The sequence below is a fragment of the Streptomyces sp. NPDC058464 genome, assembly GCF_042721035.1.
Classification (GTDB): domain Bacteria; phylum Actinomycetota; class Actinomycetes; order Streptomycetales; family Streptomycetaceae; genus Streptomyces.
Genome location: NZ_JBHXMA010000012.1, coordinates 12108 through 69778 on the forward strand (window position 1 = coordinate 12108; position 57671 = coordinate 69778).

46 protein-coding genes and 1 riboswitch (1 of these 47 only partly in view) are annotated in these 57671 nt (G+C 70.7%); of the genes, 15 read left to right on the forward strand and 31 right to left on the reverse strand.

Annotated features, from left to right (window positions below):
* From ACFWPQ_RS17815 to ACFWPQ_RS17830, 4 genes are all read right to left on the reverse strand, one after another.
* Window positions 1-1539: hypothetical protein (locus ACFWPQ_RS17815; RefSeq protein WP_384034979.1), on the reverse strand; the 1539-nt coding region annotated here is incomplete at its 3' end.
* A gap of 105 nt (window positions 1540-1644) precedes the next feature.
* Window positions 1645-2061 carry a hypothetical protein gene (locus ACFWPQ_RS17820; RefSeq protein ID WP_384034982.1) on the reverse strand — a complete coding sequence of 139 codons (417 nt, stop codon included), beginning with the start codon at window positions 2059-2061 and terminating at the stop codon, window positions 1645-1647.
* Entirely contained in the window at window positions 2061-4523 is a 2463-nt protein-coding gene (locus ACFWPQ_RS17825) for an AAA family ATPase (protein ID WP_384034985.1), read from the reverse strand. Before ACFWPQ_RS17825 ends, ACFWPQ_RS17820 begins: the two co-directional genes overlap by 1 nt.
* 91 nt (window positions 4524-4614) lie before the next feature.
* Window positions 4615-5130 carry an ATP-binding protein gene (locus ACFWPQ_RS17830; protein WP_384034989.1) on the reverse strand — a complete coding sequence of 172 codons (516 nt, stop codon included), beginning with the start codon at window positions 5128-5130 and terminating at the stop codon, window positions 4615-4617.
* A 218-nt stretch (window positions 5131-5348) separates the two neighbouring features.
* Here ACFWPQ_RS17830 and ACFWPQ_RS17835 point away from each other — a divergent pair, with 218 nt between their 5' ends.
* Together ACFWPQ_RS17835 and ACFWPQ_RS17840 are read left to right on the forward strand one after the other, a co-directional pair.
* Window positions 5349-6281, forward strand: coding sequence for a helix-turn-helix domain-containing protein (locus tag ACFWPQ_RS17835; RefSeq protein ID WP_384034991.1), 933 nt, complete (start codon window positions 5349-5351; stop codon window positions 6279-6281).
* Window positions 6278-6493: a DUF397 domain-containing protein gene (locus tag ACFWPQ_RS17840; protein WP_384034994.1), complete on the forward strand. Its 216-nt coding sequence runs from the start codon at window positions 6278-6280 to the stop codon at window positions 6491-6493. The genes ACFWPQ_RS17835 and ACFWPQ_RS17840 overlap by 4 nt, the downstream gene beginning before the upstream one ends.
* 87 nt (window positions 6494-6580) lie before the next feature.
* On the opposite strand, the gene ACFWPQ_RS17845 is transcribed toward ACFWPQ_RS17840, so the two are convergent.
* The 5 genes from ACFWPQ_RS17845 to ACFWPQ_RS17865 all read right to left on the reverse strand — a co-directional run bounded on the left by ACFWPQ_RS17845 (window position 6581) and on the right by ACFWPQ_RS17865 (window position 15652).
* Window positions 6581-7357, reverse strand: a complete 777-nt coding sequence (locus ACFWPQ_RS17845) for a hypothetical protein (RefSeq protein ID WP_384034996.1) — start codon at window positions 7355-7357, stop codon at window positions 6581-6583.
* 64 nt (window positions 7358-7421) lie between these two features.
* Entirely contained in the window at window positions 7422-10697 is a 3276-nt protein-coding gene (locus ACFWPQ_RS17850; RefSeq protein WP_384034999.1) for a type I restriction endonuclease subunit R, read from the reverse strand.
* Window positions 10694-11869, reverse strand: a complete 1176-nt coding sequence (locus ACFWPQ_RS17855) for a restriction endonuclease subunit S (RefSeq protein WP_384035002.1) — start codon at window positions 11867-11869, stop codon at window positions 10694-10696. The genes ACFWPQ_RS17850 and ACFWPQ_RS17855 overlap by 4 nt, the downstream gene beginning before the upstream one ends.
* Window positions 11862-13484, reverse strand: coding sequence for a type I restriction-modification system subunit M (locus ACFWPQ_RS17860; protein ID WP_384035005.1), 1623 nt, complete (start codon window positions 13482-13484; stop codon window positions 11862-11864). Before ACFWPQ_RS17860 ends, ACFWPQ_RS17855 begins: the two co-directional genes overlap by 8 nt.
* A gap of 17 nt (window positions 13485-13501) precedes the next feature.
* On the reverse strand, window positions 13502-15652 hold the full coding sequence (locus tag ACFWPQ_RS17865) for a hypothetical protein (RefSeq protein WP_384035007.1): 2151 nt from the start codon (window positions 15650-15652) through the stop codon (window positions 13502-13504).
* A gap of 231 nt (window positions 15653-15883) precedes the next feature.
* Between ACFWPQ_RS17865 and ACFWPQ_RS17870 the strand changes: the two genes are divergently transcribed.
* Entirely contained in the window at window positions 15884-16522 is a 639-nt protein-coding gene (locus ACFWPQ_RS17870; RefSeq protein ID WP_384035009.1) for a hypothetical protein, read from the forward strand.
* A gap of 336 nt (window positions 16523-16858) precedes the next feature.
* Entirely contained in the window at window positions 16859-17872 is a 1014-nt protein-coding gene (locus ACFWPQ_RS17875) for an EcsC family protein (protein WP_384035012.1), read from the forward strand.
* Window positions 17873-18022: 150 nt separating this feature from the next.
* On the opposite strand, the gene ACFWPQ_RS17880 is transcribed toward ACFWPQ_RS17875, so the two are convergent.
* The 4 genes from ACFWPQ_RS17880 to ACFWPQ_RS17895 form a co-directional block, all read right to left on the reverse strand.
* Window positions 18023-18670 carry a thymidine kinase gene (locus ACFWPQ_RS17880; protein ID WP_384035014.1) on the reverse strand — a complete coding sequence of 216 codons (648 nt, stop codon included), beginning with the start codon at window positions 18668-18670 and terminating at the stop codon, window positions 18023-18025.
* Between the two features lie 41 nt (window positions 18671-18711).
* Entirely contained in the window at window positions 18712-19905 is a 1194-nt protein-coding gene (locus ACFWPQ_RS17885) for an alkaline phosphatase family protein (protein ID WP_384035017.1), read from the reverse strand.
* Complete coding sequence (locus tag ACFWPQ_RS17890) at window positions 19905-20492, reverse strand: DUF5998 family protein (protein WP_361303777.1); 588 nt, start codon at window positions 20490-20492, stop codon at window positions 19905-19907. Before ACFWPQ_RS17890 ends, ACFWPQ_RS17885 begins: the two co-directional genes overlap by 1 nt.
* 133 nt (window positions 20493-20625) lie before the next feature.
* Entirely contained in the window at window positions 20626-23505 is a 2880-nt protein-coding gene (locus ACFWPQ_RS17895; protein WP_384035020.1) for a GNAT family N-acetyltransferase, read from the reverse strand.
* Between the two features lie 176 nt (window positions 23506-23681).
* On the opposite strand from ACFWPQ_RS17895, the gene ACFWPQ_RS17900 reads away from it, so the two are divergent.
* On the forward strand, window positions 23682-23963 hold the full coding sequence (locus tag ACFWPQ_RS17900) for an HPr family phosphocarrier protein (protein ID WP_073492738.1): 282 nt from the start codon (window positions 23682-23684) through the stop codon (window positions 23961-23963).
* Between the two features lie 315 nt (window positions 23964-24278).
* On the opposite strand, the gene ACFWPQ_RS17905 is transcribed toward ACFWPQ_RS17900, so the two are convergent.
* The 4 genes from ACFWPQ_RS17905 to ACFWPQ_RS17920 all read right to left on the reverse strand — a co-directional run bounded on the left by ACFWPQ_RS17905 (window position 24279) and on the right by ACFWPQ_RS17920 (window position 29285).
* Window positions 24279-24974, reverse strand: coding sequence for a GntR family transcriptional regulator (locus tag ACFWPQ_RS17905; protein ID WP_361303768.1), 696 nt, complete (start codon window positions 24972-24974; stop codon window positions 24279-24281).
* A gap of 399 nt (window positions 24975-25373) precedes the next feature.
* The gene (locus ACFWPQ_RS17910; protein ID WP_384035025.1) at window positions 25374-26129 is read right to left on the reverse strand and encodes a M23 family metallopeptidase; all 756 of its coding nucleotides are present in this window, start codon (window positions 26127-26129) and stop codon (window positions 25374-25376) included.
* A 12-nt stretch (window positions 26130-26141) separates the two neighbouring features.
* Window positions 26142-26305, reverse strand: a riboswitch (cyclic di-AMP (ydaO/yuaA leader).
* A 191-nt stretch (window positions 26306-26496) separates the two neighbouring features.
* Complete coding sequence (locus ACFWPQ_RS17915) at window positions 26497-27885, reverse strand: M16 family metallopeptidase (protein WP_384035027.1); 1389 nt, start codon at window positions 27883-27885, stop codon at window positions 26497-26499.
* Window positions 27882-29285, reverse strand: a complete 1404-nt coding sequence (locus ACFWPQ_RS17920) for a M16 family metallopeptidase (protein WP_384035030.1) — start codon at window positions 29283-29285, stop codon at window positions 27882-27884. Before ACFWPQ_RS17920 ends, ACFWPQ_RS17915 begins: the two co-directional genes overlap by 4 nt.
* A 278-nt stretch (window positions 29286-29563) precedes the next feature.
* On the opposite strand from ACFWPQ_RS17920, the gene ACFWPQ_RS17925 reads away from it, so the two are divergent.
* Window positions 29564-32020, forward strand: coding sequence for a DNA topoisomerase (ATP-hydrolyzing) subunit A (locus ACFWPQ_RS17925; RefSeq protein WP_384035395.1), 2457 nt, complete (start codon window positions 29564-29566; stop codon window positions 32018-32020).
* Here the strand turns inward: ACFWPQ_RS17925 and ACFWPQ_RS17930 are convergent.
* From ACFWPQ_RS17930 to ACFWPQ_RS17975, 10 genes are all read right to left on the reverse strand, one after another.
* Window positions 32017-33141, reverse strand: coding sequence for a CobW family GTP-binding protein (locus tag ACFWPQ_RS17930; protein ID WP_384035032.1), 1125 nt, complete (start codon window positions 33139-33141; stop codon window positions 32017-32019). The two genes, ACFWPQ_RS17925 and ACFWPQ_RS17930, sit on opposite strands and share 4 nt — an antisense overlap.
* A gap of 83 nt (window positions 33142-33224) precedes the next feature.
* The gene (locus ACFWPQ_RS17935; protein WP_384035035.1) at window positions 33225-34394 is read right to left on the reverse strand and encodes a citrate synthase; all 1170 of its coding nucleotides are present in this window, start codon (window positions 34392-34394) and stop codon (window positions 33225-33227) included.
* Window positions 34395-34478: 84 nt separating this feature from the next.
* Window positions 34479-35684, reverse strand: coding sequence for a lactonase family protein (locus ACFWPQ_RS17940; RefSeq protein ID WP_384035037.1), 1206 nt, complete (start codon window positions 35682-35684; stop codon window positions 34479-34481).
* Entirely contained in the window at window positions 35681-36805 is a 1125-nt protein-coding gene (locus tag ACFWPQ_RS17945; protein ID WP_384035040.1) for a sugar phosphate isomerase/epimerase family protein, read from the reverse strand. Before ACFWPQ_RS17945 ends, ACFWPQ_RS17940 begins: the two co-directional genes overlap by 4 nt.
* A complete protein-coding gene (locus tag ACFWPQ_RS17950) occupies window positions 36802-37290 on the reverse strand; it encodes a DUF6379 domain-containing protein (RefSeq protein WP_384035043.1) in 489 nt (162 codons plus the stop codon). The genes ACFWPQ_RS17945 and ACFWPQ_RS17950 overlap by 4 nt, the downstream gene beginning before the upstream one ends.
* A 58-nt stretch (window positions 37291-37348) precedes the next feature.
* Complete coding sequence (locus ACFWPQ_RS17955) at window positions 37349-39043, reverse strand: GMC oxidoreductase (RefSeq protein ID WP_384035046.1); 1695 nt, start codon at window positions 39041-39043, stop codon at window positions 37349-37351.
* 36 nt (window positions 39044-39079) lie between these two features.
* Entirely contained in the window at window positions 39080-39304 is a 225-nt protein-coding gene (locus ACFWPQ_RS17960; protein WP_384035049.1) for a hypothetical protein, read from the reverse strand.
* A 62-nt stretch (window positions 39305-39366) separates the two neighbouring features.
* Window positions 39367-40659: an MFS transporter gene (locus tag ACFWPQ_RS17965; RefSeq protein ID WP_384035052.1), complete on the reverse strand. Its 1293-nt coding sequence runs from the start codon at window positions 40657-40659 to the stop codon at window positions 39367-39369.
* A 266-nt stretch (window positions 40660-40925) separates the two neighbouring features.
* On the reverse strand, window positions 40926-42239 hold the full coding sequence (locus ACFWPQ_RS17970) for an ROK family transcriptional regulator (RefSeq protein ID WP_384035054.1): 1314 nt from the start codon (window positions 42237-42239) through the stop codon (window positions 40926-40928).
* 80 nt (window positions 42240-42319) lie between these two features.
* The gene (locus ACFWPQ_RS17975) at window positions 42320-43357 is read right to left on the reverse strand and encodes a sugar phosphate isomerase/epimerase family protein (protein WP_361303729.1); all 1038 of its coding nucleotides are present in this window, start codon (window positions 43355-43357) and stop codon (window positions 42320-42322) included.
* Window positions 43358-43491: 134 nt separating this feature from the next.
* Here ACFWPQ_RS17975 and ACFWPQ_RS17980 point away from each other — a divergent pair, with 134 nt between their 5' ends.
* Complete coding sequence (locus tag ACFWPQ_RS17980; RefSeq protein ID WP_384035058.1) at window positions 43492-44664, forward strand: Gfo/Idh/MocA family protein; 1173 nt, start codon at window positions 43492-43494, stop codon at window positions 44662-44664.
* 4 nt (window positions 44665-44668) lie between these two features.
* Here the strand turns inward: ACFWPQ_RS17980 and ACFWPQ_RS17985 are convergent, their stop codons facing one another.
* The gene (locus tag ACFWPQ_RS17985; protein ID WP_384035061.1) at window positions 44669-45958 is read right to left on the reverse strand and encodes an ROK family protein; all 1290 of its coding nucleotides are present in this window, start codon (window positions 45956-45958) and stop codon (window positions 44669-44671) included.
* Between the two features lie 91 nt (window positions 45959-46049).
* Between ACFWPQ_RS17985 and ACFWPQ_RS17990 the strand changes: the two genes are divergently transcribed.
* From ACFWPQ_RS17990 to ACFWPQ_RS18025, 8 genes are all read left to right on the forward strand, one after another.
* A complete protein-coding gene (locus ACFWPQ_RS17990; protein ID WP_384035064.1) occupies window positions 46050-46868 on the forward strand; it encodes an IclR family transcriptional regulator in 819 nt (272 codons plus the stop codon).
* Between the two features lie 371 nt (window positions 46869-47239).
* Window positions 47240-48604 carry an aminomethyl transferase family protein gene (locus tag ACFWPQ_RS17995; RefSeq protein ID WP_384035067.1) on the forward strand — a complete coding sequence of 455 codons (1365 nt, stop codon included), beginning with the start codon at window positions 47240-47242 and terminating at the stop codon, window positions 48602-48604.
* A 55-nt stretch (window positions 48605-48659) separates the two neighbouring features.
* Complete coding sequence (locus tag ACFWPQ_RS18000; RefSeq protein ID WP_384035070.1) at window positions 48660-49535, forward strand: methylenetetrahydrofolate reductase; 876 nt, start codon at window positions 48660-48662, stop codon at window positions 49533-49535.
* Window positions 49532-50434 carry a formyltetrahydrofolate deformylase gene (gene purU / locus ACFWPQ_RS18005; protein WP_384035073.1) on the forward strand — a complete coding sequence of 301 codons (903 nt, stop codon included), beginning with the start codon at window positions 49532-49534 and terminating at the stop codon, window positions 50432-50434. The genes ACFWPQ_RS18000 and purU overlap by 4 nt, the downstream gene beginning before the upstream one ends.
* Before the next feature lie 100 nt (window positions 50435-50534).
* On the forward strand, window positions 50535-51788 hold the full coding sequence (locus ACFWPQ_RS18010) for a citrate/2-methylcitrate synthase (protein ID WP_384035076.1): 1254 nt from the start codon (window positions 50535-50537) through the stop codon (window positions 51786-51788).
* 106 nt (window positions 51789-51894) lie between these two features.
* Complete coding sequence (locus ACFWPQ_RS18015; RefSeq protein ID WP_384035079.1) at window positions 51895-52839, forward strand: sucrase ferredoxin; 945 nt, start codon at window positions 51895-51897, stop codon at window positions 52837-52839.
* Between the two features lie 104 nt (window positions 52840-52943).
* Complete coding sequence (locus tag ACFWPQ_RS18020; RefSeq protein WP_384035082.1) at window positions 52944-54605, forward strand: ATP-binding protein; 1662 nt, start codon at window positions 52944-52946, stop codon at window positions 54603-54605.
* Window positions 54602-55282 carry a response regulator gene (locus ACFWPQ_RS18025; RefSeq protein WP_361303702.1) on the forward strand — a complete coding sequence of 227 codons (681 nt, stop codon included), beginning with the start codon at window positions 54602-54604 and terminating at the stop codon, window positions 55280-55282. The genes ACFWPQ_RS18020 and ACFWPQ_RS18025 overlap by 4 nt, the downstream gene beginning before the upstream one ends.
* A gap of 17 nt (window positions 55283-55299) precedes the next feature.
* Here the strand turns inward: ACFWPQ_RS18025 and ACFWPQ_RS18030 are convergent, their stop codons facing one another.
* The 3 genes in view from ACFWPQ_RS18030 to ACFWPQ_RS18040 are tightly spaced (at most 53 nt apart) and all read right to left on the reverse strand, a layout consistent with a single transcriptional unit that may run on beyond the window.
* Window positions 55300-56343: an ABC transporter substrate-binding protein gene (locus ACFWPQ_RS18030; RefSeq protein WP_384035085.1), complete on the reverse strand. Its 1044-nt coding sequence runs from the start codon at window positions 56341-56343 to the stop codon at window positions 55300-55302.
* A 53-nt stretch (window positions 56344-56396) separates the two neighbouring features.
* A complete protein-coding gene (locus ACFWPQ_RS18035; protein WP_361303696.1) occupies window positions 56397-57263 on the reverse strand; it encodes an ABC transporter permease in 867 nt (288 codons plus the stop codon).
* Window positions 57253-57671: the 3' portion of an ABC transporter ATP-binding protein gene (locus ACFWPQ_RS18040; protein WP_384035088.1), read on the reverse strand. It continues 397 nt past the right edge of the window; the window shows 419 of its 816 coding nt (coding positions 398-816); its start codon lies off the right edge, out of view; the stop codon is at window positions 57253-57255. The genes ACFWPQ_RS18035 and ACFWPQ_RS18040 overlap by 11 nt, the downstream gene beginning before the upstream one ends.

Here is a 57671-nt window from a genome sequence, read left to right on the forward strand (position 1 = left end):
TTCACCCCCGCCCCCCAGTAGAGGCCCACCTGTTAGTGCGCCCTCACCCGCCCCGCCGAGCGCGGCGCCCCCCCCGGGCGTGTACCGGTCGTGCTCCGCCCGGGCCGCGTCGGCGCTACTCCTCTCCTCCTCCAACAGGCGGTTCAGGGCCGCGATCTCGGCCCGAGGTTCCCGCGCGGGCTCGTGCGTCGCCTCCGGTGACTCCTCAGAGACGTCATTCGTGACGTCCGAATCGCCGACCGTGACCTCGACGTCCCCAGGCGCGGCGCTGTCGGCGCCGCCGACCTCTTCCACCTCCCTGGACTTGGTCTCCCCCGCAAGTGCTGTGGGCGCCTCGGCAGTGGCCTCGGCGAGTCGGCCTTCCTCTCTCCTCTCGCCCTCCCCCGTGCTGCCCGCCTCGACCGCGTCGGCGGCGTCGGTCGCCGCGGTGGCCTGGGCAGTTCTGGCTGCTTCTCGGAGTTCGGCGGGGATGGCCGGATGTTCGGCCACGTACTGAGCCCATTCCCGCACGAGTACGTTCGGCTGCTCGCGGGTCCGGGGGTCCTCCAGCAACGCGCAGGCCCGGGAGGCCATCTCCTCGGCGAAGTCCACCCACGGAAGGTCATCCTCCTTGGGCCGCCTCATCAGCACTGTCTTCAGAAGTCCCTTGGCCCTGGTCGCGAGGGGGGCCAACCGCTCTTCCTGATCCTCCTTGGGGTCGGAACCCACGGACAGCGCCTGCTCGAAATGCCCCATGGCAGTGCGCAAGGCGTTCCATGCGTGCTCGCCACCAAGCACCTTGGCTGCCTTGTCGGCCGCGGAGCTCGAAGCGGGCAACGCCACGAGGGGGACAAGCAGCGGCGGCAGATCGAGGGACGACGGAATTTCTGCGGACTTTATTGCAGCCAGGCTGGGTTCGGTGCCGGGAAGAACAATGCGGCTCCTGGCGCGCGCTACCTCGGTGATGTGCTCGACAGCGACCAGTCGGATCTCTTCGGGCACTTGCTCGGGACCGAGCTCCGTCCAGTGCTGCGGCCACCCGGTCACGGGTACGTCGAGCGCGTGTGCTGCGAGCAGTTCGTACGGCGACAACTCATCGAGTCCGGCGGACACAACGTCGGTCAACACCTGTCTGGTGGTGGCCTTCATGCGGGGCTTGTTGGCCAACTCTCGCAGCGCCTCGGAAGCGGACAACTGCCGACGAGAACCACGGGACCCACTTCCGCCGCTGCTCCATCGCACGCCGCCCCTGCCGGCTGGCCGGACATGAGGATGCGCCAGAAGCAATTGACGCACGTGGCCCCACTCGTCGACGAACATGTGCGCTGCGATGCCGAGCTTCGCCGCGTGTTCCCGAAGTGCGGGGATGGTGACCGGCTTCTGCAGTTCACGAATCAGCTCCACCAGCAGTTTCACCGGGTCACTCTCGAAGTCGCTCTGCAAAGCAGCGAGGTCGGTGGCGGCCTTGTACCGGATCGTTCCCGGGACGAGTGTTCTCACCGATTCCGGTACGGGTACGGGCAGGTGCTCGCTCTCACCGCCCTCCCACTCGACGACCACTTCCCTCTCGTCCAGCGAACGAACGGTGCCTACACGACGTACGGCACTGCCGTCACATTGCTCAACCAAAGATCCGATTTCCACAGAGCGAAACCCTATCGGCCGTCACGGCAGTTCCTGCGGGCCTTTGTCCGGCCCCTCCGCAGCGAGCTCCGTGACGAGCTCCTCGACGGCGGCCCGCCACGCGCGTACCTGGGCATGGCTCGGGCCCATCTCGTCGTGGTGGTACTTGCAGCCTGTGCTGAGCCCGCTCCAGAGGGCGTTGGCGCGGCGGGCCAGGTCGGGGCCGGCGTAGTGGCGCAGACAGAGCAGTTTGGCCCGCATGGTGACCCGGCGGAGTCCGGCTTCCTCGGCGCTGAGGACCGCGTCGACGGCCGCTTCCAGGGCGATTCGCAGGGCGTAGGCCGCGCCACGGGCACGGCCGCCAGGGGTCAGCGGACCACCCAGGCCCGCGGTGAGGAGGCTGTCGGCGGTCGTGAGGAGTCCGGCGACGGTGCTGGCGCTCGTGGGGGTGGCGGACATCAGGCGTTCCCCTCCTGCTTGCGGATCCGGTGGGCGAGGTCCTCGACCTTCCTGACGAAGGCGACGGGGTCGGACGGGAGGAACCCGTCGGTGTGGGCGCCCCGCTGGCACTGGCGGATCAGGGTCGCGCTCTCGGGCCCGTACAGAGTACGCAGACGGCTCTTGACGTCGTCGTCGCGGTGGACGAGACCGTCGTCGAAGAGGGCGAGGGACGCGAGCGGGATGAGCCGGTCGGTCTTGTCGATGGTGGCCTGCAGACGGTCGGCGGACTGCCCGGTGCGGTTCCGGCGGAGCCAGGCCGCCTCGACGATCGCCATCGCCAGGGCCTCGCGGCACAGGGACGGCAGGACGTTGCGCAGTGCCGTGTCGGGGCAGCCGGCGGTCCTGGCGAGGGCCATGGCGTCGTCGATGGCCTCCTTGACCGGGTCGGTCTCGGAGGTGACGTTCACCTTGGACTTCTCGCCGCGCTCCACCCGCAGCACGGTCACCGGCAGGCCCTGGCTGCGGAAGGCGTGCGGGAGCCGGGTGTCGTGCGTGAAGACGATGACCTGCCGGTCTCGGCCGAGTTCGTCGAGCACCTGGGCCAGTCCGTCGACCTTCGCCGGGTCCATGGACTGCACGGGGTCGTCGATGACGACGAACCCGAAGGGGCTGTCGGCCGTGGCGGCACAGGGCAGGAACAGGGAGAGGGCGAGCGAGTGCAGTTCGCCCTGGCTCATGACGCTCAGTGCCGGGGCCTCGGTGTCGTCGACGGTGACGTCCATGATCAGCTTGCGCACGTTGGCCCGCTCGCTGCCGTGCATCTTGACGGGCTTCAGGTCGACGCTGCTCTGCCGGCGGAGCTTCTCCCAGATCCGCTGCGTGTGCTCGGCGAAGGCGTCGACGCGCAGGTCGCGGATCTCGGTCGTCAGCTTCCTGATCCAGCCGAGGGCGGCGTTCGTCTCCGTCCTGCGCGGCTTCTCGGCGGCGACCTGCCGGGAGAGCCTCGTCCACTCGGCCAGCAGGTCGACGACCGCACGCCAGCGTTCGTCCATGGCCGCCAGTTCCTCACCCGCCTTCCGGGCCACCGCCTCGCACGCGTCCGTCAGGGTCACCGCGGCCTGGAGCGCACACTCGGCGAGTTCGGCGGGCTCGGTGATCCGCCGGCACTCGCTCCATGTCTGCCACGGCTCGCTGAGCAGGGCCGGGACCTCTCGCGGCGGGAGGATCAGGTCGTGCAGATTCCGCATCGCGGTCCGCAGGCCGGCCTCGGCCTCGCGTACGGCGTCGGCCTCGCGCAGGAGCGCGGCGATCTGCGTCTCGGCGCGAGAGGCCCACTCCCGGCCCAGGACCTCTTCCGTGCCGCACACCGGACAGGCCGTGTCGTCGGCGTGGCGGTCATTGTGCCGCAGGGCTGCCTGGAGCAGCTGGGCCCTGCTGTGGGCGTCGGCGGCCACGGTCCCCTTCAGGTCGTCGACATCGGCGATGGCGTGCCGCAGCGCGTCGACGGCCGCGCCGATCCGGTCGAGGTCGGGACCCTCCGCGGCGGCCTCCAGCCGTGCCTCCCGCAGCCGGCCCTCGTCGGCCGTGGACACACCGGCGATCAGCGCGTCGAGCACTGCGTAGTCGGGACCACCGCCCTTCCCCTCCATCCCCGCCATCGCCACAAGGGCCTTGAGCGCCCGGTCGTCGTGCTCGATGTCCTCCAGGGCCGCGTGGAGCAGCGGCTTCTTCTCCTTCTCGCCGTTCACGGCCGCGTCGAGTTCCTTCTTCACGGCCGTCAGCCGTCGCGCGGCGGCGTTGAGGTGGTCGAGTCCGAGGATCGCGGCGATGTTGTCGTACATCCCGGAGGGCTTGCCGTTGATCAGGTTGCCGAGGTCGACGTACGACAGGAACGGCCGATAGGTCCGCGTCGCCTGCTCCCAGCCGACCTGCTCCAGCGGGACGGTGCCGTGCCCCGGCCGCCTGAGCACGGCCTGCGAATCGGTGAAGGCGTCGCCGGTCCAGGTGCGGGTGAGGGTGCTCGGGGACGGGTCGCCCTCGACGGTCAGCTTGGCCTCGACGGCGGTCTGCTCATCCCGGTGCAGGTTGCGCCAGCGGACGGTGCGGTTCGGGCGCTGCTCGGCGCAATGCGCGTTGGTGCCGGTGAACAGGGTCTCGATGGCCTCGGCAATGCTCGACTTGCCGGAGCCGTTGCGTCCGACGACGAGGGTGACGCCGGGCTTCGGCCGCAGGTTGAGCCGCGCCTCAGAGCCGACGCCGCGGAATCCGGTGACCGTGACCTTCCCCAGGTAGACGGGCCCGGCGACGGGGTGGGACTCCCCCGCGCCGTCTTCGGAGCCGCCGAGGGCCTCGCGGATGCGGCTCTTCACCCCGTCGGTGAGCTTCGGGTCGCCGGCCAGCCGCGCCTCTACGAGCTGGGGCAGCGGCAGGGCGTTGCCGTGGTGCGGGTGCGCGGCCGTGGTCGTGTCTGTTGCGTCCATGTGGTGCCTCCTGTGGTTCCCGTGCTGATGCGGTGGAACCGTAGGAGGAGGACCTGCTGTTGGAGCTTCATCAATCCGATAACCCTGGTTATCAAGTTGATGGGAGTACTTGGCACTCGTCGCCGGAATTGGTGTACTCGGCCCAGACGGTCTTGCCCGGACCGTCCGGGCGTGGGTGCCAGTCCCAGCGGGTCGCGAGGTACGACACCAGGACCAGCCCGCGGCCGGCTTCCTCCTCACCTGCGTCATCTGCCTGGACGGATGTGCGGTGGGTGTGGCCGGGTCGACGGGGGTGGCGTTCGGCGCGGGTGTCGGTGACCTCGACGCGCACGGTACGGCCGTCGGGTGTGGCGTACAGGCGGAGGTGGAAGTCCCGGCCGGGGACGTGTCCGTGCTGCACGGCGTTCACGGTGAGCTCCGCGAGGATCAGCACGATCGCGTCGTGCGGGTCGGTGTCGTACGGGATTCCCCACGCGTCCAGACGGACGGCCGCGAGGCGGCGGGCGAGGCGGGCTCCACGGGGCGTGGAGGTGAAACGCATCTCGAAGGTGCGGTCGGGCGGAGCGGGGGCGAGGGCCGTGCGGTTCGGGGCCGGGGCCGCCTTCAAGGGAGCGCAGGGACTGGCTGGTTGGGTGACACCGGTGGTGTTTGCAGGGACTGCGGGATTCGTCGTCACGCCGACGACAGTGCCCTCGATCGCGTAGCGTGACTAGTGGTGACGCAGCGACAGGGAGCGGCTGTACGCGAGGTGTACGCGCGTGTACGCGCTGCTCGCCGTGACGGCGGCCCGTGCGGGGGCGTTGGGGCAAGGAGGCGGTGAGGGACATGGCGGAACGCGAGGGCGCGGGGGCCGAGGCTGTTCCCGGGGAGCGTGACAACAACGGCGTGGGCGCGGCGGTCGTGAATCTCGGGGACGGGTGGGAGAACGACGACGGAGCCGGGCGGCGGCCGGAGGAGGAGGCCGGGCGGGGCGTGGTCGTCGCGTTCGGGCAGACCATGAAGACGCTGCGGGTACGGGAGGGGCTGGAGCGCGAGGAGTTCGGGCGGCGGATCGGGTACTCGGCGTCCACGGTCGCGTCGTTCGAGCAGGGGCGGCGGATTCCCTCGCCGAGGACGATCGAGCGGGCCGACGAGGTGCTGGGGGCGGGTGGGTTGCTGTGCCTGTGGAAGGAGCAGGTGGAGCGGGCTCAGTATCCGGTGTTCTTTCAGGGGATGGCCGCCTTGGAGAAGGAGGCCATTGAGCTGGTCGCCTACGACACCCTGGTGGTCAAGGGGCTCCTTCAGACCGAGGAGTACATGAGAGCGCTGTTGGGGATGCGACGCCCACCTCTGGATGAGGAGACCATCGAGCAGCGGGTGGCGGCACGACTGGCTCGGCAGGACATCTTCGATCGTCGGCCTGCTCCATTGCTGAGTTTCGTGATGGACGAGTCGGTGTTGCGGCGCTGGTACGGCGGCAAGGAGGTGTTACAGGGGCAATTGGAGCAACTCCTCCTGATCGGACAGAAGCGCAACGTCGAGATCCAGGTCATGCCGCTCCGCTGCGAGGAAAGCGCGGGCGTGGACGGGCCGTTCACGGTTGTCACGCAGAAGGGCGGCAAGAGATTCGTGTACGCCGAGGCCCAAGGAACCAGCACTCTTCTGACCGACCCGGATCAAGCAGCCCTCGCCGCGGCCCGCTATGGGATTATCCGATCCCAGGCTCTCACTCCGCGAGAGTCACTGGTGTTCATCGAAGGGTTGCTGGGAGAGCTATGAATAACGCTGGGTCCTCGACCGTCGCCTCCGGCCTCGCCTGGTTCAAGAGCAGCTACAGCGGAGCCGAGGGCGGCGACTGTGTGGAAGTCGCATCCGGTACGGCAACTGTGCACGTCCGGGACTCCAAGGCCGTCGCCGGCCCCGTCGTCACGGTCTCTCCTGAGGCCTGGGCGGGGTTCGTCAGGGTGGCCTCGTCGGAACCGCGCGTCTGACGCTCGTACGGCCGTTGAGGGCCCTGCCGCTTCCTGTCGGGACGGCAGGGCCCTCGTTGTACCTGTCGTACTGATCCCGAGCGGGGCCTACTGGGTGCCGAGCCAGCCTTCGAACAACATGAGATCTTCGCCCGCAGCGCCCAGCGAGTAAGGACTGTTCTCGTACTGCTCCGAGAGCGCCACTTCATAGACCTTGTACGCCGGTTCCGCCTCCTTGCCGGCAACATCTATGGCCGCGAGTGCCTCAAGCGCTTCCTTGATGTTCCCGTTCTCGGCGCTGGTCACGAGCCTGGGGCAGAGTTCCTCGGCGATGTACTCGCACAGCTCCATGAGATGCCGCCCCGCGCGGGTCGCCCGGTCACGGATGACATCGGTTCGCGCTTCATGGAGGGCATCCTCAAGGTCGGCCTCGTCACCTTCGTCGCCCCAGATCTGCCGTGCGGACGCCTCTCGTTCCTCAAGTTCCCGCTGAGAGTCACGCAGCAGTTCTTCCAGGGTGAGGGTCGGATGCGCCACCTCTTCGGCAGGCAACTCCGGCAGCGTCTCGATCGCTGCCGGATCGGGAAGCGCTGCGCCGTCTCGGAGCGCTTGGAGCAGGAGAGCCTGGCGAAGCACGGGCAGCAGACGGTCGCCGTCGGTGGCCCCGCGAATCTCGTACGTTGCGCGTTGCACAGCCGAGTAGTCGCAGTCCGCGACGTATCCGTCTAGCTCGAATCCGAGCTCAGAGACTGAAGAAGAAATTCGCCGGATCTCGTCGAGCAGTTCCTCGGAGACATCCCAAAGACGGTCGGCGACCTGGCGCGCCTCATCCGCCTCACTTACTTGCCGCTCCAGCTTGGCAACAAGGTCGCTGAGCTCACTCACAGCATTCCCCCTGGTAAGGGGCGGTCCGTGGGACCACTCCGGTTGTGCGACAGGGCTCTCACGTTCAGTCCTCCGGGACCCCGTTCTCGGACCATTCGTTGGCGAAGTGTTCCATCTGACGGAGGACCAGGTCGATGGCCTCCTTCTGCTGGTCCGGCGGGTAGTTGTTGCGGGCCAGTAGGCGCTTGATGGTGCTGCGCAGGCGGGCCCGGACGGACTCGCGGGCGATCCAGTCGGGTTTGAGCTGGCGACGGACCTCGGTGACGAGTTCGCGAGCGATCCCCGCCAGGACCTCGTCACCCATGAGGGAACGGGCCGTGCCGTGATCGGCGACCGCGTCGTAGAAGGCGAGTTCGCGCCAGTTCAGGGGCGGGTCGAACTTCTCGCCGCGACGGGCGTCGGCGGCAACCTCCTTGGCCATCTCGACCAGTTTGGCGATGAGTTCGGCGCTGGTGTACTGCTGGCGCATGTAGCGCACCATCAGGTCCTGGAGGCGCTCGGAAAACGTGGTCTGCCGGACGATGTTGTGCCGGGTGACCTCGCGCATCTTCCGCTCGACGAGCCGCCGCAGCGCCTCGGCCGCCAGGTGCGGGGTGTCGCTCTGCTGGAGCTGGGCGACGAGCGCGTCGGTGAGGTGAGTGAGGTCGGCGGTCTCCAGCCCGGCTTCGGCGAACAGATCCGTCACACCGCCGGTCTCCACCACGGACGACGTCAGTTGGGAGAGGTACAGCTCGACATCGCGGGCGACCGGCAGGCCACGCGCCTCGCGCTCCATGGCGTCTAGCTTGGCCATGTAGGCGCGGACCTCGACGAAGAACTGAATGTGCCGCTTCCACGCCAGCCGGTCCGAGAAACGGTTTCCCACGTCCTTCGAGCTGCCCGCCAGTGCCCAGAAACGTTCCAGGCGGTAGGCGTGATCGCGGAAGCGGCGACCCAGGGTCTGGCGCGGGTCGTCGAGCAGCTCGGGGTTGTTGCCTTTGGTGCGGGGGTCGCGTAGGTAGTTGGCCGTCTTCAGGGCCGCGTCGACGAAGGCCTTGGGGCCGGGCTTGTCGAGCAGAGGCTCCCAGGCGAAGCCGCGCAGGATGCCGGTGAGAACGTCGTACTCATTGCGCAGCTCGTCCAGTGCACGCTCGACGTCCTGGCCGAGGGTGCGGTCGCGCTGGTCGGCCTCGGTGTACTCGGCGATGGCCTTCTGGAGGTTCTCGGTCAGGGGTGCGTAACCGACGAGGAGGCCGTCCTCCTTGCCTCGGAAACGACGGTTGACGCGGGCCAGGGCCTGCATCAGGTTGGCGCCCTTAAGCGGCCGGTCCAGGTACATGGTGTGGATCGGCGGGGCGTCGAAGCCGGTCAGCAGCATGTTGTTGACGATGAGCAGTTCCAGCTCGTCGTCGGGGTCCTTGGCTCGGTTGATGACGGCCTTGCGGCGACTGTCGGTCAGTGCGTGGGCGAGCAGGGCGTCCGAGTCCTTTCGGGAGTTCGAGGAGAAGACGATCTTCATCGCGCCCTTCTCGAACTCGTCGCTGTGCCACTCGGGCCGCAGCTCCCGCAGCGCGTCGTAGACGCGTACGCAGATCTCGCGGGTCGCGCACACCACCATCGCCTTGCCGGGCGCCCCGCCCTCCTCGGAGGCTCCGACGAACGGCCGCATCCGCCCCCGGCGAGCCTCCCAGTGCTCCACCAGGTCGGCCGCGAGGTCCCTTATCCGGGCCGGGGCGCCGTACATCGCGTTCATCGTCGCCACGGCCTGCTCAACGCGGCGGCGCTCGGTGTCGTCGAGGCCGTCGGTGATGCGGTCGGCCTCCTCGTCGATGGTGGTCGGGTCGACATCTCGGTCCAGGACGAGCTGGATCACGCGGCCCTCGTGGTAGACCTTCACAGTCGCGCCATCGTCGGCGGCCCGCTTGAGGTCGTAGACGTCGATGTAGTCGCCGAACACCTCGCGGGTGTTGCGGTCCGCCTCCGAGATCGGCGTACCGGTGAAGGCGAGCAGCGTGGCGTGCGGGAGCGCGTCGCGCAGGTGGCGGGCGAGGCCGTTGAGGTCGTCATAGTGGCTGCGGTGGGCCTCGTCGACGATCACGACGATGTTCCGGCGTTCGGAGAGCATCGGGTGGTCGGTGCCGGACTCCCGCTCCTCCTTGGTCTTGCCGAACTTCTGGAGCGTCGTGAAGAGGATCCCTCCCGTCCTCTTCGCCGCGAGCTCCTCCCGGAGTTCGGCGCGGGTGACGACCTGCTTGGGCGTCTCCGGGAGGATCTCGCTCTCCTGGAACGTCGAGTAGAGCTGGTCGTCGAGGTCCGTACGGTCGGTGACGACCACGACGGTGGGGTTCAGGAGAGCCGGGTCCCGCATCACCAGGGTGGTGGTGAGGACCATCTCCTCCGACTTGCCGGAACCCTGGGTGTGCCAGACGACGCCTGCCTTGCCGTTGCTCGCCGAGGCCGTGCGGACCTCCTCGGCAGCGCGGGTCACGGCGTGGTACTGGTGCGGCTTCGCGATCCGCTTCATCCGCTTCGACGGGACGAAGTTGATGAAGGAGTGGACCAGTTCGAGGAAACGGGACTGAATGAACAGGCCGTGCAGCGCCAGGTTCTGCCCGGACTCCGAGAAACCGTCGGCCGTCAGCGGGTCGACGCGGGCGCCGAACTCGTCCGTGTTCCAGGGGGCGAAGTGCTCGTACGGGGTGAACGGGGTGCCGTACTTCGCGGTGATGCCGTCAGAGAGCAGAACGATGGTGTTGTAGCGGAAGGCTGTGGGGAACTCCTGCACGTACCGCGCCACTTGGGCGTGGGCCGACTGGAGGGTCGCATCCTCGTCGCCGGCGCGCTTCAGTTCCACGACAGCGAGGGGCAGGCCGTTGACGTACAGGACGACGTCGAAACGGCGGTTCTTGTCGCCGTCGATCACCGTGACCTGGTTCAGGGCGCGGTAGGTGTTCGCGTCCGGGTCGTCCAGGTCGAGGAGGCGGATGGTGGGGTTGCGTTCGGCGCCGAAGGAGTCCGTGTAGGTCACGGAGCGTATGCCGGAGGTGAGGAGGCGGTGAGCGGCCCGGTTCTCCTCATACGTGTCCTGGGAGCCGGGCGTGACGGCAGCCGCCATGGCCTCCTGGACGGCGTCCGGGGGGAGGTCCGGGTTCAGGCGCTCGATCGCCTCCTGGAGCTCCGGGTAGAGGATCAGGTCGTCCCAGGACTTCCGATGCCCGGACCCGGGCGCGAACTCGTTACCGGGGGCCGGCAGCCAGGCCAACTCTGCCAACTCGTCGAGGGCCAGCAGCTCCCAGTCGGCTTCGGTGGGGCGGCGGTGGGTTCTGTCGTCGGGCTCGTTTCCGTCGTGGTGCGTCGTCATGTGGCGTCCTCGACAATCTTCTCGGCGTCCTTGACGCGGAGGCGGCCGGACATCAGTTGAGGGAGGAGGGTGTCGCGGAGGGTGGCGAGGGCCAAGGACTCGCGTTCCGCGAGCAAGGCCCTGTCCCAGAGAGGACCGATCTGGCTGTCCAGCAAGGCCAGCTCTTCGGTGACGGGCACGCTGACGGGCTCATCCAGGTGTTTACGTTGGATGTGTCCCATCGTGGTCGCCTTGTCTGCGGCGATAGCGCGGAACCCGTCGATCTTCCTTTGTACAAGCTGACTCACGAGCCAGTGCGGGTACCCATTCTTGGGAACGCACTTGAAGATATGTTGGTTGATGATCGCCTCGGGGCGGAACCAACGGGTCACGATCAACGAACCCGACCAAGCGAAGAGAACGTCACCAGGTCGCGCCAAGTGCATGTCTGGCACCTCGATGTCGTTGTACACGGTGGAGCTTCCGGGACCACTATTGATGTCCGCGATCCGAACAACCATGCGACCAGTTCCGGTGGCACCCTTGGTGAATGCGCGACCATTGATGAATTCTGCGGCTCCTGACAGGGCAAGTTCGATGAACCTATCCGGACGCGCAAGCATGGAGTAGCGGAAGAGTTCGCCGGACAGTTCGTCAGCCGTGGTTGCAATGCGCCCGCTAAAGGCGATCTTGTCATCCAGCGCCCCGAGCACCTCAACGATTGCTGCACGTTCCTCTTGCGACGGTAGGGCCACTGGGAGAAGGCGCACATCCTTGAGATTCAGCGTGGCCTGAACCGTCGTATTTAGACGCTCATGGATATACTGTTGCGCACCTTCAGATTCGAGGAAATATTGAAGCCACCGAGGTGAAACGATCGGGAGCGGACGCAACACGCCAATTGCTCTAGCTACGTTCCATCCAGCAAGCTGAGGCGGCACAACTGCCACTTGCCCAGTGGAGCCAACCAGCGTAAGAAGGAGCTCACCTCCCCGGAGACGTGTCCGTACGTACTTGGATTCAATGTCAGATGACACAAGAAGGGGGTCGCTAACGTCCACTTTGCCATTCCGTACGTCCTTGACACGTACGATTGGCACGCCGACTTCCTGACCCACCCCCGGCTGCACAATCCCATATGAAACGCTCGCACTTAGCAGCGTTTCAAGAGGCACCTGCTCCCACTCAGACATCAACCCTCCCCAACTGCGCACGCACCGTCTTCTCTACCTCCGCCGACTTGCCGAACAACTCGTACAGTTCATCGGTCAGTTTGTTGATCCGCTCGGCAACAGCCTCTGCATCTTCTTCCTCCGCCTCAACGGCCCCCACGTACCGCCCCGGCGTCAGCACGTACCCCTGCTCCCGCACCTTCTCCCGAGCGGCCGAGTAGCAGAAGCCCGGCACGTCCTCGTACGTCAGCCCAGCCTCCCGGGCCGACGCCGTGCCGCGCCACGCGTGATAGGCATCGGTAATCCTCTTCAGGTCTGTCTCCACGAAAACGCGTTCCGTGCGGTCGACCATCTCGCCCATCCCCCGGGCGTCGATGAACAGGATCTCGCCCCGCCGGTCGTCCAACCGCCGGGCGCCTTGGGGTGTCTTGTCTTTGGACAGGAACCACAGGCACGCCGGGATCTGCGTCGTGCGGAAGAGCTGCGAAGGCAGCGCCACCATGCACGCCACCAGGTCTGCCTCAATCAGCGCCTGCCTGATCTCGCCTTCTCCACTGGACTGGGAGCCCATCGACCCGTTGGCCAGAACGATGCCCGCCGTACCCCTCTCCCCCAGCTTCGAGATCATGTGCTGGAGCCACGCATAGTTCGCGTTGTTCCTCGGCGGGACCCCGTACTTCCAGCGCGGGTCGGTCTCGTCCCTCGCCCAGTCCTTGATGTTGAAGGGCGGGTTGGCCATCACGAAGTCGGCCTTGAGGTCCGCGTGCTTGTCGTCGGCGAAGGTGTCGCCCCAGCGGGCGGCGAGGTTACCGTCGATGCCGTGGATGGCCAGGTTCATCTTGGCGAGCCGCCAGGTGCGCTCGTTCAGCTCCTGGCCGTAGACCGCGATGTCGGCCTTGTGACCTCGGCCCCGATGTGCCTGGATGAACTTGCTGGCCTGGACGAACATGCCGCCCGAACCGCACGCCGGGTCGTAGACCCGCCCCTCGTACGGTTCGAGGATCTCGACGATCAGCCGGACAACAGAACTCGGCGTGTAGAACTCGCCGCCCCGCTTGCCCTCCGCACGCGCGAAGTTGCCGAGGAAGTACTCGTACACCTCGCCCAGCAGGTCCTGCGCCGGCTTGTCCCCGCTGCCGCCGAAGCGGGCGTCGCTGATGAGGTCGACGAGTTCGCCGAGGCGCTTCTGGTCGACGCGGTCCTGGTTGAAGATCTTGGGGAGGACACCCGTGAGGGAGGCGTTCTCCCGCATGATGGCGTCCATCGCCTCGTCGAGGAGCTTGCCGACGCCCTGGGCCTTCGCGTGCGTGGCGATCCAGGACCAGCGGGCGGTCTCCGGGACCCAGAAGACGTGCGCGCCGGTGTACTCGTCGCGGTCCTCCAGGAAGTCGTCGAGGCGGTCCTCGGCGATGCCCTCCTCCATGAGTTCCTTGGAGAGTTCGGTGCGGCGCTCGTCGAAGGCGTCGGAGACGTACTTCAGGAAGATCAGGCCGAGGACGAACTCCTTGTACTGGGCGGCGTCGATGGAGCCGCGCAGTTTGTCGGCCGCCTTCCAGAGGATGTCCTGGATCTCCTTGGCGGTGGAGGCGCTGAACAGCTCCGCCTGGTCGGTGGGCTTCTTCTGGCGTGGAGGCATCGGGTGAGCCGTCTCCTTCAGTGGGTGTCGATATCAGCGGTGGTGCGCGGGAGGTGCTGCATGGTGAGCGTGCCGTCGGCCATGCCGGCCGCCATCACGCGGGTCAGGTCGTCGATCGCGGCGGTCTGTTCGCGCAGCAGCGCCGCCCGGTTTTCGATCTCGGTGAGGACCACCTCGTAGAGGTCGGCCTCGGCGCGGCTCAGGTCGGGGACGACCAAGTCCTCGATACGGCGGGACGCGCGCACGGCGCCGCTGGTGCGGGCGTGCTCGGCGGCGGCCGCGCGCAGCAGCGCGGCAAGCACCCGGGGTCGTACGGGCGGGTCCGCGTCGGGATGGACACGCAGGATGCGGGCCGGGGCCGCGACCAGGGAGACGCCCTCCGTGTCGACGTACACCCCGAACCGCGGGTTGGCGGTGACGACAAGATCCCCCGGTTCGGTGAACTGGGCGTGCCCATAAGCCGTGAGGAAGATGCCTCGGTCCATGCGGCGACCGCCGATGCGAGCCGTGCCCAGGATCTCCTCGGGGGTGAGGACCGGGTAGTGGCCCTCGGGGGTGAGGTGTTCGGGGGCGAAGCGGTGGCCGGGGCGGCGGCGCAGGCGTCGGGTGCGCAGGAGGCGGGCGACGGACGTACGGAGCACTGGCTGGTTCCCGGGGCGCAGTTCCGCCTGGGCTGGCAGCCGGAGTTCGCCCGTACGCGAACGCTCCTGAAGGTCGCTCAGGTGGCGTGCCAGGTCGGAGATGACCGCCGGGCGTTCGACGACCGTCCGGGTGTGGCGGGACGCGAGCGTGCGGTGCTGGGGAGTGAACGCGGCGCCGGGGCGGTCGTCGAGGTGGGTGCCGAGGACGATGGCGGCGTGGCGCGGTTCGTGACGCGGGTCGGGCGTCCACCCCGAAGCACGCCAGATGGCGAGGTCCTCGGCGAGGGTGTCGAGGACGGGGTCGGTGAGCGGCTGGGCCGAGTAGTCGGTGAGGAGGACCAGGCCGGTGCGCTGGTCCTCGGGGACGCGGACGAGGACCCAGACCGCCGTGCGGTAGCCGGGGCGATAGGCGTAGGCGCCGTCGGGCAGGCTGATCGCGGCCTTGAGGAGGCCGGGCTTCAGGAAGGAGCGGCGCAGGCGGTCGGCGTCGCTGTGCCGGGTGAGCGGGCCGGTGAGGACGTCGGCGGGGCCGAGGACGACGGCGGTGGAACCGGTGTCGAGGTAGTCGGTGAGGGCGGCGACCTGGTCCAGGACGGTCTTCGGGTCGCGGGTCTCGGCGGCCTCGTAGGGGAGCGCGCAGACGAGAAGGTTCGGGTCGCCCCATTCGTCGGCGGTCAGTTCCTCGCCGCCGGCGACGTCGAGCCGGAACTCGTACACCCCGCGGACCAGCATTCGCCGTCGTACGAGACGGGCACGGGCCGGGTCGGGATCGGCGGCCAGGTAGACGTGGGCGGAGTCCTCGGCGGCGTGGTCGTGGAGAGCGGCCAGGAGGTCGCCGGTGCGGGCGTGCGGGACGGCAATCACCGAGCCCTCGTCGAGGGTCTGGACACCGGAGAGGGCGGCGACGGCGCGGACCACGGCCGGGGCGGGTTCGTCGGCGGCGAGGTCGCCGGAGCCGAGGCGGGGGCGGGTCTGGAGGACCCAGTCGAAGGCCTCGGCGGGGTTGTAGGCGGCGTCGATCAGTTCGTCGGCGAGTTCGGCGAGGGCCGGGCCGGTGCGGTCCGGGTCGGGCAGCGCGCGCAGTTCGGAAAGGAGGAAGCGGTCGTCGGGGTCGAGGTCGGCGGCCCGGTCCAGGACGGTGTCCCAGGGGCGGCCGTCGGCCACGGGCGCGTCGAGCTGCTGGTGCAGGCAGAGCAGGGAGGTCAGCGCGCCGATCAGGACGGACGCGGGCAGGGCCGGGGTGCGCCAGGCGGCCAGGGTGTGCAGGGCGAGCTCGGCACGCAGCCGACGGGCGTCGGTGTTGCCTCGGCCAGTCGAAGCAAGCCAGTCGACGACGGCACGGGCGTCGAACAGCGGGCGTCCGTCCTCGTGTGCGACAGGGGCGGGGAAGTCGGGGTGGCGGCGGGCCCACGTGGTGGGGACCGGACGCTTGACCTGGGCGAGGGCGGCGATCTCGGCGTAGGTGATCCGCCAGGCCGGCGTTTCGGGCAGGATGGGGGGCGCCTTCGAGGCCGTGTGCGTCGCCATTGGATGCGTTCCCCCTCTCCCCTCGGTCCGTTGAGGCCGACGTCCTCGCCTTCGCGGTGCGCGGTCCGCCCTCTTCGGCGGGGCAGGCGTCAGCAATCTACCGCCATCGCGAGGAGTCATGCACAGCCCGCCTGATAATACGGGTTATCAGCGGTGTTCAATTCTGGAACGCGGAGTGGCAGGCACCTTTGGGTGACCAAGTGCCACGACGCCGACCGGAGGATCACCGCGATGAGCCACACGCCCTCGATTCCGCCCAGCAACCCGCAGTTCCCCGGCACCAACAGTTCACCGGGTGGGCCGGGTGGGCCCGGGAACGCCGTGCCGCCCTTCCCGCCGGCCGGTGGCGGACAGCCCGCCTTCGGGCATCCGGCGAGACCGGCGCCGTCGCGCCGCAAGGCGTGGCTCACCCACGGCGCGACCGCGTTCGTCGCGCTCATGATCGGCGTCGGCATCGGCGGCAACGGCGACTCCGGTGGTACGGACGGCTCCGCCGCTCCCGCCCCGGCGGTCACCGTCACCAAAACCGCGGCCGCCCCGGGTGGCGATGAGCCTGAGCCCGCCGTGACCGTCACCGAGAAGGTCACGGTCACGCCCAAGCCGACGAAGAAGCCCGGAGCCGCCACCACGGTGGAGGGCGACGGCCAGTACCTCGTCGGTGAGGATATGCAGGCCGGCACCTACAAGACCGCCGGGCCCGACAAGACCGGCTTCGTCGACAACTGCTACTGGGCCCGCACCAAGGACGCCTCCGGAGAGTTCGACGCGATCATCGCCAACGAAAACCTCCAGGGCCAGGGCCGCGTGACGGTCAACAAGGGCGAGTACTTCGAGACGACCGGCTGCCAGAAATGGACCAAGGTCGGCTGACCGGCCGCCGCACACGCCGCCGCGCTCGTGGGGGGACGCGGCTGCCCGGGGGCGGGCGGTCGGCCAATAGCCGACCGCCCGCCAGGGACGACGACATCGCACCGGACTCGAAGTTCTCCACGGGCGAGGTATCCCATTGCGGCGGACTCGCCCAGACCGAGGACGACGCGCGCGGTGGCCCCCGTTCGCCCTCGGCGACCGAGCGGCCAACCCACTCGGGACGGCCTCTCCGTGTCTTCCCCGCACATCCCCACCTTTTTCGGAAACTTGCCAGTACCACACCCACATGTCAGGGCATCGTGGACCCAGCGATCACAGTCGAAATGGAGAAGCTCGATGAGCAGTTACGCCGGCCCACTCGTCGACGGTCCCACCCCGATGAGCGCGTACGAGGAGCAGGTATGGGACACGCTCAACGAGCACTGGCAGCGCCGTAACAACCGCCGTGGTCTGCCGAACTGGGCAAGCACCGCCCTCGCTCGCACCGGTGAGGTCACGGGAAACGCCGTGAGACGGGTTACGGACGCCGTACCGGATGCAGTCACGGAACCGATCCGTCGCGCAGGCGACGCGGTCGCCGACAAGGCCCTGCAACCGGCGCTCGCAGGCGCGGCAGCGTTGCTGGAACTGGTCAACGACTTGGCCATGGATCTCAACGACCCGGAGAATGTCGAGAAGCTCGCCCGCAAGCGAGGCCTCGAAATCGGCAGTTTCACCGAACTGCAGCAGCAGGACCTCAAGGTCTGCGACCGGCTGCTGACCCGCAACACCCTCAAGTGGCGGACCACCGGCGCGCTCGAAGGCGGCGCCATGGGCTTGCTGGCCATGGTCCCCGTCGCCGGCATCCCCGCCGCGATGACAGCGGACATCCTCGTCGTCCAGGTCCTGAGCACCTCGATAGCAGCGCGCACCGCGTACTCCTACGGCTACGACGCGAAAGACCCCAAGGAGCAGGACTTCATCCAACGTCTGGTGCAGCGGTCCTTCATGGCACAGGCGGCCAAAGCCCAGCCGTTGCGTGACACCGCACGGGCGTATGACGCGGTCAAGGGACGAGTACGCTGGTCGCAGAAGCTCCGCCAGGACCACCGCCTCGTGGCCACCCTTGAGAAGTTGATGCAGCAGCTGGGCCCGGCCGGCTCCAGGGTGCCGGTCAAGAACGTCGCCAAGGTCGTGCCGTTCGTGGGCGTCCTCATCGGTGCGGGCATGAATTCCGCGGTCCTCGGCAGGGTGGCCTCCGACGCCCAGCGGTACAGCCAGACCCGATTCCTGTGCGACAAGTACGGGCTGCCACTGCCGACCGCGCTGGCGAGCGACGAGGACGACTCCCCCCAGACCGACGCCACGTAAGTGACGGCCAGTGGGTCCACGATGCGGCCTCGACGGGTCCCCGCGCGGTGGCAGCACCCGCGCCCCGTCAGGTCTTGCCGCCTTCTTCAGCACTCCCGACGGCCGGAACCCCGCCAGTGTCTGGAGGGCGCATCCTCTGACCGCGAGCGGTCAAGTACTCGACACCGGCAGCACGTCCGGTGACAGGGCCACAGCCCTGGCCGACGCCGCCGTCATCCGGCGCCGGTGATGGCGGCGGCACAAGACCTCGTAGCCGATGGTGTCCGCCTGGTTGACGTCGCCCACGACGACCTGCGCGCCCTCGACGACCATGACGCCGTCGACCGTGCGGGCGTTGTGGGTGGCACGGGCGCCGCACCAGCACAGGGCCTCCACCTGGAGCACCTCGACCCGGTCGGCCAGCTCCACCAGCCGCTGGGAGCCGGGGAACAGCTTGGAACGGAAGTCGGTGGTGATGCCGAACGCGTAGACGTCCAGGCCCAGGTCGTCGACCACGCGCGCGAGCTGGTCGATCTGCTCCGGCGCCAGGAACTGCGCCTCGTCGGCGATGACGTAGTCCGCGCGGCCGCCCTGCGAGAGGTGGTCAACCAGGTAGGCGTACAGGTCCTGGCCGTCCTCGACCTCCACGGCGTCCGTGACCAGGCCGAGGCGGGAGGAGAGCTTGCCGTGGCCCGCGCGGTCGTCGCGGCTGAAGATCATCCCGACGAGACCGCGCGCCGACCGGTTGTGCGTGATCTGCAGAGCCAGCGTCGACTTCCCGCAGTCCATCGTTCCGGAGAAGAACACCAGCTCGGGCATGGGGAATTGAACACCTTTCGGGAATGGTGGGATCGGGGGTGCTAGGAGCGTACTTCGAGCAGCGGGACGAGCTGCTCCGCGGGGGTCATCGAGCCGTGGTTGCCGACCATCGCCGACTCCTTGGGCTCCCGCTCGGAGGCGATGATCAGGACGTCGTCGTGCGCGGCCGCGACGACGTCGCCGATCCGCTCGTACACCCGCTCGTCGAACCGGGCCGACGGACCGAACCAGCCGGCCGCGATCGCCTCGTCCCGGGAGGCCACCCAGAACTGCTCGCCGAGCACCTCGCGCCAGCAGGTCAGGACGTCGTTCTGGGCACCGGGCACCGCGTAGACGTGCCGGGCCCGGCCCTCGCCGCCGAGCAGGGCGACGCCCGCCTTCAGCTCCCAGTCCTCGTCGAAGTCGATGCGGTGCTGCTCGTCGAACGGGATGTCGACCATGCCGTGGTCGGCGGTGACGTACAGCGCGCTGCGCGGCGGGAGCTGCTCGGCGAGGCGCTGGACGAGCCGGTCGACGTGCATCAGCTGGCCGCGCCAGGTGTCGGAGTCCACGCCGTAGCGGTGCCCGGCGCCGTCCAGTTCGGCGTAGTACGTGTACACCAGGGAGCGGTCTCCGGCGGCGAGTTGCTCCGCCGCCAGGTCCATGCGCTCCTCGCCGGTCAGCCGCCCGTGAAACGTTCCGCCGCTGAGCGCGACCTTGGTGAGCGGGGTGTGCTCGAAGTGCGGGGAGGACACCTGCGCGGAGTGCACCCCGGCGTCCTGGGCGAGCTGGAAGACCGTGGGGTACGGCTGCCAGGCGACCGGGTCGGTCCAGGGCTGCCAGCGCAGCTGGTTCATCAGCTCCCGGGTCTGCGGATTGCGGACCGTGTAGCCGGGCAGGCCGTGGGCGCCGGGCGGCAGGCCGGTGCCGACGGAGGCGAGGGAGGTCGCGGTGGTGGCCGGGTAGCCGGCGGTGATCGGCCGTCCGGTGCCGCCGCGCGAGCTGCCGAGCAGGGCGGTGAGGTAGGGCGCCTCGTCCGGGTGGGCCTTGATCTGCTCCCAGCCGAGCCCGTCGATCAGGAAGACGCAGTTGCGGTCCGCGGGCGTCAGCTCCGTGATCGACGCGGTCATGCCGGGTACGGCCATGCCCGCGGCCAGGGTGGGCAGCAGGTCGGCGAGGGAGCCGCTGCCGTACTCGGGGAGCGGCGCGGAGTCGAGGGCGAGGGGTTCCGGATGGTCCCAGGCGGCGTACGCCATCAGCGGGTGACGTCCGCGGTCGCTTCGGAGATGGCCTGGGCGAAGGCGAGCGCCTGGCGCACCGTCTCCGGGCCGTCCCCGGCCTCGCTGACCCGCAGGCTGAGGTCGTCCGCCGTGGAGTTGCCGGTGTAGCCGTGGTCGGCCTCGCAGTTGGGGTCGCCGCAGGCGGCGGGCTCCAGGTCGATGCGGGAGACGGCGCCCCAGCCGATGGTCAGCACGATCTCACGGGGCAGGGTGCCCGGCGTGTACTGCTCCGGGTTGGCCACGACCCGGCTGACCACGACCGACGAGATCCGGCCGAGCTTGACCGACTCGGTCGAGGTGGTGGCGTACGGCGTCGGGGAGGTGGTGTCGGCGGCCTGCTCGTCGGTGTGGCTGACGATGAAGCGGTTGCCGGTGAGGACGAGCACGGTCACATGCCGCCGCACCTCGTTCTGGTCGAACGTCGTCTCCTGGTGGACCAGGTACGACCGGATCGGCTCACCACCGATGGCGGCCTCCACCGCCTCGGCCACGAGGGCCGGGTAGTAGCCGCTGCGCTCGATCGCGACGCGCAGCCCCTGGGTCGTCGTACTGGTCTTGGCCATGGCGTCCATCTTAATCCGTGGGCAAGGGGACCCGGGCCAGTCGCGCGCGGCGGCGTCCGACGCCGCCGCCGTCACGCGCGGCCGCGTCGAACACCGCCGAGGGGTGCGGGCGTTCGTCCCGGCCGGCCGGCGGTCAGTAGGCGGGCAGCGTGCGCGGGCCCAGATCGTCACGGACCGGCGGTGGCGCGAGACGGACGGTGGCCCCCAGGACGCTCACGCCCTGCCGGGCGACCACGACCGGTTCCAGGGTGACCGCGACGACCTCGGGGTGGTCGTCGACCAGCCGGGAGACCCTGAGCAGCAGCTCCTCCAGGGCGGGCGTGTCGACGGGCGCCGAACCGCGCCAGCCGAACAGCAGGGGCGCGGTCCGGATCGAACGCACCAGTGAGGTGGCGTCCCGGTCGGTGACCGGAACCAGCCGGTGCGCCATGTCCCCGAGCAGCTGCGAGGCGGCCCCCGCGAGGCCGAAGGACACCACGGCCCCGGCGGCCGGGTCGATCACGGCCCGTACGACGGTGTCCACGCCCCGGGGCGCCATCCGCTGCACCACCGGCCGCAGCTCCTCGGGCGTCCCGTACAGCTCGCTCAACTCGTCGTACGCCCGGCGCAGTTGCTCCTCGTCGGCCAGGTCGAGCCGCACTCCGCCCAGGTCGGCGCGGTGGCGCAGATGGGGAGCGGTGGCCTTGAGGGCGACGGGGTAGCCGAGGGCGCGGGCGGCTCCGACGGCGGCGTCGGGGGTGGGGGCGGGCAGCGCGCGGTGCACGTCGATGCCGTACCTGCCGAGGAGCCGGCAGGTCTCCTCGACCCCGATGGTGAGCCCCTCCCCGCGTTCGAGCAGCGCGCCGATCAGCCGGGCGGCGCCCCTCTCGTCGATGTCGTCGTACCCGGGCACCTTCCCGGGATCGGCGGCCTCGCGCCGCCACTGCCCGTACTTCACCGCTTCGGCAAGCGCCCGCACGGCCCGCTCGGCGGCGGGGTAGGCGGGGATGAGACGGGAGTAGGGGTGGGAGACCGGAAGCTTCGCGGGTACCGCGGTGGGCAGGCGTTCCGCAGGGCGATGGGGGTCCCCCCGCTCGAGCGAAGCCGAGAGTGGGGGAAGGTGGGCACCGCCACCGGTGCCGGGTGCGGATGTACCCGCCTGAGGTGCGGTACGGCCCGCAGCCGAAAGCGCCTCCGCCAGCCCCCCGAGCTCCACGTGCACCACAAGCACCGGCTTCCCCGGAACCTCCTCGGCCGCCGAGCGCAGTGCCTCCGCCAGCTCCGCGTCCCCGACCGCTCCCTCCCCGATCGTCGGAATCGCCGTCACGACCACCGCGTCGCACGACTCGTCCGCCAGCGCCTGCGCGAGCGCCCGGTGGAAGTCCCCGGCGGTGGCCCGCGTCGTCAGGTCCAGCGGCCGGGCCGGCCGCAGCCCCTCGGCCAGGCACCGGTCGTACGTCAGCAGCCCGAGCGACTCCGAGTTGCCGAGGATCGCCACCCGCGGCCCGGCCGGCAGCGGCTGGCGCGCGAGCAGCAGCCCCGCGTCGACCAGCTCGGTGATGGTGTCGACGCGGATCACCCCGGCCTGCCGCAGCAGCGCGGACACCGTGGCGTGCGGCAGCCGCGTCGCCCGTACCGCGTGCCCCGGCGGCGCCCCCGCGCCCTGCACCACGACCAGCGGCTTCGCCGTCCCCGTCCGCCGGGCGAGGCGCGTGAACTTGCGCGGGTTGCCGATGGACTCCAAGTACATGAGGACGACGTCGGTCTCGGGGTCGTCGTACCAGTACTGGAGGACGTCGTTGCCGGAGACGTCCGCGCGGTTGCCGGAGGAGACGAAGGTGGAGACGCCCGTGGTCCCGGTGACGCCGCCGCCGCGCCGGTGCAGCCGGGACAGCAGGGCGATGCCGATGGCGCCGGACTGGGCGAACAGGCCGATGCGGCCGGGGCGGGGCATCTCGGGGGCGAGGGAGGCGTTCAGCCGGACGTCGTCCGCGGTGTTGATGATCCCGAAGGCGTTGGGGCCGATGATGCGCATGCCGTACGTGCGCGCCCGGCGGACGAGGGCACGCTGGCGCTCACGGCCGTCGGGGCCGCTCTCCGCGTACCCGGCGGCGAGGACGACGAGCCCCTGGACGCCGTGCTCACCGCACTCGGTGACGACCTCGGGCACGTGCTCGGCGGGTACGGCGACCACCGCGAGGTCGACAGGGCCGTCGATGTCCCGCACCGAGCGGTGCGCGGGCACCCCGTCGATCTCCTTGAGGTCGTCCGGGAAGGCCTGGTTCACGGCGTGCAGGCGGCCGGTGAACCCGGCGTCCCGGAGGTTGCCCAGGACGCTGCGGCCGACCCCGCCGGGCGCGCGGCCGACGCCGATCACGGCCACGGAGCCGGGTGCGAGCAGCCGTCGTACCGAGCGGGCCTCCGCGCGCTGCTCGCGGGCGCGCTGCACGGCGAGGGAGCGGTCCGTGGGTTCCAGGTCGAACTCCAGGCGGACGACGCCGTCCTCGAAGCTGCGCTGCTGGGTGTAGCCGGCGTCCGTGAACACCTTGATCATCTTGGAGTTGGCGGGCAGCACCTCGGCCGCGAAGCGGCGGATCCCGCGCTCGCGCGCGACGGCCGCGATGTGCTCGAGGAGGGCGGAGGCGACGCCGCGCCCCTGGTGGGCGTCCTGGACGAGGAAGGCGACCTCGGCCTCGTCGGCGGGTGCCGAGGCGGGCGTCCCGTCGGGGCCAATGCGGTCATAGCGTACGGTTGCGATGAACTCGCCGCCGATGGTGGCCGCGAGTCCCACCCTGTCCACAAAGTCGTGGTGCGTGAAGCGGTGGACGTCCTTGGCGGAGAGCCTGGGGTAGGGCGCGAAGAAGCGGTAGTACTTCGACTCGTCCGACACCTGCTCGTAGAAGCTGACCAGGCGGTCGGCGTCATCAACGGTGATGGGCCGGATGCGCGCGGTACCCCCGTCGCGCAGCACCACGTCAGCCTCCCAGTGGGACGGGTACTCGTGCCGGTCCTGCGGGTCCGCCGGGGTCTGCATGGGCCCCAGAGTACGGCTCGCGTCCGACAACGGCGCGAGGCAGTCTGTGGAGGACGAAAGTCGGGCCGAGGCCGCGGTCCGACGACACACCCGGAGGGGCTCACGTCCCCTCCGGGCATGCTTCACGATGTGGGAAACTGGTCTAGACAACCCTGAACACCGAAGGGCAGCATCACATGGCTGAGCGCCGCGTCAACGTCGGCTGGGCCGAGGGCCTCCACGCCCGCCCCGCTTCCATCTTCGTCCGAGCCGCCACGGCCGCAGGCGTCCCGGTCACGATCGCCAAGGCCGGGGGCAACCCCGTCAACGCGGCCTCCATGCTGGCTGTCCTGGGGCTGGGCGCCCAGGGTGGCGAGGAGATCGTCCTCGCCTCCGAGGCCGAGGGCGCGGACGCCGCCCTCGACCGCCTGGCCAAGCTGGTCGCCGAGGGTCTCGAGGAGCTCCCCGAGACCGTCTGAGCGCCCGGCGCCCGCACGTCCGGGGCCGCGCCACTCCCCCAGGGGGCGGCGCGGCCCCGCCGTTTCCCCCTGAGCCCTGGAGCCCGTACCGCGCCACCCGTCATGTGCCGCAATTCCATGACAGGCGCACATGACTTCACAACAGGGCCGCACACGGCTTTACGACGGCCCCGTCCCGGAGTTTGCCAGGCCCCCGGTGCCCGGCTTTACCGCGGGCACACGAAAGAAGCGCGACGGTGAATTCCCGGCGCGCGTGAATTAGGGCAGCGAAAACAGACCCCGCCGAATAACATCTCTTTGTATACGGTGCGCGTGTTAATGCCGCAGGCCCGACATGTTTACGGGGTGTTGCGAGGTCCTCACACCGTTCGCCCGTTCGGTGGCGCCGGAGAACCGCAGCCGGTGGGAGACCGTCGAGCGCTCGGTGTGCAGCGCCGTGATCGCCCGGGCGCGCTCGGCGTCGCCGCGCGCCACCGCGTCCACGATGGCGCCGTGCTCCGTCCAGGACTCCACCGGGTTCGCGGGCGTCTCCACGCTGTACATCCAGGCGATCTTGTGCCGCAGCTGGGTGAGCGTCGATGTCAGGGCGTGGCTGCCGGAGGCCTGCGCAAGGGTCTCGTGGAACCAGCCGCCCAGGGAGCGCAGGTCCTCGCTGTTCCCCCGCCTGGCCCGCTCCTGCCCCAGCCGCACCAGTCCGCGCAGCACCTTGAGGTGGGCCTCGGTGCGGCGCTGAGCGGCCCGGGAGGCGCCGAGCGGCTCCAGGAGCATGCGCATCTCCAGCAGGTCGGCGGCCTCCTGCTCGGTCGGTTCGGCGACGCACGCGCCCGCGTGCCGGCGCGTCACGACGAAGCCCTCGGCCTCCAGGGTGCGCAGGGCCTCACGGACGGGGACGCGCGAGACCCCGTAGCGGCGGGCCAGGAGTTCCTCGGTGAGCCGGCTGCCACGCTCGTAGACACCCGCGACGATGTCGTCCCGGATCGCCGTGCATACCGAGTGCGCCGGAATACGCATGACCGACCTCCGCCTTAATCCCCGTGAAACGCCTCCGAGTGGCGCCCGTTCCGTGACTCTATTGCAATGAGCCGGAATTTCCGACGGCGGGCCGGAATCCAGGGATATATTTTGGACATCGGGTGCACGAAAACGACGAAAGCCCCGGCACGGGGGCCGGGGCTCCGGAAGATCTCGCGGGTTGTCGTCGCCGGACAGGTGCGGGTGCGTCGTGGCTGGTCGCGCTCACGCGGCGGTAGCCGCACATCGGATACAGCCCCGCGCCCCTTTAAGGGGCGCCAAGCACAGCGCCCCTTCAGGGGCGCGGGGAACTGCGCGAGCACCCCCCACGCACCCGCGCCCGGCGCACGCACCGCAACCCCCGCGTCGGTCTCGGCGCCGGACCCGCGTCCAGCTCCCTCAGACGTTCACGCCGTGCTTGCGGAGGTAGGCGACCGGGTCGACGTCGGAGCCGTAGTCCGGGGTGGTGCGGGCCTCGAAGTGGAGGTGGGGGCCGGTGGTGTTGCCGGTCGAACCGGAGAGGCCGATCTGCTGGCCGGGGGTGACCTTCTGGCCCACCGAGACGCCGATGGAGGAGAGGTGGCCGTACTGGGTGTACATGCCGTCGGCCATCTTGATGACGATCTCGTTGCCGTACGCCCCGCCCCAGCCGGTGGAGACGACCGTGCCGGTGCCGACGGCGTGGACGACCGTGCCGCTGGCGGCGTGGAAGTCGATGCCCGTGTGGGAGCCGGAGGACCACAGGGAGCCGCCGGTCTTGTAGCCGGTGGAGACGTAGGAGTCGCTGATCGGCACGACGAAGGTGTTGAGGCGCTTGCGCTCGGCCGCGCGGGCCGCCCGCACCTTGGCCTCGTGCTCCTTCTTGGCCTCGGCGGCGGCCTCCTTGCGGGCGGCCTCCTCGGCGGCCTTGCGGTCGGCGGCGGCCTGCTGGGCGGCGGCCTGGGCGTCGATCTGCTCGACGACCGAGTCGCTGAGCGTGATGACCGGGGTGAGGCCGGTCTGCTCGACGGAGTTCTCGGCGGCGAGCGCCGGGGCGGCGGAGACGGTGCCGATGACACCGGTGGTGGTGAGGGCCGCGATACCGGCGGCCTGCGCGGTGGTGCGCTTCACCCGGCCGGGACGACGGTGCTTCCCGGAGGCGCACATGAACGCCATGTAGAGGCTGGTCCTTTCCTTCCCTCTCGCCTACCGGGTTAGCTGACGGGTTCGGAGCAGGAAGGTCTCCTACGGGCCCCCTCGCGACACGCGCGGGCGCCCGATTCACCCCAGGGACTGCGTGGGTCCCCGGCTCCCCTGGCTCGCGCCATGCGGGGACTCGGCGATGACTGTCCGGTGCCGCGGATGCGGCGCACTGCCTGACGGACAGCCCGGAAGAACCTACGAGGCCGCTCTCCCCCCGCCCAAACGGAACGCGGTTTTTGTAGCGCATCCCACAGGGCAGACAGGCAACCTCCACCTCAATTCGGACATGCGAGAGCCCTGATGACCCGACGGTCACCAGGGCTCCTCACCCGCGGGCGCCCTACTCCGCGGCGACGACCGTGACTTCGCCGATGCCGAGGGCCTCGACGGGCTCCTTGATCTGCGCCGCGTCCCCGACGAGGACGGTCACCAGGCGGTCCACCGGGAAGGCGTTCACGACCGCCGCGGTGGCCTCCACGGTGCCGGTGGCGGCCAGTTGCCGGTACAGCGTGGCCTGGAAGTCGTCGGGCAGGTACTGCTCGACCTGGTCGGCCAGGGTGCCCGCGACGGCCGCCGCCGTCTCGTACTTGAGCGGCGCCACCCCGACGAGGTTCTGCACGGCCACGTCGCGCTCGGCGTCCGTGAGGCCGCCGGCGGCGAGCGTGCGCAGCACCGTCCACAGGTCCGACAGGGCCGGACCGGTGTTCGGGGTGTCCACGGAGCCGCTGATGGCGAGCATCGAGACACCGGTGCCGTCCGGGGCGGACCGCAGGACCTGCCCGAAGGAGCGGACGCCGTAGGTGTAGCCCTTCTCCTCGCGCAGGACGCGGTCCAGGCGGGAGGTGAGGGTGCCGCCCAGGCAGTAGGTGCCGAGCACCTGGGCGGGCCAGACACGGTCGTGCCGGTCCGAGCCGACCCGGCCGATGAGCAACTGGGTCTGCACGGCGCCCGGGCGGTCCACGATGACGACCCGGCCGGTGTCGTCGGCGGTCACGGACGGGACCGGGCGGGGCTGCCCGGTGGCGGCGCGCCAGGCGCCCAGGGTCTCGCCGAGCAGCTCGTCCAGGTCGATGCCGGTCAGGTCGCCGACGACGACCGCGGTGGCCGTGGCCGGGCGCACGTGCCGGTCGTAGAAGGCGCGGACGGCGGCCGCGTCGATCTTCTCGACGGTGTCCTCGGTGCCCTGGCGCGGGCGGGAGATCCGCGCGGTGGCCGGGAAGAGCTCCTTGTAGAGCTGCTTGGCGGCCCGGCGGCTGGGGTTGGCCAGCTCGTGCGGGATCTCGTCGAGGCGGTTGCGGACCAGCCGCTCGACCTCGCTGTCGGCGAAGGCCGGCGCCCTGAGCGCGTCGGACAGCAGCCCGAGGCCCTTGGCGAGCCGGGAGGCCGGGACCTCCAGGCTGATCCGGACGCCGGGGTGGTCGGCGTGCGCGTCGAGGGTGGCGCCGGCCCGCTCGAGCTCGGCGGCGTACTCCTCGGCGGAGTGCTTGTCGGTGCCCTCGGAGAAGGCGCGCGCCATGATGGTGGCGACGCCGTCCAGGCCGGCCGGTTCGGCGTCCAGGGGCGCGTCCAGGAGCACCTCGACGGCGACGACCTGCTGGCCCGGGCGGTGGCAGCGCAGCACGGTCAGGCCGTTGTCCAGGGTGCCGCGCTCGGGAGCCGGGAAGGCCCAGGGCTTGGCCTCGCCCGGCTGTGGCTGGGGGTGGAAGTCCATGGTGGCGAGCTCGGTCACTTGGCCGTCTCCTCGTTCTCGTTGCCGGCCTCTACGGTGGCTTCCTGCTCCGGGTCCTCGCCGCGCCCCGCCTCCTGGGTGTGCTCGGCGGACTCCGCGGACAGCGGCTCGTAGACGAGCACCGCACGGTTGTCGGGACGCAGCCGGGCCTTGGCCACCTCCTGGACCTCCTCGGCGGTGACCGTCAGGACGCGCTGGACGGCGGTCAGGGCGAGCTGCGGATCGCCGAACAGGACGGCGAAGCGGCACAGTTCGTCCGCGCGGCCCGCGACGGTGCCCAGCCGGTCCAGCCACTCGCGTTCCAACTGGGCCTGGGCGCGCTCCATTTCCTCGGGAGTCGGGCCCTCCTCGGCGAACCGGGCGAGCTCCTCGTCGATGGCGGTCTCGATCACCGGTACCTCGACGTCACCGGAGGTCTTCACGTCGAGCCAGCCCAGGGAGGGCGCCCCGGCCAGCCGCAGCAGGCCGAAGCCGGCGGCGACGGCCGTACGGTCGCGCCGTACCAGGCGGTTGTAGAGGCGGGAGGACTCGCCGCCGCCGAGGACGGTGAGCGCCAGGTCGGCCGCGTCGGACACGCGCGTGCCGTCCTCCGGGAGCCGGTAGGCGGCCATCAGCGCCCGCGCCGGAACCTCCTCCACGACGACCTCGCGCAGCTGTCCGCCCATGATGTCGGGCAGCGAGCCGTCGCGGGGAGTCGGCTTGCCGTCGTGCGCCGGGATGGAACCGAAGTACTTCTCGACCCAGGCGAGGGTCTGCTCCGGGTCGATGTCGCCGACGACCGACAGGACCGCGTTGTTGGGCGCGTAGTAGGTGCGGAAGAACGCCCGCGCGTCCTCCAGGGTGGCCGCGTCCAGGTCCGCCATCGAGCCGATCGGCGTGTGGTGGTAGGGGTGCCCCTCCGGGTAGGCGAGCGCGGTCAGCTTCTCGAACGCCGTGCCGTAGGGCACGTTGTCGTAGCGCTGGCGGCGCTCGTTCTTGACGACGTCCCGCTGGTTCTCCATCGACTCGTCGTCCAGGGCGGCGAGCAGGGAGCCCATCCGGTCGGCCTCCAGCCAGAGGGCGAGCTCCAGCTGGTGGGCGGGCATGGTCTCGAAGTAGTTGGTGCGCTCGAAGCTGGTGGTGCCGTTGAGCGAGCCGCCGGCGCCCTGGACGAGCTCGAAGTGGCCGTTGCCCTTCACCTGGGCGGAGCCCTGGAACATCAGGTGCTCGAAAAGGTGAGCCAGACCGGTACGGCCCTTGACTTCGTGCCGGGAACCGACGTCGTACCAGAGGCAGACCGCCGCGACCGGGGTCAGGTGGTCCTCGGAGAGCACCACGCGCAGACCGTTGGCCAAGCGGTGCTCGGTCGCTGCCAGGCCTCCGGAGCCTGTCTCGGCCGTGGTCGTGTGACCCATGGGCATGTACGTCCCTTCGCTCGCGGAAGCGGTCTCGAACCGCGGTTTTTCTGCCGGTCCTGCCACTGTATGCAAGCGCGCGGGGACCCGGCGAAGTTCCCGCACGACGTACGCCCAGAGCGGATCGCCCGGGCGGATCGCGTAGCCTGCGTCCCACCCGCCCCGTGACGGCTTCCGGCACCGGGGCGGTTCGCGGCGACCGGGCCCTGGCCCGGGTTGTCAGTGCCGCGGTCCACAATGGTCAGCGTCAGATCCGTTCACGCATGAGCAAGGAGCCGGCAGCGATGGCCCGCCGCAGCACGAAGACCCCGCCGCCCGACGACTCGTTCGAGGAGAGAATCCTCGACATCGACGTCGTGGACGAGATGCGCGGCTCCTACCTCGAGTACGCGTACTCGGTCATCTACTCGCGCGCCCTGCCGGACGCCCGCGACGGCCTCAAGCCGGTGCACCGGCGGATCGTCTACCAGATGAACGAGATGGGCGTGCGCCCCGACCGCGCCTACGTGAAGTGCGCGCGCGTGGTCGGCGAGGTGATGGGCAAGCTGCACCCGCACGGCGACGCGTCGATCTACGACGCGCTGGTGCGCATGGCCCAGCCGTTCTCGATGCGCGTCCCGCTGGTCGACGGCCACGGCAACTTCGGTTCGCTGGGCAACGACGACCCGCCGGCCGCCATGCGGTACACCGAGTGCCGGATGGCCGAGGCGACGAGCCTGATGACCGAGTCGATCGACGAGGACACGGTCGACTTCGCGCCCAACTACGACGGCCAGGAGCAGGAGCCGGTGGCGCTGCCGGCCGCGTTCCCGAACCTGCTGGTGAACGGCTCGTCGGGCATCGCCGTCGGCATGGCGACGAACATGCCGCCGCACAACCTCGGCGAGGTGATCTCGGCCGCGCGCCACCTGATCCGCTACCCGAACGCGGACCTGGAGACGCTGATGAAGCACGTCCCGGGTCCCGACCTGCCCACCGGCGGCCGGATCGTCGGCCTGGAGGGCGTCCGGGACGCGTACGAGACGGGCCGCGGCACCTTCAAGATCCGGGCCACGGTGGCGGTGGAGACGGTGACGGCCCGCCGCAAGGGCCTGGTCATCACCGAACTGCCGTTCACGGTCGGCCCCGAGAAGGTCATCGGCAAGATCAAGGACCTGGTCAACGCCAAGAAGCTGCAGGGCATCGCCGACGTCAAGGACCTCACCGACCGCGAGCACGGGCTGCGTCTGGTCGTCGAGATCAAGAACGGTTTCGTGCCCGAGGCAGTGCTGGAGCAGCTCTACAAGCTGACGCCGATGGAGGAGTCCTTCGGCATCAACAACGTGGCGCTGGTGGACGGCCAGCCGCTCACGCTGGGTCTGAAGGAGCTCCTCGAGGTCTACCTGGACCACCGCTTCGAGGTGGTCCGCCGGCGCAGCGAGTTCCGCCGCACCAAGCGCCGCGACCGGCTGCACCTGGTGGAGGGCCTGATCACGGCCCTCGTCGACATCGACGAGGTCATCCGGCTGATCCGCTCCAGCGAGAACAGCGCGGACGCCAAGCAGCGTCTGATGGAGCGCTTCTCGCTGTCGGAGATCCAGACGCAGTACATCCTGGACACCCCGCTCCGCCGTCTCACCAAGTACGACCGCATCGAGCTGGAGGCGGAGAAGGAGAAGCTCACCGCGGAGATCGCCGAGCTGACCCGGATCCTGGAGTCGGACGCGGAGCTGCGCAAGCTGGTCTCGGCCGAACTGGCGGCGGTCGCCAAGAAGTTCGGCACCGAGCGGCGCACGGTCCTGCTGGAGGCGTCCGGCGCCGTGGCGGCCGTGGTGCCGCTCCAGGTGGCCGACGACCCGTGCCGGGTGCTGCTGTCCTCGACGGGCCTGCTGGCGCGCACGACGAACGGCGAGCCGTTCCCGGCGGACACCGACGGCAGGCGCGCCAAGCACGACGTGATCGTCTCCGCGGTCCCCGCGACCGCGCGCGGCGAGGTCGGAGCGGTGACCTCGACGGGCCGCCTGCTGCGCGTCAACGTCGTCGACCTCCCGCAGCTCCCCGACACGGCGACCGCCCCGAACCTCGCGGGCGGCGCGCCGCTCTCCGAGTTCCTCTCCCTGGAGGACGGCGAGTCGGTGGTCTGCCTGACCACGCTGGACGAGTCCTCGCCCGGCCTGGCGTTGGGCACCGAACAGGGCGTCGTGAAGCGCGTGGTGCCCGACTACCCGTCCAACAAGGACGAGTTGGAGGTCATCACCCTCAAGGAGGGCGACCGGATCGTCGGCGCGGTGGAACTGCGCACCGGCGAGGAGGACCTGGTCTTCATCACGGACGACGCGCAGCTGCTGCGCTACCAGGCCTCCCAGGTGCGGCCGCAGGGCCGTCCGGCGGGCGGCATGGCGGGCATCAAGCTCACGGAGGGCGCGAAGGTCATCTCCTTCACCGCGGTCGACCCGGCAGCCGACGCGGTGGTCTTCACGGTGGCCGGCTCGCGCGGCACGCTCGACGACTCGGTCCAGACGACGGCCAAGCTGACCCCGTTCGACCAGTACCCGCGCAAGGGCCGCGCCACCGGCGGCGTGCGCTGCCAGCGGTTCCTGAAGGGCGAGGACTGCCTGTCCTTCGCCTGGGCGGGCCCGATCCCGGCGAAGGCGGCCCAGAAGGACGGCTCCCCGGCAGAGCTCCCGGAGCTCGACCCGCGCCGCGACGGCTCCGGCGTCTCGCTGCCGAAGACGGTGTCGGTGACGGCGGGCCCGGTCTAGTCCGCGTAGTCCCCCTCGGGACCCTCCTCCAGACCCTGTACGTACCGCAGGACGCCCCACATGCCGTGCTCGTCGGCGTGTGGGGCGTCGTTCGTACACGCCTCCAGCTCCTTGCGGAGCGCGGCCGTGTCGATGCCGGAGCCGATCAGCACGAGCTGCGTGAGCCGCTCCTCCTCGCTCCCCCAGGCCTCCGGGTAGAAGCGCAGGAACCGCCCCACGGCATGCACGGCGTACCGGTTGGCCGTGTCGTACGGCCCCAGGTCGACGTACCCCTTGATCCGGTAGAGCCCCTCGGGGCGGCTGTCGAGGAAGGCCATCAACCGCCGGGGGTCCAGGGGCAGCGCGGCGGTGAAGGACAGGCTGTCGTAGGCGGTGTGCAGATGTCCTTCGTGCGCGCCGTCGTGGTGACGGTCGTGCGTGCCGCCGTCGTGCAGGTCGTCGTCGTGCCGGTCGTCGTCGTGACGGTCGTGCAGGTCGTCGAAGGACAGCTGTCCGATGCGCTCCTCACCGGGGCGGCAGTCGAACAGGAACCCGGGGTCGATGCGGCCGTAGGTCGCCGGGACGACGGCGGCCCCCCGGTCGCTGAGCGACCGCACGAGCCCGAGGACGCGCTCGCCGCCCTCCGCGGCCCGGTCGAGTTTGTTGACGACGACTAGGTCGGCCAGGGCTAGGTGCCGGTCGATCTCGGGGTGCTTCGCGCGCGTGCCGTCGAACTCCGCGGCGTCGACGACCTCGACGAGGCCGCCGTAGACGATCCCGGGATGCTCGCTGGCGAGCAGCATCCGGACGAGTTCCTGGGGTTCGGCGAGACCGCTCGCCTCGATGACGACGACGTCGACGCCGGTGCCGGGGCCCGCGAGCCGCTCCAGGTAGACGTCCAGTTCACTGGCGTCGACGGCACAGCACAGGCAACCGTTGCCGAGCGAGACGGTCGAGTCGCCGAGGGCCCCGGCCACGGCCATCGCGTCGATCTCGATGGCCCCGAAGTCGTTGACGATCGCCCCGATCCGGCTGCCTCCGCTGCGGTGCAGCAGGTGGTTGAGGAGCGTGGTCTTCCCGGACCCCAGGAATCCGGCGAGGACGACTACCGGGATCTGCCGGGGGGTGGGGCGGTGCTCCAACGGGGGCCTCTTTCGCACGGGCGGGGGTGGCGGGCCGGTCCAGGATAGGAAACCTCCGGACCGGACACCGCGACCCGTTCCGGCTACGACGCGATGACGGCGTCGGCCGCCCCCGGCTCCGGTCCCACATACCGGGCCACCGGTCGGATGATCTTCGAGTCCGTCGCCTGTTCCAGGATGTTGGCGCTCCAGCCGATCGCGCGGGCCGCCGCGAACGTGGGGGTGAACATCTCGCGGGGCAGGCCGCAGAGTTCCATGACCACGCCCGCGTAGAACTCGACGTTGGTGTGGAGTTCGCGGCCGGGCTTCAGCTCGGCGAGGATCCGCTCGACGTGGCGTTCGACCTCCACGGCGAACTCGACCCGCTCGCCGCCGAAGTCCTGGGCGATCTCGCGGAGCATCCGGGAACGGGGGTCCTCCGTGCGGTAGACCGCGTGCCCGAAGCCCATCACCCGGTCACCGGCGAGGACCCGCGCGCGGATCCACGGGTCGATCCGGTCGGGCGTCGCGATCGCGTCCAGGGTGTCCAGCGCACGGCTCGGCGCACCCCCGTGCAACGGCCCGGACAGGGCGCCGACGGCACCCACGAGGCAGGCCGCGACATCCGCGCCCGTCGACGCGATGACGCGTGCGGTGAACGTCGATGCATTGAATCCATGATCAATGGTGGAGATCAGGTATTGCTCGACCGCACGCGCCTGCCGGGGTTCCGGTTCCACGCCCGTCAACATGTAGAGGTAGTTGGCCGCGTACGACAGGTCCTCGCGCGGTTCCACCGGGTCGAGCCCCTGCCCCAGCCGGTACAGCGCCGTGAGCAGGGTCGGTACGGCCGCGCAGGCGGCGACCGTGTCGGCGCGGCGCCGGTCCGCGTCGATGTCGTACACCGGCCGGAACCCCTGGGCCGCGCCGAGCAGCGAGAGGGCGGTGCGCAGGCCGGCCAGCGGGCCGGACGTGCCGCTCGCCGCGGCCACCGCGGGCAGGGCCGCCCGGACCTCGGCGGGCAGGCGCCGGAGCGCGGCGGTCTCGGCGGCGAAGGCGGCCGCGCGCTCAGGGTCCGGCAGTTCGCCGTGGATCAGGAGGTGCCAGACGTCCTCGAAGCCACGGGTGCGGGCGAGTTCGACCGCCGAGTACTGGCGGTAGTGGTAGAAGCCCTCGCTGCCCCGGACGTCGCCGACCTCGGTGTCCGTGACGACGACGCCGGCGAGCCCGCGCGGCACCTCGACAAGGGCCGACGCACTCCTGTTGACGGTCATGACCTGCCTCCGCTTTCCTCCTTGAACTTGATTCGACTGTCCATCATTGACGATACGGCTGTCAATATTGATTGAATCAATCTATCACCCCGTCAGCTCCGCGAACACGATGAACGCCGGTTGCGGGACACGCGTCTCCGTCAGCGGGGACAGCGACCCGTCGTCTCCGTCGACCGCGTACGAGCGCACCAGGTCGGCCGGTCGGTCGGCCACGAGCAGGAACGTGCCCGACGGATCGAAGGTGAAGCTGCGGGCCGCGACGCCCGGGTGGAGGGAGCGGGCGATGCGGACGTCTCCCGCGCGGGTGAGCGTGCCGTCGTCGGCGACCCGGAACCAGGCGACGGAGTCCTCCCCGCGGTTGTTGACGTAGACGAACCTGCCGTTCGGGTGGACCCGTACCTCGGCCGGCTCGTTCGGGCCCCGGTGGTCCGGCGCGACGGTCGGAATCCGGTCCAGCGGGCGTAGCCGGCCCGACTCCCGGTCGAACGCGAACGACGCCAGGGCGGACGAGAACTCGCAGGTGACGTAGGCCCGGTCGGAGAGGGGGTCGAAGGCGATGTGCCGGGGGCCGGTCTCCGGCGGGCACGTGTACGTGTGCACGAGGTCGAGCGTGTCGCCGAGCGCGTGGACCAGGATGCGGTCGGTGCCCTTGTCCGCCACCAGCACGTACCGGCCCGAGGGGTCGATGACCGCGCAGTGCGCGTGAGCGCTCGACTGGGCGTGTCCGCCGGCCTGCGGCGAGGAGTTCGGGTCCGGGCCGTGGCCGGGCAGCACCCGTACGTCCCGGAGCTCGCCGATCCGGCCGTCCGGTTCCAGGCCGTAGAGCAGCACGGTCGAGTCGTCGTAGAGATATCCCACGGTCCAGGTGCCGTCGTCCGCGCGGAAGACGTGTTCGACGTGGTCGAAGTCTCCGTGGTTGGCGGTCACGAGGACGCCCCGGTGCTCGTCGAGTGCGAGGTAGGTGGGCCGGGGGCCGGGCGCGGGGCGGGAGTTGAGCCAGGTGAGGCGGCCGTCCCGGGCGGACACGGACAGGGCGTGCACGCTGGCGGGCGGCTCGACCGGGCCACGGCCGTCGTTCTTGCGTTCGTCGACCGCGTACAGCGTCCGGGTCGACGGGGAGTACGCGAGGTAGCCGGCTTCCCGGGGTTCGGCGACCCTGCTCAGCGGCGTGAGCTTTCCGCCGTCCGGGCTCACGGCGAGCACGGTGATGCCGCCCGCGCCGGCGTCGGAGGAGCTGCCGTAGCCGCCGACGCAGGCGACGAGGCGAGGTGTCGGTTCCGTGGTACTCATGCGGCCAGCAGCCTCCGCAACATCTCCTGGTGGCGGCGGACCTGGTCCACCTCGTCCATCAGGTCTTCCCGGCCCCGGTCCTGGGAGTAACGCTGTCCCTCGTACTCGGAGTTGACGTAGCCGTCGAAGCCGCCGGCTTTCAGGGCGCCGATCGCGGCGTCGTAGTCGATGGCGATGTCCTGGTACTGGCCGGGGCGGCCGGGGATCTCGGACATGTTGTTGAACTTGCCGTGCACATGGATGACATGGGGGGCGATCTGACGGAGCGTCTCGGCGGAGGTCCGGGAGAGCATCAGCGCCTCGGCCACGGTCCGGTAGTCGATGTCCCCGGGGTCCTGCACGCGGTCCTGGGCATACCGTGCGACCCCGTCGAACACCTCCCGGAACTCCGGCTCGCACTCCCCCGTGGTCAGGAACCGGTTGAAGTCGGAGCGCAGGTTGCCGGCGGTGTGGCGGTGGACCGCCGTCAGGTCGAAGGGGGCCTCGCCCCGGTGGATGTCCAGGGCGAGGTCGACCGACGCCTGGGAGGCCGTGGGCCGGGCACCTCGGCGTTCCAGCCACGCCAGCAGGACCTCCGAGGGACGGAACTGGAAGATCCCCAGGTCGGGCACGATGCCGAGGTGCCTGGTACCGGTGCGTTCGACGATGTCGAGGATGTCGCCGACCTCGGGGCCCTCCAGCCTCATGGGCTGGTGGATCTCCTTGCCGAGCCGGATGTCGAGCTGTTCGGCGAGCGGCAGGGCCGAGACGAGGATCTCGACGGGGACGACGGACAGCACCCGCACGTTGGCGAAGCCGAGGGACTTGGCGAGCCGGATGTCGTGGCGCAGCCGGTCGGCGCACTCCTCGTAGGTCATGACGTGGTCGCGGAACTGCAGGACGTCCATGCCGACGTCCATGGCGACGGGCCTGGTGCCGTAGGTCTCCATCCACCCGAACCACGCGCGCCGGAAGTCCTCGCCCGGGTCCGGGTAGCGCAGGGACATCTCGTCGACGAGCTCGATGCCGTCGGCGCCGCCGAGGTTCCGGCCGACCTCGCGGATCTGGTCCTCGAGAGTGAGTTCCTTGAAGAACTGGGACTGCTGATAGCTGTAGAGGGACACCCCGCGCTGGATGGTCATCGGGTCTTCTCCAGCTCGGTCGGCTCGGTCGGCTCGGTCAGGGTGAGGGCGTAGGCGACGATGTCCGGGGCCTTGTCGGAGCCCGCTCCGGAACCCGGCTTCGGCGGGTGCTTCACCCATTCCTCGTCGGTGGGCAGGTAGCCGTAGGCGGCCAGGACGGACTGCTGGAAGCGGACCCGGTGCTCGCCGGGGGCGAGTCCGCCGGGGGCGGCGACGTGCAGGATCGCCTCGTCGTCGTAGTCCCAGTGTTCGTGGACGGCGGTGCGGATCTCGTCGAAGGTCCGGGGCGGCCGGGCGTTGATCTCGAAGGTCTGGGCGGTCGTGGGGTACTCGGTCCCGTCGACCTCGACGTAGTAGCCGTTGTGGAGGGAGAGGTAGCAGCCGCGGTAGTTCGCGTGGCGGACGGCGAGCGTGAAGCCCACCGTCCGGCCGTCGCGGACCTCGTTGCGCAGGCTGTCGGGGCGGATCAAGAAGTTCTCGAACATTCCTTGCACCAGGTGGGATCGCGGGGTGGTCAGAGGCCGGTGATCGCAGACGGCTCGGTCAGCGGTGGCCGTGGCTGTGGCGGTGGAGCGATCCGTCCGCGTGCTCGCGGGCGATGTACTCGCAGGCGCGTGCGGTGAGGGCCATGATCGTCAGCGTCGGGCCGACCCCCCCGTTCGACACGTAGCAACTGGCGTCCGTGGCGAAGAGGTTGGGGACGTCCCAGGCCTGGTTGTGTGCGTTGAGGACGGACTTGGCCGGGTCGTCGCCCATCCGGGCGCCGCCGCACTCGTGGATCGCGGCGCCCATCGCGAGGCTCCGCCTGATCCCGAGCCGGAAGATCGCCCGGCTGACCGGGTCGGCGTCGGGCCAGATCTTCTTCGAGTCCAGGCCGAGTGCGGAGGCCGCGAAGTTGACCCGGTAGCCGCTCGCCTCGGCCATCTCGCGCAGGCCCCGGACCTGGGCGCGCATGAGGGCCCGCTCGTTGTCCGTGATCGCGAGATGGATCCGTGGGATGGGGATGCCCCAGGCGTCGGTGCGGCGCGCGTGCAGCGTGATGCGGTTGTCGTAGTAGGGCAGCATCTCGCCGAACCCCATCAGGCCGACGACACCGCCGGCGCCCTCCGGGACGGGCATCCGGCCTATCGTGCCCTGCACCGACCAGCCGCGGGCGAACGCGGGGTTGGCGGTCTTCGCGTCGACGTTGTCGAAGTGCGGGATGTAGACGCCGCCGATCGGCGGGTAGTACGGGTCCGGCGGAGCGGGGTCCTCCGGCGCCTCGGCCCCGGGGTGGTGCGGATCGTCGCCGAACAGCAGGCTGGGGGTCTGGTCCATGAAGTAGCGGCCCAGCAGACCGGAGGAGTTGGCCAGACCGGTCGGGTGCGCGGTGCCGCCGGAGTTGAGCAGCAGCCGGACCGTCTCGATGGCCGACGCGCACATCACCACGACGTCCGCGCGGACGCGGTGCTCGGTCCTGGTGTTCCGGTCGATGAAGACCGCACCGTCCGCGAGGCCCGTCTTCGAATTGATCGTGATCTTGTGCACGATCGCGTCCGTGCGCGTGGTCAGCCGTCCCGTCGCGCGGGCCGCGACGATCCCTAGCGGGACCCGGTGCAGGTTGGGGGCCGCGTAGCGCCACGGTACGACGTGGCGGTTCGCCCAGCGGCCCTCGACCGTGGCCTTGAACTCCTTCTCCGCCGTGGTCAGCGGAGACGGCCCGCGGTAGCTGCCGTCCGGGAGGTTGGGCAGCCCGTCGGCGGTGCCGTAGAGGCCCGTGAACTCCTCGACCCGGTCGTAGTACGGGGCGAGGTCCGCGTAGGAGAAGGGCCAGTCCTCGCCGTGCCCGTCGCGTGACGCGGCCTTGAACTCGTGGTCGGAGGAGCGCAGCAGCACGCGTCCGTAGGCGTGCAGGCGGCCGCCGAGCTGACGGCCCCGGATCCAGAGGAACTCGCTGTCCGAGGCGTACGGGTGCTGCCAGTCGTTGACGAGGAACGGGCTGGTCTGGTCCTTGAACATGGCCCGGCGGGCCTGGATGTACTGCCCCCGCAGGCCGGAGCGGAGACGGCCGCCGAGGCCGATGCTCATCGCCTTGGGCGCGGACGGGGGCGCCGGGGTGAAGTCGGCCTCGCCGATGTCGCGGCCGGCCTCCAGGAGGAGCACCTCCAGGCCCCGCTCGGTCAGCTCCTTGACGGCGATGCTGCCGGCCGCGCCGGAGCCGACGACCAGGGCGTCGTAGCGCTTGTCGAGGGAGGTCATGCCCGGCACCCGCCTTCGGCTGTCACGTCGTGGATGTCATGTGTCCTGTGCACAGTGCTTCAGCTCTCTCTGCTGCGAGATCGCGGTCCGCCCGCCGGGCGGCTCCGCATGGACGGCGACGGCGGTGGTCGCCGTCGGGCCGCGGACCTCGCGCAGGCCGAGCCGTCTGCTGCGTTCCCAGGCGCCGAGGGCGGGCGCCGGGACCGGACGGGGTCCCGTGCGCGGCGGCTTGCGGTCCGAGGCGTCGACTGGCTGCCGCATGGTCTCCACCTGTTTCCTCTCCGCTCGCTGGTCTGTTCCCGTCCGGTCCGGCATGACTTCCCTCACGCCGGAAGGGGTGCGGCCTCCTGGTCGCGGGTCTGGCGGAACAGCACGCCCCAGAGCAGGGCCGCGAGCGCCGCCGTGGCGATGGGCAGGGACCAGACGGCCGTCCAGTCGCCCGGGGTGCCGTGCGCGCCCACGGTCGCGTTGTAGATCTCGCCGGAGACGAACGAGCCGATGAAGGCTCCGATGCCGGAGACGACGAGGATGAGCATCCCCTGGGCCTGGGCGGCGAGTTCGACCGGCGCGACCTGGCCGATGTACATGGCGGCGAGGACGAGGAAGAAGTCGTTGCAGATGCCCTGGAGCACGATCGCCGTGATCGCGAGCCAGTTGCCGCTGTTCGCCGCCTCGATGAAGAGGACGAACCGCAACCCCCACATGCACATGCCGGCGAAGATGGCCCACTTCATCCCGAAGCGCTTGAGCATGAACGGGATGGTGACGATGAAGGCGACCTCGGAGGCCTGTCCGAGGGCGAGCACACCGGCGACGTTGCCGATCCCGAGGGCTCCGAGGTAGGTGGACGCGTAGGTGTTGTAGACGCCGAGCGAGACGGAGGTGAGTACGGCGCAGCCCATCAGTACGGCGAAGTTGCGGTGCCGCAGCAGCCGGAACGCCTTGGCTCCCACCAGGTCGCCGAGGTCGAAGCGCACGCCCCGCGCGGGCGGCGGGGTGGCCGGCAGCGTGAAGGCGTAGAGGCCCAGGGCGAAGCTCGCGACGGCCGTCACGTAGAAGACGCCGACCGAGGCCGACAGGCCGAGCCAGCCCACGGCGAACCCGGCCACCACCCAGCCCACCGTGCCGAAGACCCGGATGTAGGGGAAGTGCCGCTTGTCCGAGCCGAGGTGCCGGAACGCGATCGCGTTCGCCAGGCCGAGGGTGGGCTGGAAGAACAGCATGTAGACGAAGATCAGGGTGAGGGCGAGGGTGCCGCTGCCGGCGCGTACGACGGCCGGCAGCGTCAGCATCACGGCGCCGCCCGCCAGATGCGCCGCGCCGAGCCCCTTCTGCGAGGGGAGGAAACGGTCGCCGATGGCGCCGAGCAGCATCGGGGAGACGATCGCGGCGACCGCCGCCAGGGTGTAGGCCGTGCCGATGACGGAGGCCAGGCCGTTGGTGGCGAGGACCAGGCCGAAGGTGGCGAACCAGGAGCCGAAGACCACGAATTCGAGCAGCATCATCACGACGAGCTGTACGAATGTCTTCCTGGTGCCGCCGTGCGACTCTTCGGCCGCCGCCGGGGAGGGTGCGGCCGACTGTGACGCCTCATCAAAGCTCGTCGGGTGACTCATCATTGAGATCCTTTTGACAACCATTCGAGTTCTGAACGTTTTCCCACCGGTGAGGAGGGTCGACGCAGTCGACTTCCAGGTGGTTTTCAGCGATCAGTGCCCGCAAGGGGGATGTTGTCGCGCCGCAGGGGCCTGCCGCCCCGCGCGCCGAGCGCGTCTCGCGCTTACCAATAAGCGTCCTGCTTGGTGCGCGGCGGAGCCTGTTGCACTCCGCGACGCCCTAGCTCCCGGTTATCGTATGATTTCCGCAGTGTTTGTCAACGATTTCAGTCGCGATTATTCATACCTCGAATGATTCGCGGCTGACGAGCGGCTTTCGAGGGCTTCGCCCAGGCGGGAAGCGTGCTGACACCCTGTCCGGTCTCCGCGAGCACGGCGGCGACTCCGCCGAACAGGGTCGCGTCGTCGCCGAGCCGGGCCGGGCAGACCCGGATCGACGGGGACACGGCACGAAGGCTGTGCATCTCCACCGACGACTGAATGCCGTCGAACACCAGGGCGCCCGCCTCGCTCAGTGTCCCGCCGACGGCGATCACGCTGGGCGCCATGAGCTTGGCGGTGCTGGCGAAGGCCCGGCCCAGATGACGTCCGGCCTCGTACAGCACCCTGCGGCAGGCGGGGTCGCCGCGGCGCGCGCCGTCGACGACCTCCCGCAGGCTGCCGCGGGAGCTCCCGGACGCTTCGAGCGCGAGCAGGATCGACCGCTCGGACACGAACGTGGTGAGGCAGCCACGGCTGCCGCAGAAGCAGACCGGGCCGCCGGGTTCCAGGACGATGTGGCCGATCTCGCCGGCCAGGCCGTCGCCGCCGCGGTAGATCCGGCCGTCGATGACGAGCCCGCCGCCGACCCCCGCGGCACACATGACGTAGAGAAAGTCCGCGGCGCCCTGGCCCGCTCCCCAGGTCCACTCGGCCAGGGCGGCGAGGTTGGCGTCGTTCTCCGCGATCACGGGCATGCCGAGGTCGTCCTCCAGGGTCTTGGCGACCGGGAGGTCCGTCCACTCGGGGAACTGCAGCCGCGCCCAGGACGCGACGGTGCCGGTGGCGCGGGCGAGGGGCGCCTGCATGCCGACGGCGACGCCCGCGAAGTCCCGCGGGCCGAGGCCGGCCTCGGCGGTCAGGGAGCGCACCAGGTCGACCACGAGCGCGGGGCTGCCGCCCTCCCCCGGCAACGGCACGGAGGCGTCGAGGCGGACCCGGCCGCCGAAGTCGAAGAGCGCGGCACGCATCGCGTCGGCGTTCACCTGCACGGCGACGACGGCGGCGTGACTGGCGACCAGGGCGACGAGCGACTCCCGGCCGTTGACCGGCCGCACCTCTGCCACGCCGTCCGCGCGCAGCGTCTTGACGATGGCGTTCACCGTCGCCGGCGACAGCTCGGTCCGGCGGGCCAGGGCCGCCTGCGAGGAGGGGCCGTCCAGGCGCAGGGCGTCGAGCACTCGCCGGACGTTTCCCTGCCGGACGCCGGACGCCGACCTGGCCGGCCTGGCCGACTTGGCCGACTTGCCCGACCTGGCGTCGCCGCCACCGTGCGATGCGCTGCCGTGCGGTGTGCCGCTGTCATCCTCGCCGTGAGCCACGGGACGACGATACGACCCGCCGGTCGCACCCCGCACCGGGCGGCCGTGGCCGGCGCCGGGCGGGGGGCGACCGGGTGGGGTCACTGGTTGCTGAACGCCGAGTCGAAGGCCGCCTTCGGCAGCGGCCACAGAGCGGAGCGGATCCGGCCCACGGCCTCCGCCGCGCCGTGCAGCCGGTCCATGCCCGCGTCCTCCCACTCCACGGAGATGGGGCCGTCGTAGCCGATGGCGGCCAGGGCGCGGAAGGCGTCCTCCCAGGGCATGTCGCCGTGGCCGACGGAGACGAAGTCCCAGCGCCGGCGCGGGTCGCCCCAGGGCAGGTGCGAGCCGAGGATCCCGGCGCGCCCGTACGGCGGCCGGACCCGGGTGTCCTTGCAGTCCACGTGGTAGATGCGGTCGGCGAAGTCCGTGATGAAGCCGACGGGGTCGACGCCCTGCCAGATCATGTGCGAGGGGTCCCAGTTGAAGCCGAAGGCCGGGCGGCGGCCGATCGCCTCGAGGGTGCGCTCGCTCGTCCAGTAGTCGTAGGCGATCTCGGACGGGTGGACCTCGTGGGCGAAGCGCACGCCCTCGGCGTCGAAGACGTCGAGGATCGGGTTCCAGCGGCGTGCGAAGTCCTCGTACCCCTCGTCGATCACCGCCTGGGAGACCGGCGGGAACATCGCCACGTACTTCCAGATCTTCGAGCCGGTGAACCCGACGACGGTGTCGGCGCCGAGCCTGCGGGCGACCCTGGCGGCGCGCTTCATGTCCTCGGCCGCGCGCTGCCGGACACCCTCCGGGTCGCCGTCGCCCCAGATCTCCGGGCGCAGGATCGCCTGGTGCCGGAAGTCGATCGGGTCGTCGCACACGGCCTGTCCGCCGAGGTGGTGCGAGATCGCCCAGACCTTCAGCCCGTACCGCTCCAGGACGGCCTGGCGCTGCGGAAGGTAGTCGGGGTCGGCCTCGGCGCGGGCCAGGTCCAGGTGGTCGCCGGAGGCCGCGATCTCCAGTCCGTCGTACCCCCACTCGCCCGCCAGCCGCGCCACCTCCTCGAACGGCAGATCCGCCCACTGACCGGTGAAGAGGGTGACCGGCTGCCGGGCCGGTTCCCGGCTCTGTGCCTGGCTCTGGTTCATGTGCGGCCTCCTTGGCGTTTCCGACACTTTAGCTTACGGTGAGCAAAAGTCGACGTTGCCGGAGTCATCACTCTCCGTTTTTTCGACTTGTTCACGCGTTAGCTCCTGGAGCGAGAAGAGAAGAGGTGTGTGGCATGCGCGTCGCTGTCATCGGTACCGGCTTCATGGGGGCCGTGCATACCCGGTCCGCGCTCGTGGCGGGCGGCGAGGTGGTGGGCGTGGTCGGGTCGACGCCCGAGAAGGGCCGCCGGGCCGCCGCGGAGTTCGGGGCCGGCCAGGGCTTCGACTCGGTCGAGGACGTCCTGCGGCACGGGGTGGACGTGCTGCACGTGTGCACACCCAACGCCACGCACGCGGAGTTCTGCCGTGCGGCCCTCGCCGCCGGTGTCCCGGTCGTCTGCGAGAAACCGCTGGCCACCGACGCCGCGACCGCACGCGAACTCACCGAACTGGCGGCGGAGCGCGGGCTGGTCACCGCCGTGCCCTTCGTGTACCGGTACTACGCGTCCGTACGTGAGGCACGTGACCGCATCCGGCGGCCGGGACACCGGCCGCCCTGGCTGATCCACGGCAGCTATCTGCAGGACTGGCTCGCCGACACGGAGGCCACCAACTGGCGGGTCGACCCGGCGGACGGCGGCGCCACGCGCGCGTTCGGGGACATCGGCGTCCACTGGTGCGATCTCGCCGAGTTCGTGACCGGACAGCGGATCACCCGGGTGAACGCGTCCTTCGCCCGCGCGGTCGCGGCCCGGCCCGGAGCGGACGGCACCCCGCGCCCCGTCGAGACCGAGGACGGCGCGGTCGTACTCCTCGAGACCGACGCCGGTGCGATCGGATCGGTGGTGGTCAGCCAGGTCTCCGCCGGGTACAAGAACGCGCTGTCGTTCTCCTTCGACGGGCCGGACGCCAGCTACGCGTTCCGCCAGGAGACCCCCGAGTCGCTCTGGATCGGCGGCCGCGACGCCAACGAGGTGCTGCTGCGCGATCCGAACCGGGCCGGGGCCCCCACCGGACGGGCGGCCCGCCTGCCGTCCGGGCATCCGCAGGGCTACTACGAGGCCTTCGCCGACTTCGTCGCCGACGCCTACGCGGCGGTCCGCGGCGAACAGGTCACCGGGATGCCGTCCTTCGCCGACGGGCTGCGCGCGGCCGAGATCGCCCGGGCGGTCGTCGACTCGGCCCGCGGCGGCGGCTGGGTCGACGTGCCGACGGCGGGAAATGGACTGGTCGACGTGCCGGCGGCGGGGCAGGGGCTGGTCGACGTGCCGGCGGCGGGGCGGGGGCCGGCGGAGAAGGGCTCCTGAGCCGCTACCGTGCCCCCGCCAGCGGCACGTCGAGCGGGAGCGGCTCGGTGAAGTCGCCGGTGCGTGCGCGGATCCCGCGGGGGCTGCCGTGCCGGAGCCACTGGTCGAGCAGCTCGGGGTGCAACAGCTCGTCGACGACCAGGGCCGCCGCTCCTACGACGCCCTCGGCGCGGTCGAGGTCGACCCGGGCGATGACGAGTTCGTCGGTGGCCAGCGGCAGCGATCGTCTGGCCACGACCTCCGCGACGGGGTCCCGGAACACGTCGCCCGCCTGGGCCAGCACACCGGCGAGGTAGACCGTCGACGGGTTGAAGACACTGACGAGCGTCGCCAGCTGCCCGCCGACCAGCTCGCCCGCCCTGGTGACGAGTTCCGTGCTGACCCGGTCGCCGGCCCGGCAGCCGTCGAGCACGTCGGTGACGGCCAGCGGCGCGTCCGTGCCCTCCAGCCGCTCGGCCAGGAAGGCGCTCCGCCCCTCGAGAGCCGCGGCGCGTGCATCCCGGGTGAGGGCCCAGCCACCGGCGAACGCCTCCAGGCATCCGAACTTGCCGCACCGGCACCGGTGACGGGACTCCTCCGCGACGATGGTGTGCCCGAGGTCGCCGGCCGCGCCGCGCGCCCCCCGGTGCAGCCGTCCCCTGGACATCAGGCCGAGGCCGATCCCGGTGCTCGCCTTGACGAGCAGGATGTTGTCGCCCGCGGCCGCCCGGGTCCGGCTCCAGGCTCCCAGCGCCATCAGGTTGGCGTCGTTGTCGACCCAGGCCGGCACGTCGTAGTGGGCTTCGAGCCGGTCCCGGAGCGGGAAGCCGTGCCAGCCGGCCATGATCGGCGGCTGTACGGGCATCCCGCGCGCGAAGTCGACCGGCCCGGGTACGCCCACGCACACCCCCCACAGGCGCTCCCGCAGCTCCGGGCTCAGCAGCTGCCCCGCCACGTCGACCAGCGTGACCAGGGACGCCTCGGGGCCCGACTCGATGTCCCACGGCACCCGCCGCTCGGCGAGCACGGTCCCGTCGAGGTCGGTCACCGCGGCGTTCAGATGGGTGGCGCCGAACACCGCACCGAGGACGACACCCCGGCCGGAGGCGATCCGCAGGATGCGGGAGGGCCGTCCGCCGGTGGACGGGGCCGGCTCGCCCTCGGCCACCAGGCCGACCCGGATCGCGTGGTCCACCCGCTGCGTGATGATCGTCCGGCCCAGCCCGGTCTGCCGGCCGAGGTCGGGCCTGGTCACGGCCGTTCCGCTCCTGATCAGACTCAGGACCAGGGAGAGGGTACGGGTGTGGTCGGTCATGCAGTGAGCTTATGGTCCCGGCGACCTGTCGTCGCCGACGGCCGGGGCGGGAGGGCTCCACCGGCATGTCCCCGCGTGCGAAGCTGACCGCATGGAACCGTCACCCGACCGGCTCGGCGAGATGCCGCCGTTGAGCGACCGCGCGGCACCGGCCTACCCCATCGCCTCGGTGGAGAACACGCTGCGCATCCTCCTGCTGCTGCGTGAGCGCGACCGCCTGACCCTCGCCGACGTCGCCGCCGAACTGGGTGTCGCCCGCTCCAGCGCACATCGCCTGATGGCGATGCTGTCCTACTACGACTTCGTACGACAGGACTCGGCGTCGCGTTCCTTCCGGCCCGGCGCCGCGCTGATCGACATCGGTCTGGCCGCCGTACGCGCCCTCGACGTCCGGGCCCTGGCCAGGCCGGTGCTCACCGAACTCGCCGCGGCCACCGAGATGACCGCCCACCTCGCCCTCCCCCGGGGCCGGGACGTCCTCTACGTCGACGGCGTCGAGAGCCGCCGCACGATCAGGGCGGCCCTGCGCACCGGGGACTCGCTGCCCGCCCACGTCACCGGCGTCGGCAAGGCACTCCTGGCGACCCTCACCGACGACCAGCTGCGCCAGTTGTACCGGGACGCGCCGCCGCAGGCCGTCACCGACCGGTCCGTCTCCACCGTGGCGGGTCTGCTGACGGAGATGCGTACCGCGCGGGCGGCCGGATACGCCGTCAACCGCGGCGAGAGCGAGCCCGGCGTGCTGTCCGTCGGCGTGGCCGTCAGCCTGCCGGAACCGGGCATGTTCGCCGGTATCGGCCTGGTCTGCCCGGAGTTCTCGGTCGACGCCGAGTGGGAGTCACGGATCGGGACCCAACTGAAGGCCGCGGCCGCCGAACTGACGAAAGAGATGAGCGCGTACCGCTTCTGACACCTCCTGTCCCTGGCCCCTTCTGACGCGTCCTGCTCCACCGAGGCCGCTTGACGCCTCCTGCTCCACCCAGGCCGCTTCTGACGCCTCCTGAGCCGGCGCGCATCGCCGCCGCGCCCGAGAACGAGGCTGCCGCCGGCCTCCGGACCTCGCCCGCGTTCCTGTCAGCGGCAGCACCGGCCGTCGATTGTTGACAATTTCGCCGCCCGCATATTGCGCAGTCCCCCCACGTCGCCTTACGGTTCTGTACAGCAGATCAGCATTCTGCACATCAGACACCCGGTCGCGTCGAGCCGAACGCGGTGGCCCCTCCTCCGTGGCCCCGGCAGGACACCGCACCGCGCACACCGGTCGATCACGGAAGGCGGGACATGAGCCACGAGAGCGTCGAGCAGGGCATCCGGCGGGCGGGCGGAGCGTTGGCACTGCTGCGCAACTCCCCGATCCGCCCGCACACCTTTCCGGTCGCGGCGGAGTTCACCAACTGGCGTACCGAGCAGCGGGCCTGGCGGGAGTCGGTCGCGCTGCTTGACCAGTCGCACCACATGACGGACCTGTACATCGAGGGCCCCGACGCGCTACGGCTGCTGTCGGACCTCGGCGTGAACAGCTTCGCGAGGTTCGGTCCGGGCCGTGCGAAGCAGTACGTCGCCGTCAACCACGACGGCCACCTCATCGGCGACGCCGTCCTGTTCCACCTGGAGGAGAACCGGTTCGACCTGGTCGGGCACCCGATGGTCCTCGACTGGGTGCAGTACCACCTGGAGACGGGCGAGTACGACGCGACGACCGAGCGCGACGACAACTCCTACGACCGGGAGCCCGGGCGGCCGCCCAAGGTGTACCGGTACGAGGTGCAGGGCCCGAACGCGGTCGCCCTGCTGGAGAAGGCCACCGGAGCCCCCCTACCGGCTGTGAAGTTCTTCCACATGACCACGTTCACCATCGCGGGCCGCCAGGTGCGCGCCCTGCGGCACGGCATGGCCGGGCAGCCCGGGTTCGAGCTCTTCGGCCCCTGGGCGGAGGGTGAGGCGGTACTGGCGGCCCTCCTCGCCGCCGGCCCGGAGTTCGGCCTGGTCCGGGCCGGTGCCAAGGCGTACTCCACCGCCAACCTGGAGTCGGCCTGGGTGCCCGCGCCGTTCCCGGCCGTCTTCTCCGGCGACAGCCTCAAGGGCTACCGCGAGTGGCTCCCCACCACCGCGATGGGCTCGCTGGGCGGCTCGATGGACTCCGAGGACATCGCCGACTACTACGTGACGCCGTACGACATCGGCTACGGCGGCATCGTCGCGTTCGACCACGACTTCGTCGGCCGCGCGGCCCTGGAGGAGATCGCGAAGAAGCCGCGCCGCACCAAGGTCACCCTGGTGTGGAACGCCGATGACGTGGCCGCCGCCATCGGCTCGCTGTACCGGCCGGGCGAACTGCCCGCCAAGTTCATCGAGTTTCCCAAGGCCCGTTACGCCCTGCACCAGAGCGACAAGGTGCTCGCCGGCGGGGAGCTGGTCGGCATCTCCATGGATGTCGGCTACATAGCCAACGAGAGGGCCATGGTGTCGCTGGCCACCGTCGATCTCGCCCACAGCGAGCCGGGCACCGAGGTGACCGTGGTGTGGGGCGAGAGCCCCAACTCGGCCAAGCCGGGCGTCGAGGCGCACCGCCAGGTGGAGATCCGCGCGACCGTGGCCCCCGCTCCGTACGTGCAGTTCGCGCGCGCCGCCTACCGCGACCGGTAGTCCCGCCGGTTCCGCCCAGGCCACCTTCCCCGCGCCGATCCGAGCAAGGAGCATGATGACCCCTGTTTCCACACCCGCGCTCACCGGAGCGGCGCTGCTGCTACGGGACTTCTCCCTGGAGATGACGGGCAAGGACACCCCGAAACTGGAGGCCGCCGGAGAGTCCATCCCAGAGGGCACCCGCGTGAACGTGACGTACCTCGGCAACGAGGACCTGCCGATGCGGCGGGCGGCAGCCCGGTCCGCGCGGCGCCTCGGATTCGTCCCGGTCCCCCATGTCTCGGCACGCCGGCTGGGCTCGCGGCAGGACCTGGCGGAGTTCCTGGCCGCCCTGCAGGCCGACGGCACCGGGCAGAACGTCTTCGTCGTCGGCGGCGACCCGGCCCACCCCCACGGCCCCTACCGCGACTCCCTCTCCGTCATCCGTTCCGGACTGCTCGGGAAGTACGGCGTACGGCAGGCCGGGATCAGCGGCTACCCGGAAGGGCATCCGCAGATCCCGGAGACGGCACTGTGGACGGCCCTCGAACAGAAGGCGGCGGCCCTCGCGGAGGAGGGGCTGACCGGCGACGTCATCACCCAGTTCGGCTTCGACCCGGACGCGGTGCTCGACTGGATCGAGCGGCTGCGCGAGCGGGGCGTCGACCTGCCGGTCCGCGTCGGCGTGCCCGGTCCCGCCGGGGTCCGCAGGCTGCTGTCGTACGCCACCCGGTTCGGGGTCGGGACCGGCGCGTCCATCGCCCGCAAGTACGGGCTGTCCCTGAGCAACCTCATGGGCACGGCCGGACCGGACCGTTTCATCCGCGCCCTGGCCGAGCGGTACGACCCCACCGCGCACGGCGAGGTGAAGCTGCACTTCTACACCTTCGGCGGGCTGGGCGCGACCTCCGCGTGGATCGCCGGCTTCCGCACCGGGGAGGACCCGAAGTGACCGTCACCCAGCAGGCTCCGGCACTCGGGGCGCGCGGCTCCGCACCCGCGCATCAGGCCTCGCTGATCGTGCGCGGCACGGACCGCGTCGGCATCGTCGCCGCCGTCGGCTCCCTGCTCAGCAGCCACGGCGCCAACATCGTCTCGCTCGACCAGTACTCCGACCCGGCCACCGGGGCCTTCTTCCAGCGCACGATCTTCTCCCTCGACGGTCTGCGGGCCGCCCTGCCGGGCATCCGTGCGGAACTGGCGGAACGGCTGGCCAAGGACTTCGACCTCGACTTCACCCTGCGGGACCTGTCGGTGCCGAAACGGGTGGCCGTCTTCGCCTCCAGGTCCGACCACTGCCTGCTCGACCTGCTGTGGCGGCACCGGCGGGGCGAACTCCCGGTCAGCGTGGCCATGGTGATCTCGAACCACCCCGACACGGCCGATGAGGTACGCGGCTTCGGCGTCCCCTTCTTCCACGTCCCCTCGACGGGGCCGGACAAGTCCGCGGCCGAGGCCGAGCACCTGCGGCTGATCGAGGACAACGTCGACTTCGTCGTCCTCGCCCGCTACATGCAGATCCTCTCCGGCGACTTCATCGAGCGGGTCGGGGTGCCGATCATCAACATCCACCACTCCTTCCTGCCCGCCTTCATCGGCGCCGGCCCGTACGCCAAGGCCAAGGAACGCGGCGTGAAGCTGATCGGCGCGACCGCGCACTACGTCACCGAGGACCTCGACGAAGGCCCGATCATCGAGCAGGACGTCGTCCGCGTCACCCACGCCGACACCGCCGCCGACCTCCGCCGCCGGGGCGCCGACGTCGAACGGGCCGTGCTCTCCCGCGCGGTGCTCTGGCACGCCGAGGACCGGGTCGTCCGGCACGGCAACCACACCATCGTCTTCACATGAGCCACTTCCCGTCTTCCCATGAGCCAGTCCCCGCCGCTCAACACAACCTCTGTCAACATTGATCGAGTCAATCCATGCCGAAGCGGCTACGGTGACGCCCATGCGCGATCAACACCCCGCTCCCGGCAGTCCCGCGCGGCGGCTGAGCACCAGGGAGACCGCCGAACTGCTCGGCGTGAAGCCCGAGACCGTGTACGCCTATGTGAGCCGCGGCCAGCTCAGCAGCAGACGCGAGCCCGGGGGCCGCGCCAGCACCTTCGACGCCCGGGAGGTGGAGACGCTGGCCCGGCGCAACAGGCGGGAGGCCGCCGGGAGTCCGGGCTCCGGCGGTGATCTGTCGGTGCGCACCCGGATCACGCTGATCGACCAGGACCGGTACTTCTTCCGGGGGGTCGACGCCACGGAACTCGCCGCGCACCACTCCTACGAGGAAGTGGCCGAGTGGCTGTGGACCGGCCGCATGACCCGGGGCGTGACCTTCACCGCTCCGGAGACCACGGTCGCGGTCGCCCGCCGGACCGTCGACGCGCTGCCCGAGCACACCTCGCCCACCGACCGGCTGCGCGTCGCCACCATCGCCGCGGCCGCCGAGGACCCGCTCCGCTTCGACCTGTCCGAGGAGTCCGTCCTCGGCACCGCGCGCGTGCTGATCCCCACGCTCGTCGCCGCGCTCCCGGTGCAGCGCCGGCGGGGGCACGACGACGGCCCGCTCGCCCACCGCCTGTGGCGCCGGCTGACCGGCATCGACCCCAGCGACGCCGCGCTCCGGGTCCTGGACACCGCGCTCGCGCTGCTCGTCGACCACGACCTGGCCGCCTCCACCCTCGCGGTCCGGGTCGCGGCCTCCGCTCGTGCGCACGCCTACGCGGCCGTGTCGGCCGGGCTCGGCGTGCTCGAAGGGCCCCTGCACGGCGCCTCCAGCGGGCTCGCCCACCGGATGCTGGTCGACGTCCTCGACCAGGGCAGCGCCGTCACGGTGATCGCGGACGAGCTCCGCGCGGGCCGCCGTATCCCCGGCCTGGGCCACCGCCTCTACCAGGGCGAGGACCCACGCGCGCGTGCGCTGTTCGCGCTCCTCGAGGAGGTCCCGCGCGCGGAGCCCGCCCTGCTCGCGGCCCGGGACGTCGTCGCCACGACCGCCCGGCACGCCCCGCTGCACGCCAACGTCGACCTGGCGCTGGCCGTGTTCACGGTCTCCTGCGGCATGCCCGCCACCGCGGGCGAGACGATCTTCGCCGTCGCTCGGACGGCGGGCTGGATCGCCCACGCGCTGGAGGAGTACGGCGAACGCCCGCTGCGCATGCGTCCCAGCGGCCACTACGTGGGCCCGAAACCGCCACAGCCACTGCCGTAACGCCCCATCGGCAACCCCATCGGCAACCCCATCGGCAGCCCCCTCGAAGGCGCGAACGGAGGAGGCCGGAAGTCACCCCGGGCAAAGTCAGGTTAGGCTCACCTCTGTGAGTAGGTGCGCAACCGTCTCCCGGATGCTCGACGAGCCCGTTTCGGGCACCGCCGCCACCGCGACGACGTGGCTGCTGCTGGAACAACCCGGCCCGTGGGGTCCCAAGGCGCTGACTTCGAGCCATCTGGACCCCGCGCTGGGCCGCGCCCTGGAGGCCGCCGCCAAGGGGACGGGCGTGCGGATCGCGCTCATCCGCCGCCCCGGCCGCCACGCCGACCCCGGCACCTCCGCCGTACGCCAGGTGTACGTCGCCCACTCGGTGCCCGGGAACGTCTGGCTGCACAGCGCCACCACCCGCGACCCGAGCCGGCTGCTCGGCCTCGACTTCGCCGCGCTCGGCGCGGGCGACCACCGTTCGTTCGACGCGGCGCTCGGCGGCCGGCCGCACCGGGGCAGCCCGCTCGCGCTCGTCTGCACCAACGGCAGGCGCGACCGCTGCTGCGCCCTGCTGGGCCGCCCGCTCGCCGCCGAGCTGGCCGCGTCCGGCGTGGCGGGCACCTGGGAGGTCACCCATCTGGGTGGTCATCGCTTCTCGCCGACGCTGCTCGTCCTGCCTTACGGCTACGCGTACGGCCGCGCCGAGGCCCATGCCGTCAAGGAGGTCCTGCACGGCATCCAGGAGGACCGCGTGGTGCTGGAGGGGTGCCGCGGCTGCTCCGCCTGGGAACGGCCCGGCCAGGCGGCGGAACTGGCCGTGCGCGAGGCGGCGGGCGAGTACGCGGCGGGCGTGCTGAGCGTCGTACGGACCGAGGGCGCGGCCCCGCGCTGGGAGGTCACGGTCGCCCATGCCGACGGCCGCCGCTGGCGGATGTGCGTGGCCCAGGGCGCCTCGCTGCCGCCGCGCCCGGAGAGCTGCGGGGTGTCGGTGCTGGGGTCGCCGGCGCGGATGGACGTGGTGTCGGTGCGGGAGCTGCGGACGACGACGACGCTGGCGAGCTGACCCGGACTCTCCCAAGAACTGGTCAAGAGATCCACCGGACTGGTCAAGAGATCCACGCCACACCCCCTTAAGCACGGCGTACCCGCGCACGTACCGTCGTGGGTATGAGCCCCACACCCCCTGTGCGCCGTCTGCGTCCCCGGCTGCCCCGGAAGGTGTTCTCACAGATCCTGCTGATGCAACTGGCGATCGCCGCGGGCGTCGCCGTGCTCGCGACCGGGCTCTTCCTGGCCCCCCTGAGCAAGCAGCTGGACCAGGAGGCGATGCGCAGGGCGCTGGCGATCGCCCAGACCACGGCGCAGGACCCGCAGATCGCCGAGGGCGTGCTGACCACCGCACCGACCGTGAACGGGCCGGTGCAGAAGGAGGCGGAGCGGATCCGGAAGGCCACCCACGCCGAGTACATCGTGGTGATGGACCGGGGCGGGTTCCGCTGGTCGCACACCACGCCCTCGGAGATCGGCCGGCATGTGTCGACCGACCCCACGGAGGCACTGGACGGCAAGGAGGTCATGCAGATCGACAACGGCACCCTGGGCCGCTCCGCACGCGGCAAGGTGCCGCTGTACGACGCGCAGCACCGGATCATCGGGGCGGTCTCGGTCGGCATCGCCTACGACAGCGTGCGGGCGCGGCTGCTCAGCACCATCCCCGGGCTGTTCGCCTACGCCGGCGGTGCCCTCGCGGCCGGCGCGCTGGCCGCCTGGCTGATCTCCCGGCGGGTCCAGCGGCAGACCCGCGACCTGGCCTTCTCCGACATCTCGGCGCTGCTCGCGGAACGCGAGGCGATGCTGCACGGCATCCGGGAGGGCGTCGTCGCCCTCGACCGCGCCGGCCGCATCCGCCTCCTGAACGACGAGGCGAGACGGCTCCTCGGCATCGGTGACGAGGCCGTCGGCCGGTCCCCCGACGAGGCGCTCGGCGAAGGTCGTACGACCGATGTGCTGGCCGGCCGGGTGACCGGCACCGATCTGCTCACCGTACGCGGCCAGCGGGTCCTGGTCGCCAACCGCATGCCCACCGACGACGGCGGCGCCGTCGCCACCCTGCGCGACCGCACCGAGCTGGAGCAGCTCGGCCGTGAACTCGACTCCACGCGCGGGCTGATCGACGCCCTGCGCGCCCAGGACCACGAGCACGCCAACCGCATGCACACCCTGCTCGGGCTGCTGGAACTGGAGATGTACGACGACGCCGTGGAGTTCGTCGGCGAGGTGGTCGGCGACCACCGGGTCACCGCCGAGCAGGTCACGGAGAAGATCCAGGACCCGCTGCTGGCCGCCCTGCTGGTCGGCAAGGCCACCGTCGCGGCCGAGCGCGGGGTCGCCCTGTGGGTGTCCGACCGCACCTGGCTCCCGGACCGGCTGATCGATCCCAGGGGCCTGGTCACGGTCGTGGGCAACCTGGTGGACAACGCGCTCGACGCGGTCGCCGGTACGCCGCACGCGCGCGTGGAGGTCGAGTTGTGCGCGGATGGCCGCGCGATCGTCCTCCGGGTACGGGACACGGGGCCCGGGATCCCGGCGGCACAGCGGGAGCTGGTCTTCACCGACGGCTGGTCCACCAAGAAGCCGCCGACGCACGGCAAGCGCGGCATCGGGCTCTCCCTGGTGCGCCGGCTCGCCGAACGGCAGGGCGGCAGCGCGACCGTGGGCGAACCGGAGGGCGGGGGCGCCCAGTTCACGGTCGTACTCCCCGAGGCGCTGACCGCGCCGGAACTGGAACGGGAGCCGGCGCTCGCCCCGGCCGAGGAGGAGGCGCGATGATCGAGGTCCTGGTCGTGGACGACGACACCCGGGTCGCCCGGGTCAACGCCGCCTACGTCGAGAAGGTGCCCGGCTTCCATGTGGCGGGCGAGGCCCACAACGCGGCCGAGGCCCTGCACCGGCTGGAGACCCTGCCCCGCCTCGACCTCGTCCTCATGGACCACTATCTGCCCGACGACACGGGCCTCGCGGTGGTCCAGGAGATGCGCCGGCGCGGCCACCAGACCGACGTGATCATGGTGACGGCGGCCCGGGACGTGTCGACCGTCCAGGCGGCGATGCGCCAGGGCGCCCTGCAGTACCTGGTCAAGCCGTTCGCGTTCGCGGGGCTGCGCGCCAAGCTGGAGGCGTACGCGCAGCTGCGGCGCACCCTGGACGGCGGCGGCGAGGCCGAACAGGCCGAGGTGGACCGCATCTTCGGCGCGCTGTCCGCGCCGTCCGAGCCGGGGCTGCCCAAAGGGCACTCCCCCACCACCGCGGAGCTGGTGCGCCAGTCCCTGATGAACGCCGAGGGCCCGCTGTCGGCCCAGGAGATCGCCGAGCGCACGGGGGTGAGCCGCCAGACCGCCCAGCGCTATCTGAAGCTCCTGGAACGCACCGGACGGGCCCGGCTGACCCTCAAGTACGGCGACGCGGGCCGCCCCGAACACCGTTACGTGTGGGCGACCCGCGGCTGAGACGTGCTGCTCGGCTCCTACTTGGCCGCCTCGACGAACTCCGTGGTGAACGTCTTGCTGAGGTCCACATCGGCCTTCTGGATGTTCGGGTTGAACGCCTTGAGCACCTTCTCCACGGTCTCCGGGCCGTTCTCGGGCATCACGCCGTCGTCGGTGAACATCGGCAGCGTGCTCTCGATGGACTGCGTGTAGAGAGCCTTGTCGCCCTGGGAGTAGTCGGCGGGCATCTTGGCCGCGATCTCGGCGGCGCTGTGCGTGGACATCCACTTGAGCGTCTTGACGAATGCATTGACCAGCTTCTGGACGGTGTCCTTGTGACCGTTGACCCAGTCCGTCTGCATGTACAGGCTCGACGACGGGTACGGGCCGCCGAGCGCCTTCTGGGACCCCTCCGGTGTCCGCATGTCCAGCAGGACCTTGCCCGCCTTCTTGTCCAGGATCGTCGCGACGGTCGGGTCGGTGGTCATACCGCCGTCGATGGAGCCCTGCTGGAGCGCCGAGATGAAGGTCGCGCCCGCGCCGACGGCGACCGGCGAGAAGTCGCTGACCTTGACCCCGTTCTTGACGGCGAGGTACTTGGTGAGGAAGTCGGTCGACGAGCCGAGGCTGGTGATGCCGAGCTTCTTGCCCTTGAAGTCCTTGGGCGAGGTGATGTCACCGGCCGCCTTGGTGGAGACGATCTCCACCTCGCCGGGCGCCCGCGAGAACTGCACGACGGACTCCACGGCCTTGCCCTTGGTCTGCAGGTCCAGCGTGTGGTCGTAGAAGCCGACCGTCCCCTGGACCTGCCCGGCGACGAGCGCGGTCTCGGCCTGCACGCCGGCCGGCTCGGTCAGCAGTTCCACGTCGAGACCCTCGGCGTCGAAGTAGCCGAGCCGCTGGGTGAGCATCGCGGGCAGGTAGATGACCTTGTCCAGGCCACCGACCATGATCTTGACCTTCGTGCCCTTGCCGTCGCCGGTGGAGGCCGTGCTCGCCGCGTCGTTGGCGCAGGCGGTGAGGGAGGAGACGGCGAGCAGGCCGGCGGCGGCCAGGGTGCTGTATCTGGCGGACTTGCGCATGCGGTTCACGTCCTTGTGAGAAGGCGGTGCGGGGAGGAGCGGGAGAAGAGGGGTCAGCTGTCCGAGTCCGACGGCTTCCACCGGAAGATGCGGCGCTCGGCGAAGGTGAGCAGCCCTTCGGCGGCGAGGGCGACGACGGCCAGGATGACCATCGCGGCGTACACACCGGCCGCGTTGAAGGTGCCCTGCGACTGCGCGACGAGCAGGCCGATGCCCTTGGTGGCGCCGATGTACTCGCCGACGATGGCGCCGATGAGGGCGAAGCCGAAGCTGACGTGGAGGCTGGTGAAGATCCACGAGGTGGCGGACGGGATGACGACCTGGAGGGTCACCCTCCGGTCGCTCGCGCCGAGGATCCGGGCATTGGCCACGAGGTTGCGGTCGACCTCACGGGCACCCTGGAAGGCGTTGAAGAACACCGGGAAGAACACCAGCACGACGGCCGAGGCGACCTTGGAGGAGGCACCGAGCCCGAACCAGATCACGAAGATCGGGGCGAGCACGATCCTGGGGATCGAGTTGAGCACCTTGATGTAGGGGCCGAGGACGTCGGCGAGGAAGGCGATCCGCCCGAGGGCGATGCCGAAGACCACACCGGCGATGACACCGATGACCCAGCCGAGCAGCGCCTCGTAGAGCGTGTACCAGATCTGCTCGCCCAGGGGGCCGAGTGCGGTGCCGTGGGTCACCCAGGTCCAGATCTGGTCCCAGATCTTCGACGGCATCGAGAAGTTGAACGGGTCGATGACCTCGGCCCGGGCCAGGACCTCCCAGAGGCCCAGGACGGCCACCAGGAGCAGCACGCGCACGGCGAACACGATCGCCTTGCGTCTGCGGGCGGCCTGGGCCCGCGACCGGGCCCGGTCCGGGCCGGCCTTGACCGTGTCGACGACCGGTGTGCTGAGCGTCTCAGGCGACATTGGCGGCACCCCTCTCACGGGTGATGCGGACCTCTTCGCCGAGGGACTCCCAGATCTCGCGGTAGATCTCGATGAACCGCGGCTCCAGACGTACCGACTCGACCTTGCGGGGGCGGGGCAGGTCGATCTCGAAGACCTGCTTCACGGTCGCGGGCCCGGCGGTCATGACGACGACCTTGTCGGCCAGCGCGATGGACTCCTCCAGGTCGTGGGTGACGAAGACGACCGAGGCGCCCGTGCCCTCCCACAGTTCGAGGAGCTCGTCCGACATCAGGGCCCGGGTCTGCACGTCGAGCGCGGAGAACGGCTCGTCCATGAGCAGGATCTCCGGGTCGTTGACGAAGGTCGCGGCGAGCGCCACGCGCTTGCGCTGGCCGCCGGAGAGCTGATGCGGGTAACGGTCCTCGA

Coding starts and splice junctions, on each gene's coding strand:
- ACFWPQ_RS17960 (WP_384035049.1), bottom strand. CDS start 39,304: ATGCGGCAGCCAGTCGACGCCTCGGACCGCAAGCCGCCGCGCACGGGA.
- ACFWPQ_RS17860 (WP_384035005.1), bottom strand. CDS start 13,484: ATGCCTCCACGCCAGAAGAAGCCCACCGACCAGGCGGAGCTGTTCAGC.
- ACFWPQ_RS18035 (WP_361303696.1), bottom strand. CDS start 57,263: ATGTCGCCTGAGACGCTCAGCACACCGGTCGTCGACACGGTCAAGGCC.
- ACFWPQ_RS18020 (WP_384035082.1), top strand. CDS start 52,944: ATGAGCCCCACACCCCCTGTGCGCCGTCTGCGTCCCCGGCTGCCCCGG.
- ACFWPQ_RS17880 (WP_384035014.1), bottom strand. CDS start 18,670: ATGCCCGAGCTGGTGTTCTTCTCCGGAACGATGGACTGCGGGAAGTCG.
- ACFWPQ_RS17975 (WP_361303729.1), bottom strand. CDS start 43,357: ATGAACCAGAGCCAGGCACAGAGCCGGGAACCGGCCCGGCAGCCGGTC.
- ACFWPQ_RS17985 (WP_384035061.1), bottom strand. CDS start 45,958: ATGACCGACCACACCCGTACCCTCTCCCTGGTCCTGAGTCTGATCAGG.
- ACFWPQ_RS17870 (WP_384035009.1), top strand. CDS start 15,884: ATGAGCCACACGCCCTCGATTCCGCCCAGCAACCCGCAGTTCCCCGGC.
- ACFWPQ_RS17875 (WP_384035012.1), top strand. CDS start 16,859: ATGAGCAGTTACGCCGGCCCACTCGTCGACGGTCCCACCCCGATGAGC.
- ACFWPQ_RS18030 (WP_384035085.1), bottom strand. CDS start 56,343: ATGCGCAAGTCCGCCAGATACAGCACCCTGGCCGCCGCCGGCCTGCTC.
- ACFWPQ_RS17945 (WP_384035040.1), bottom strand. CDS start 36,805: ATGACCATCCAGCGCGGGGTGTCCCTCTACAGCTATCAGCAGTCCCAG.
- ACFWPQ_RS17940 (WP_384035037.1), bottom strand. CDS start 35,684: ATGAGTACCACGGAACCGACACCTCGCCTCGTCGCCTGCGTCGGCGGC.
- ACFWPQ_RS17925 (WP_384035395.1), top strand. CDS start 29,564: ATGGCCCGCCGCAGCACGAAGACCCCGCCGCCCGACGACTCGTTCGAG.
- ACFWPQ_RS17900 (WP_073492738.1), top strand. CDS start 23,682: ATGGCTGAGCGCCGCGTCAACGTCGGCTGGGCCGAGGGCCTCCACGCC.
- ACFWPQ_RS17910 (WP_384035025.1), bottom strand. CDS start 26,129: ATGGCGTTCATGTGCGCCTCCGGGAAGCACCGTCGTCCCGGCCGGGTG.
- ACFWPQ_RS17825 (WP_384034985.1), bottom strand. CDS start 4,523: ATGGACGCAACAGACACGACCACGGCCGCGCACCCGCACCACGGCAAC.
- ACFWPQ_RS17955 (WP_384035046.1), bottom strand. CDS start 39,043: ATGACCTCCCTCGACAAGCGCTACGACGCCCTGGTCGTCGGCTCCGGC.
- ACFWPQ_RS17965 (WP_384035052.1), bottom strand. CDS start 40,659: ATGAGTCACCCGACGAGCTTTGATGAGGCGTCACAGTCGGCCGCACCC.
- ACFWPQ_RS17950 (WP_384035043.1), bottom strand. CDS start 37,290: ATGTTCGAGAACTTCTTGATCCGCCCCGACAGCCTGCGCAACGAGGTC.
- ACFWPQ_RS17850 (WP_384034999.1), bottom strand. CDS start 10,697: ATGACGACGCACCACGACGGAAACGAGCCCGACGACAGAACCCACCGC.
- ACFWPQ_RS17980 (WP_384035058.1), top strand. CDS start 43,492: ATGCGCGTCGCTGTCATCGGTACCGGCTTCATGGGGGCCGTGCATACC.
- ACFWPQ_RS17995 (WP_384035067.1), top strand. CDS start 47,240: ATGAGCCACGAGAGCGTCGAGCAGGGCATCCGGCGGGCGGGCGGAGCG.
- ACFWPQ_RS17840 (WP_384034994.1), top strand. CDS start 6,278: ATGAATAACGCTGGGTCCTCGACCGTCGCCTCCGGCCTCGCCTGGTTC.
- ACFWPQ_RS17885 (WP_384035017.1), bottom strand. CDS start 19,905: ATGGCGTACGCCGCCTGGGACCATCCGGAACCCCTCGCCCTCGACTCC.
- ACFWPQ_RS18025 (WP_361303702.1), top strand. CDS start 54,602: ATGATCGAGGTCCTGGTCGTGGACGACGACACCCGGGTCGCCCGGGTC.
- ACFWPQ_RS17855 (WP_384035002.1), bottom strand. CDS start 11,869: ATGTCTGAGTGGGAGCAGGTGCCTCTTGAAACGCTGCTAAGTGCGAGC.
- ACFWPQ_RS17895 (WP_384035020.1), bottom strand. CDS start 23,505: ATGCAGACCCCGGCGGACCCGCAGGACCGGCACGAGTACCCGTCCCAC.
- ACFWPQ_RS17990 (WP_384035064.1), top strand. CDS start 46,050: ATGGAACCGTCACCCGACCGGCTCGGCGAGATGCCGCCGTTGAGCGAC.
- ACFWPQ_RS17890 (WP_361303777.1), bottom strand. CDS start 20,492: ATGGCCAAGACCAGTACGACGACCCAGGGGCTGCGCGTCGCGATCGAG.
- ACFWPQ_RS17835 (WP_384034991.1), top strand. CDS start 5,349: ATGGCGGAACGCGAGGGCGCGGGGGCCGAGGCTGTTCCCGGGGAGCGT.
- ACFWPQ_RS17865 (WP_384035007.1), bottom strand. CDS start 15,652: ATGGCGACGCACACGGCCTCGAAGGCGCCCCCCATCCTGCCCGAAACG.
- ACFWPQ_RS18000 (WP_384035070.1), top strand. CDS start 48,660: ATGACCCCTGTTTCCACACCCGCGCTCACCGGAGCGGCGCTGCTGCTA.
- ACFWPQ_RS17905 (WP_361303768.1), bottom strand. CDS start 24,974: ATGCGTATTCCGGCGCACTCGGTATGCACGGCGATCCGGGACGACATC.
- ACFWPQ_RS17920 (WP_384035030.1), bottom strand. CDS start 29,285: ATGCCCATGGGTCACACGACCACGGCCGAGACAGGCTCCGGAGGCCTG.
- ACFWPQ_RS17935 (WP_384035035.1), bottom strand. CDS start 34,394: ATGACCGTCAACAGGAGTGCGTCGGCCCTTGTCGAGGTGCCGCGCGGG.
- ACFWPQ_RS18010 (WP_384035076.1), top strand. CDS start 50,535: ATGCGCGATCAACACCCCGCTCCCGGCAGTCCCGCGCGGCGGCTGAGC.
- ACFWPQ_RS17820 (WP_384034982.1), bottom strand. CDS start 2,061: ATGTCCGCCACCCCCACGAGCGCCAGCACCGTCGCCGGACTCCTCACG.